The 44,601-nt window shown below is 74.9% G+C and carries 35 protein-coding genes, 3 tRNA genes and 1 pseudogene; 24 read left to right on the top strand and 15 right to left on the bottom strand.

Annotation, left to right across the window (positions count from 1 at the left end):
- The first annotated feature begins 147 nt into the window (after positions 1 to 147).
- From ACFWJ4_RS04720 to ACFWJ4_RS04710, 3 genes are all read left to right on the top strand, one after another.
- Entirely contained in the window at positions 148 to 2,427 is a 2,280-nt protein-coding gene (locus ACFWJ4_RS04720; protein WP_380539125.1) for a biotin carboxylase N-terminal domain-containing protein, read from the top strand.
- A gap of 83 nt (positions 2,428 to 2,510) precedes the next feature.
- Positions 2,511 to 3,428 carry a hydroxymethylglutaryl-CoA lyase gene (locus ACFWJ4_RS04715; RefSeq protein ID WP_380539143.1) on the top strand — a complete coding sequence of 306 codons (918 nt, stop codon included), beginning with the start codon at positions 2,511 to 2,513 and terminating at the stop codon, positions 3,426 to 3,428.
- 175 nt (positions 3,429 to 3,603) lie between these two features.
- A complete protein-coding gene (locus ACFWJ4_RS04710; protein ID WP_380539122.1) occupies positions 3,604 to 4,794 on the top strand; it encodes an acyl-CoA dehydrogenase family protein in 1,191 nt (396 codons plus the stop codon).
- Between the two features lie 158 nt (positions 4,795 to 4,952).
- Here ACFWJ4_RS04710 and ACFWJ4_RS04705 read toward each other — a convergent pair whose 3' ends face one another.
- Entirely contained in the window at positions 4,953 to 5,429 is a 477-nt protein-coding gene (locus tag ACFWJ4_RS04705; RefSeq protein WP_380351429.1) for a universal stress protein, read from the bottom strand.
- Here ACFWJ4_RS04705 and ACFWJ4_RS04700 point away from each other — a divergent pair.
- Together ACFWJ4_RS04700 and ACFWJ4_RS04695 are read left to right on the top strand one after the other, a co-directional pair.
- A complete protein-coding gene (locus ACFWJ4_RS04700) occupies positions 5,361 to 6,161 on the top strand; it encodes a hypothetical protein (RefSeq protein ID WP_380539146.1) in 801 nt (266 codons plus the stop codon). The genes ACFWJ4_RS04705 and ACFWJ4_RS04700 overlap by 69 nt on opposite strands.
- Before the next feature lie 434 nt (positions 6,162 to 6,595).
- Positions 6,596 to 7,774, top strand: coding sequence for an HAD-IA family hydrolase (locus ACFWJ4_RS04695; protein ID WP_380539119.1), 1,179 nt, complete (start codon positions 6,596 to 6,598; stop codon positions 7,772 to 7,774).
- A 153-nt stretch (positions 7,775 to 7,927) separates the two neighbouring features.
- Here ACFWJ4_RS04695 and ACFWJ4_RS04690 read toward each other — a convergent pair whose 3' ends face one another.
- Entirely contained in the window at positions 7,928 to 8,734 is an 807-nt protein-coding gene (locus tag ACFWJ4_RS04690) for a GNAT family N-acetyltransferase (protein ID WP_380539116.1), read from the bottom strand.
- A gap of 1,019 nt (positions 8,735 to 9,753) precedes the next feature.
- Between ACFWJ4_RS04690 and ACFWJ4_RS04685 the strand changes: the two are divergent.
- The 5 genes and pseudogenes from ACFWJ4_RS04685 to ACFWJ4_RS04665 all read left to right on the top strand — a co-directional run.
- Positions 9,754 to 10,995, top strand: a pseudogene (locus tag ACFWJ4_RS04685) (helix-turn-helix domain-containing protein); the annotation flags it as partial.
- 638 nt (positions 10,996 to 11,633) lie between these two features.
- Positions 11,634 to 12,236, top strand: a complete 603-nt coding sequence (orn, locus tag ACFWJ4_RS04680) for an oligoribonuclease (RefSeq protein ID WP_359908973.1) — start codon at positions 11,634 to 11,636, stop codon at positions 12,234 to 12,236.
- A 176-nt stretch (positions 12,237 to 12,412) separates the two neighbouring features.
- Positions 12,413 to 12,488 (top strand) — tRNA-His (locus tag ACFWJ4_RS04675).
- Positions 12,489 to 12,671: 183 nt separating this feature from the next.
- A complete protein-coding gene (locus ACFWJ4_RS04670) occupies positions 12,672 to 13,118 on the top strand; it encodes a DUF4442 domain-containing protein (protein ID WP_359908975.1) in 447 nt (148 codons plus the stop codon).
- Between the two features lie 110 nt (positions 13,119 to 13,228).
- Positions 13,229 to 14,140: a hypothetical protein gene (locus ACFWJ4_RS04665; protein WP_380539113.1), complete on the top strand. Its 912-nt coding sequence runs from the start codon at positions 13,229 to 13,231 to the stop codon at positions 14,138 to 14,140.
- 256 nt (positions 14,141 to 14,396) lie between these two features.
- On the opposite strand, the gene ACFWJ4_RS04660 is transcribed toward ACFWJ4_RS04665, so the two are convergent.
- The 3 genes from ACFWJ4_RS04660 to ACFWJ4_RS04650 form a co-directional block, all read right to left on the bottom strand.
- Entirely contained in the window at positions 14,397 to 14,855 is a 459-nt protein-coding gene (locus ACFWJ4_RS04660; protein ID WP_380539110.1) for a GNAT family N-acetyltransferase, read from the bottom strand.
- A 129-nt stretch (positions 14,856 to 14,984) separates the two neighbouring features.
- Entirely contained in the window at positions 14,985 to 15,890 is a 906-nt protein-coding gene (locus tag ACFWJ4_RS04655) for a spermidine synthase (RefSeq protein WP_380539107.1), read from the bottom strand.
- A 104-nt stretch (positions 15,891 to 15,994) separates the two neighbouring features.
- Positions 15,995 to 16,510 carry a hypothetical protein gene (locus tag ACFWJ4_RS04650; RefSeq protein WP_380539104.1) on the bottom strand — a complete coding sequence of 172 codons (516 nt, stop codon included), beginning with the start codon at positions 16,508 to 16,510 and terminating at the stop codon, positions 15,995 to 15,997.
- Between the two features lie 262 nt (positions 16,511 to 16,772).
- Here ACFWJ4_RS04650 and ACFWJ4_RS04645 point away from each other — a divergent pair, with 262 nt between their 5' ends.
- Entirely contained in the window at positions 16,773 to 18,395 is a 1,623-nt protein-coding gene (locus tag ACFWJ4_RS04645) for a tetratricopeptide repeat protein (RefSeq protein ID WP_380539101.1), read from the top strand.
- 88 nt (positions 18,396 to 18,483) lie between these two features.
- On the opposite strand, the gene ACFWJ4_RS04640 is transcribed toward ACFWJ4_RS04645, so the two are convergent.
- The gene (locus tag ACFWJ4_RS04640) at positions 18,484 to 19,140 is read right to left on the bottom strand and encodes a histidine phosphatase family protein (protein ID WP_380351442.1); all 657 of its coding nucleotides are present in this window, start codon (positions 19,138 to 19,140) and stop codon (positions 18,484 to 18,486) included.
- Positions 19,141 to 19,415: 275 nt separating this feature from the next.
- Here ACFWJ4_RS04640 and ACFWJ4_RS04635 point away from each other — a divergent pair, with 275 nt between their 5' ends.
- From ACFWJ4_RS04635 to ACFWJ4_RS04625, 3 genes are all read left to right on the top strand, one after another.
- A complete protein-coding gene (locus ACFWJ4_RS04635) occupies positions 19,416 to 20,660 on the top strand; it encodes a hypothetical protein (protein WP_380539098.1) in 1,245 nt (414 codons plus the stop codon).
- A gap of 70 nt (positions 20,661 to 20,730) precedes the next feature.
- The gene (locus ACFWJ4_RS04630) at positions 20,731 to 22,338 is read left to right on the top strand and encodes a hypothetical protein (RefSeq protein ID WP_380539095.1); all 1,608 of its coding nucleotides are present in this window, start codon (positions 20,731 to 20,733) and stop codon (positions 22,336 to 22,338) included.
- Between the two features lie 8 nt (positions 22,339 to 22,346).
- Entirely contained in the window at positions 22,347 to 23,699 is a 1,353-nt protein-coding gene (locus ACFWJ4_RS04625) for an AAA family ATPase (protein WP_380539141.1), read from the top strand.
- Positions 23,700 to 23,708: 9 nt separating this feature from the next.
- On the opposite strand, the gene ACFWJ4_RS04620 is transcribed toward ACFWJ4_RS04625, so the two are convergent.
- Positions 23,709 to 24,032, bottom strand: coding sequence for a hypothetical protein (locus tag ACFWJ4_RS04620; protein ID WP_380539092.1), 324 nt, complete (start codon positions 24,030 to 24,032; stop codon positions 23,709 to 23,711).
- 236 nt (positions 24,033 to 24,268) lie between these two features.
- Here ACFWJ4_RS04620 and ACFWJ4_RS04615 point away from each other — a divergent pair, with 236 nt between their 5' ends.
- The 3 genes from ACFWJ4_RS04615 (at position 24,269) to ACFWJ4_RS04605 (ending at position 25,507) form a co-directional block, all read left to right on the top strand.
- Positions 24,269 to 24,622: a hypothetical protein gene (locus ACFWJ4_RS04615; RefSeq protein WP_074005111.1), complete on the top strand. Its 354-nt coding sequence runs from the start codon at positions 24,269 to 24,271 to the stop codon at positions 24,620 to 24,622.
- 206 nt (positions 24,623 to 24,828) lie between these two features.
- The gene (locus ACFWJ4_RS04610) at positions 24,829 to 25,365 is read left to right on the top strand and encodes a bifunctional DNA primase/polymerase (protein ID WP_380539140.1); all 537 of its coding nucleotides are present in this window, start codon (positions 24,829 to 24,831) and stop codon (positions 25,363 to 25,365) included.
- Positions 25,366 to 25,433: 68 nt separating this feature from the next.
- Positions 25,434 to 25,507 (top strand) — tRNA-Lys (locus tag ACFWJ4_RS04605).
- A gap of 145 nt (positions 25,508 to 25,652) precedes the next feature.
- Here the strand turns inward: ACFWJ4_RS04605 and pgi are convergent.
- Together pgi and ACFWJ4_RS04595 are read right to left on the bottom strand one after the other, a co-directional pair.
- Complete coding sequence (gene pgi / locus ACFWJ4_RS04600) at positions 25,653 to 27,314, bottom strand: glucose-6-phosphate isomerase (protein WP_380539089.1); 1,662 nt, start codon at positions 27,312 to 27,314, stop codon at positions 25,653 to 25,655.
- Between the two features lie 196 nt (positions 27,315 to 27,510).
- A complete protein-coding gene (locus tag ACFWJ4_RS04595; RefSeq protein ID WP_380539086.1) occupies positions 27,511 to 29,094 on the bottom strand; it encodes a Na+/H+ antiporter in 1,584 nt (527 codons plus the stop codon).
- Between the two features lie 159 nt (positions 29,095 to 29,253).
- Between ACFWJ4_RS04595 and ACFWJ4_RS04590 the strand changes: the two genes are divergently transcribed.
- The 4 genes from ACFWJ4_RS04590 (at position 29,254) to ACFWJ4_RS04575 (ending at position 32,102) form a co-directional block, all read left to right on the top strand.
- Positions 29,254 to 30,162: an NADP-dependent oxidoreductase gene (locus ACFWJ4_RS04590; protein ID WP_380539083.1), complete on the top strand. Its 909-nt coding sequence runs from the start codon at positions 29,254 to 29,256 to the stop codon at positions 30,160 to 30,162.
- Between the two features lie 74 nt (positions 30,163 to 30,236).
- A tRNA-Lys gene (locus tag ACFWJ4_RS04585) sits at positions 30,237 to 30,310 on the top strand.
- A 191-nt stretch (positions 30,311 to 30,501) separates the two neighbouring features.
- Positions 30,502 to 31,473 carry a GlxA family transcriptional regulator gene (locus ACFWJ4_RS04580; RefSeq protein WP_380539080.1) on the top strand — a complete coding sequence of 324 codons (972 nt, stop codon included), beginning with the start codon at positions 30,502 to 30,504 and terminating at the stop codon, positions 31,471 to 31,473.
- The gene (locus ACFWJ4_RS04575; RefSeq protein WP_380539077.1) at positions 31,473 to 32,102 is read left to right on the top strand and encodes a DJ-1/PfpI family protein; all 630 of its coding nucleotides are present in this window, start codon (positions 31,473 to 31,475) and stop codon (positions 32,100 to 32,102) included. Before ACFWJ4_RS04580 ends, ACFWJ4_RS04575 begins: the two co-directional genes overlap by 1 nt.
- Here the strand turns inward: ACFWJ4_RS04575 and ACFWJ4_RS04570 are convergent.
- Both ACFWJ4_RS04570 and ACFWJ4_RS04565 read right to left on the bottom strand, forming a co-directional pair.
- Positions 32,080 to 33,303 carry an MFS transporter gene (locus tag ACFWJ4_RS04570; protein WP_380539074.1) on the bottom strand — a complete coding sequence of 408 codons (1,224 nt, stop codon included), beginning with the start codon at positions 33,301 to 33,303 and terminating at the stop codon, positions 32,080 to 32,082. The genes ACFWJ4_RS04575 and ACFWJ4_RS04570 overlap by 23 nt on opposite strands.
- Before the next feature lie 111 nt (positions 33,304 to 33,414).
- Positions 33,415 to 35,115, bottom strand: a complete 1,701-nt coding sequence (locus ACFWJ4_RS04565; protein ID WP_380539071.1) for a chitinase — start codon at positions 35,113 to 35,115, stop codon at positions 33,415 to 33,417.
- Positions 35,116 to 35,315: 200 nt separating this feature from the next.
- Between ACFWJ4_RS04565 and ACFWJ4_RS04560 the strand changes: the two genes are divergently transcribed.
- Positions 35,316 to 38,537, top strand: coding sequence for a S41 family peptidase (locus ACFWJ4_RS04560; protein WP_380539068.1), 3,222 nt, complete (start codon positions 35,316 to 35,318; stop codon positions 38,535 to 38,537).
- Between the two features lie 9 nt (positions 38,538 to 38,546).
- Here ACFWJ4_RS04560 and ACFWJ4_RS04555 read toward each other — a convergent pair whose 3' ends face one another.
- Positions 38,547 to 38,759 (bottom strand): hypothetical protein, encoded by a 213-nt coding sequence (locus ACFWJ4_RS04555; protein ID WP_359901784.1) that lies wholly within the window; start codon positions 38,757 to 38,759, stop codon positions 38,547 to 38,549.
- A 188-nt stretch (positions 38,760 to 38,947) separates the two neighbouring features.
- On the opposite strand from ACFWJ4_RS04555, the gene ACFWJ4_RS04550 reads away from it, so the two are divergent.
- Together ACFWJ4_RS04550 and ACFWJ4_RS04545 are read left to right on the top strand one after the other, a co-directional pair.
- A complete protein-coding gene (locus ACFWJ4_RS04550) occupies positions 38,948 to 39,754 on the top strand; it encodes a phosphoribosyl-dephospho-CoA transferase MdcG domain-containing protein (RefSeq protein ID WP_359901787.1) in 807 nt (268 codons plus the stop codon).
- 119 nt (positions 39,755 to 39,873) lie between these two features.
- A complete protein-coding gene (locus tag ACFWJ4_RS04545) occupies positions 39,874 to 40,413 on the top strand; it encodes a carboxymuconolactone decarboxylase family protein (RefSeq protein WP_359901790.1) in 540 nt (179 codons plus the stop codon).
- Between the two features lie 87 nt (positions 40,414 to 40,500).
- Here the strand turns inward: ACFWJ4_RS04545 and ACFWJ4_RS04540 are convergent, their stop codons facing one another.
- The 3 genes from ACFWJ4_RS04540 to snpA all read right to left on the bottom strand — a co-directional run bounded on the left by ACFWJ4_RS04540 (position 40,501) and on the right by snpA (position 44,287).
- Complete coding sequence (locus ACFWJ4_RS04540) at positions 40,501 to 42,579, bottom strand: phosphocholine-specific phospholipase C (RefSeq protein ID WP_380539065.1); 2,079 nt, start codon at positions 42,577 to 42,579, stop codon at positions 40,501 to 40,503.
- A gap of 179 nt (positions 42,580 to 42,758) precedes the next feature.
- A complete protein-coding gene (locus tag ACFWJ4_RS04535; protein ID WP_359901796.1) occupies positions 42,759 to 43,418 on the bottom strand; it encodes a pentapeptide repeat-containing protein in 660 nt (219 codons plus the stop codon).
- A gap of 245 nt (positions 43,419 to 43,663) precedes the next feature.
- Entirely contained in the window at positions 43,664 to 44,287 is a 624-nt protein-coding gene (gene snpA / locus ACFWJ4_RS04530; RefSeq protein WP_359901799.1) for a snapalysin, read from the bottom strand.
- Positions 44,288 to 44,601 lie beyond the last annotated feature (314 nt).

Genomic DNA, 44,601 nt, shown 5'->3' with positions numbered 1-44,601 from the left:
GTGACCCCGCCTGGTGCCCCCCCGGCGCGCTCCCCCCCCCCCGCCGGGGGGTCCCCCCCGGGGGCCCCCCCCCCCCGGGCCCCCCCCCCCGACCGCCCACCGCCACCTCCTTCGTACGGCTCCCCTCGACCCGGAGGAACGCCTCCCATGTTCGACACAGTTCTGGTCGCCAACCGCGGCGAGATCGCCCTCCGGGTGATCCGCACCCTGCGGCGGCTCGGCATCCGCTCGGTCGCCGTGTTCAGCGACGCGGACGCCGACGCGCCGCACGTCCGCGAGGCCGATGTCGCGGTCCGGCTCGGCCCGGCCGACCGCAGCGACAGCTCGGCGGCCGAGACCTACCTGCGGACCGACCGGATCCTCGACGCCGCCCGCCGCACCGGCGCCCAGGCCGTCCACCCCGGCTACGGCTTCCTCGCCGAGAACCCCGGCTTCGCCCGCGCCTGCGCCGACGCGGGCCTCGCCTTCATCGGACCTCCTCCCGGTGCGGTCGAGCTGATGGGCGACAAGATCAACGCCAAGGAGGCCGTCCGGGCCGCAGGTGTCCCGGTGGTCCCCGGCAGCCAGGCCACCGCGCCCACCGACGATCAACTCGTCGCCGCCGCCGACGAGATCGGCTACCCGGTACTGCTCAAGCCGTCCGCCGGCGGTGGCGGCAAGGGCATGCGGCTCGTGCGGGACCGCGCCGACCTGCCCACCGAGATCGCCGCCGCCCGCCGCGTCGCCCGCACCGCCTTCGGCGACGACACCCTGCTGCTGGAGCGCTGGGTCGACCGGCCGCGCCACATCGAGGTGCAGGTGCTGGCCGACGCCCACGGCACCACCGTCCACCTCGGCGAGCGCGAGTGCAGCCTGCAGCGCCGCCACCAGAAAGTGATCGAAGAGGCTCCCTCCGTTCTCCTCAATGCCGAGACCCGCGCCGCGATGGGCGCCGCGGCCGTCCGCGCCGCGGAGTCCTGCGGCTACACCGGTGCCGGCACCGTGGAGTTCATCGTCCCCGGCATCGACCCGGACGCCCCCGCCGCCGCCTCCGACGCCGAGGGGGTTCGGGACTTCTTCTTCATGGAGATGAACACCCGCCTCCAGGTGGAACACCCCGTCACCGAACTCGCCGTCGCGGTCGGCGCGGACTCGGCCCGGCTCGACCTGGTCGAGTGGCAGGTGCGCGTCGCCGCCGGCGAACCGCTCTCCTTCACCCAGTCCGACGTCTCCTTCCTGGGCCACGCCATCGAGGCCCGCATCTGTGCCGAGGACCCGGAACGGGACTTCCTGCCCACCGGCGGCCGCATCCTCACCCTGGACGAGCCCCGGGGCGAGGGCATCCGCGTCGACTCCGGAGTGGCCGCCGGAACCGTCGTCACCAGCGCCTACGACCCCATGCTCGCCAAGGTCATCGCGTACGGGCCCGACCGCCCGACCGCGCTGCGCCGACTCCGCGCGGCGCTGGCCGACACCCGCATCCTGGGCATCACCACCAACACCGGCTTCCTGCGCCGACTGCTCGCACACCCCGAGGTCGCCGCCGGCCGATTGGACACCGGCCTGGTGGAGCGGACGGCCCAGGAGCAGCCGGCCCTGCTCACCTCGCCGCACTCCCCCGCGAACGCGATCACCCCGGACGCGGCCGCGGCGGACCCGACCGCGGCGGTCGAAGCGCCGTCACCCGCTCACCTCCTCTACTACGCGGCCGCACTGGCACGGCACCTGGAACTCACCCCGGCCGCCGACCCCGACGGCTGGACCGACCCGTTCTCCCTTCCCTCCGGCTGGCGCCTGGGCGGCACCCCCGCCTGGACCACCCACCGACTCCGTACCCCCGGCCAGGACCCGGTGGCGGTGCGCATCCGTTCGATCACTGCGGGCAACGTAGCCGATGCCACTGACAATTCCGCCGGGACCACCCGCGAGGTGGAGCTCCGGCTCGACGAGGGCCCCGCGCACCGCGCCCGCGCGACCCTGGCCGGCGACCGGCTGCACCTGACCGTCGACGGCCTCCGGACCACGTTCTCACTGGCCACCGACGCCACCCCCGGCCTCGCCGCCGGACCGGTGACCTGGCTCGGCATCGAGGGCGACGCCTGGCCGCTGCACGCCTACGACCCGGTCGTCGAGAGCGCCGCCGGGGCCGGGGCGCACCACGGCGCCCTCACCGCCCCGATGCCCGGCACCGTGACCGTCGTCAAGACCACGGCGGGCGAGACGGTCCGCAAGGGGCAGCCCCTGCTCGTGCTGGAGGCCATGAAGATGGAACACGTGATCGCCGCACCGCACGACGGCGTGGTGAGCGAACTGCGGGCCGCCGCCGGCGCCACCGTCGCGATGGAGGACCTGCTGGTCGTGGTCACCCCGGTCGAGGAGGCGGCGGGCGAGGACGCGGCGGCCGACCCGGTCGCCGCCCCCGCCGAGCCCGCGGAGGTCCGGTCGTGACCACCCCCACCCCCGCCCCCGCCCCCGCCCGCGAACCCGACGCCCTCGACCTGGGCCTGCCCGACCCGGTCCGCGCCCCCGGCATGCCCGAGGCGGTCCGGATCCACGAGGTCGGACCGCGCGACGGCCTGCAGAACGAGAAGTCCTCGGTGCCGGTCGAGGTGAAGGCCGAGTTCATCGCCCGGCTCGCGGCCGCCGGGCTGCGCACCGTCGAGGCCACCAGCTTCGTTCACCCGAAATGGGTACCGCAGCTGGCCGACGCGGAGGAGCTGTTCCCCCGGCTCGCCGGCCTGCCGGAGCGCCACCCCGGCCTGCGGCTGCCGGTGCTGGTGCCCAACGAGCGCGGCCTGGACCGCGCGCTCGCCCACCACGCCTCCGACATCGCGGTGTTCGCCAGCGCCACCGAGACCTTCGCCCGCCGCAACCTCAACCGCTCGGCGGACGAGGCCATGGCGATGTTCCGCCCGGTCGTGGCCCGGGCCACCGAGGCCGGGGTCGCGGTCCGCGGCTACCTCTCGATGTGCTTCGGCGACCCGTGGGAGGGTCCCGTCCCGGTCGACCGGGTGGTCCGGTACGGCGTGCAGCTGCTGGAGCAGGGCTGCGCGGAGCTGAGCCTCGGCGACACCATCGGGGTGGCCACTCCGGGCCAGGTCACCGCCCTGCTGGCGGGCTTCGAGCGGGCCGGCGTCCCGGTCGGCCGGCTCGCCGTGCACTTCCACGACACCTACGGCCAGGCGCTCAGCAACACCCTGGCGGCACTGCGCGAGGGCGTCACCACGGTGGACGCCTCGGCGGGCGGCCTGGGCGGCTGCCCGTACGCGAAGAGCGCCACCGGCAACCTGGCCACCGAGGACCTGGTCTGGATGCTGCACGGGCTCGGCGTCCGGACCGGCGTCGACCTTCGCGCGCTCGTCGCGACCAGCGGCTGGATGGCCGAGCGCCTCGGCCGCCCGAGCCCCTCCCGCGCCGTCCAGGCGCTGCTCGGCTCCACCGGGAGCTGACCCGCCCGAACCCGTCCCGGCGCCGACCGCCCGCAACCCGGCCGGCGCCGCGCACCACCCGCACCGCCCGAACCCGTCCCTCACATCACACCGCGCGTCCGTCACACCGTCCGACGGACGCCGGTCACCCCGCTCACGTCCGCGGCCGACCCGGCCGGGCGCCAGGAGGATCACCATGCTCGACCACAGGCTCAGCAGCGAGTACGAGGAACTGCGGCGCACCGTCGCCGAGTTCGCCCAGGACGTGGTGGCGCCGAAGATCGGCGGGTTCTACGAGCGGGAGGAGTTCCCCTACGAGATCGTCCGGGAGATGGGGCGGATGGGGCTCTTCGGCCTGCCCTTCCCGGAGGAGTACGGCGGCATGGGCGGGGACTACTTCGCCCTCGGCCTCGCCCTGGAGGAACTCGCCCGCGTCGACTCCTCGGTGGCGATCACCCTGGAGGCCGCCGTCTCGCTCGGCGCGATGCCGATCTACCGGTTCGGCACCGAGGAGCAGAAGCGCGAGTGGCTGCCCCGGCTGACCTCCGGCGAACTCCTCGGCGCCTTCGGCCTCACCGAGCCGGAGGGCGGGTCGGACGCGGGGGCCACCCGCACCACGGCGCGCTACGACGAGGCCACCGACGAGTGGGTCATCAACGGGACCAAGTGCTTCATCACCAACTCCGGTACCGACATCACCGGTCTGGTCACCGTCACCGCACTCACCGAACCGATCGCTCGTTCGAGTGAAGAGGGCGAATTCCGCTCGCCTGTGCGGGAGATCTCCTCCATCATCGTGCCCACCGGGACCCCCGGATTCCAGGTCTCGAAGAAGTACTCGAAGGTCGGGTGGAACGCATCCGACACCCGCGAACTGTCCTTTACCGACTGCCGCGTTCCCGCGGCCAACCTGCTGGGCGAGCGTGGCCGAGGCTACGCCCAGTTTCTGCGGATCCTCGACGAGGGCCGCATCGCGATCGCGGCCCTGGCCACCGGCCTGGCCCAGGGCTGCGTCGACGAGTCCGTGAAGTACGCCGGCGAGCGCCGGGCCTTCGGCCGGCCGATCGGCGCCAACCAGGCCATCCAGTTCAAGCTTGCCGACATGGAACTGCGCGCCCACACCTCCCGCCTGGCCTGGCGGGACGCCGCTTCCCGGCTGCTGCACGGTGAACCGTTCAAGAAGGAGGCCGCGATCGCGAAGCTGTACTCGTCCGAGGCCGCGGTCGACAACGCCCGCGAGGCGACCCAGATCCACGGTGGGTACGGCTTCATGAACGAATTCCCGGTCGCCCGCTTCTGGCGCGACTGCAAGATCCTGGAAATCGGGGAGGGCACGTCCGAGGTCCAGCGCATGCTCATCGCCCGGGAACTCGGCGTCGGTTCGTGACGACCACACCCTGATGGTCACCTCCTGAGCCGCGCCCACCGGGTCACGTACCACTCAACGCGCTTCCCCGCACAAAGAGTTGGGGAGCCCGACGATGGAGGAGGCAGCAGGAGGAGACCTCGGGGAGGCTTCGTGAGAAGCCTCGGGAACGAGAGACCTCAGGGGATCACGATCACCGGACGGTTGGCCCGCCGCGCCAGCCGTCCGGAGACCGAGCCGAAGATCTTGCCGAGCAGGCCGTGCGTCGTGCCGACGACGATCGCGTCGGCGGCGTACTCACGACCGACCTCCTCGATCTCGTGGCAGATGTCCCCGCCGCGCTCGACCAGGATCCACGGCACCCCGGTGAGGAAGTCCGCGCAGGCGAGCTCCAGGCCGAGGACCTCGGTCCGGTGGTCGGGGAGGTCGACGAAGACGGGTGGCTCGCAGCCTGCCCAGACGGTGGCGGGCAGACGGTTGGCGACGTGCACGATCACCAGACCGCACTGCGAACGGCGCGCCATGCCGACGGCGTAGGCGAGAGCGCGCTCGCTCGACAGCGAGCCGTCGAAGCCGACCACCACACCGTGCTGGAACACCGGGTCGAGGGACGGCGCCGGGGCTTCCTGCCCGGACGGCTCGGCGTGGCCACCCAGCGGGCCGGCCGCGCCGGCAGCCGCCTCCGGACGCTCGGCGCCCGGGCCCAGGCGGCCCGTCACCGAAGACCCGGCAGGGTCGGCCGGGGGTTCGCCACGCCGCTGGCGGGGCCCCTGGCGCTCACGGCGGGCGAGGCTGCCCCGACGGGCGAGGCCGCGCAGAGCGCGCGCGAAGCCCGGCGGGCCGTCACGCCCCGGGCCGGACTCCCCTGGCTCTGCCGGCCGGGCCACGTCGGTCGGCTGGACCGCGCCGGTCGGCTGAACCGCACGGGCCGCCTCGGGCTCCTCGGCGGCGTCGGCTCGCTCGCGTCCCGTCCGTACGCCCGGGACGCGGCCCGGGGCCTCGGCGCGCGCGTCAGCTCGTTCATCGACTCGTTCATCGGCTCGCGGGCCGACAGACCCGCCCGCGCCGCCGTCCCGGCGACCGTCGCCGTGGCGACCGTCGCCGTGGCGACCGCCGCGGCCGTCGTCGAGACCGCCTTCGCGGCCCTCACCGAGGCGGCCACTGCGGCGATCACGGCTGTCGTCACCGTGCCGGTCGGCGCGGACTTCGGCCGGTCCGTCGGGACGGTCGCAGGCAGACCCGCCCGCCGGGCCCACGCTGCGGGGCGTGTCCGGTTCGACCGGTCGGGGATGCTCAAAACCAGCCATGGCTCACGGCTCTTCGATGGAGAGGGGCCGACAGGAGAGGAGAACAACGCTGCCCGGGCAGCAGGCCCGCCCACGGGATGACGTCGGTCTGCGCCGCGCAGCACCGTATGTGACCTGTTCCTTTCAGAGTACGACGGGCCTGGGGCCCCGCCCAGCGAGGAAGCCCCTGAGCGACGTTGTTCCCGCGAAAGGGGGATGCGCCCGCCGAGGCAGTGCGCCCCGCCCACAGGCGATCGCGCCCCCTCCGGAAAGGAGGTTCCCTGGAGCTTGACTGAGCGGACCGGGCGGCGCAACAGCCCCACGGGACACCGTGACCGGACTGTCATGGATCGGCGACGATCCGTTGCGGCGCGTCGCGAACCGTGACGTCCGACCTGCCCCAACAGCCCCGGACGGCCCGCGCGTCACCGCCCGCCGCAGGCGTACGGAGGCCGTTTCGGCCACTCCGTACGGCTTCGCGACGCCGTCTGGCATTTGCCAGGTGCATAGGCTCGGCCGCTGGCACCATGCTTGGCATGCCCCTGCTCCTGTTCGACCTCGACAACACCCTGTTGCCCCGGGACGCCGCCTACCGGGCCTGGGCGCAGGACTTCCTGTCCGAACACGATCTCCCGCCGGGCGACCTCGAGTGGTTCGTCACCCTCGACGGCGGCGGATACGTTCCGCGCAGCACCGTACTGTCGGCGGTCCGGCGCCGCTACGGGCTGGACGACTCCGCCGACTTCCTGATTGCCCACTACCGACGCGGCATCAACTCCCATATCCACTGCCCGCCCAGGCACATCGAGGCGCTGCGAGCCGCCCGGACGGCCGGGTGGACGCTCGGGATCGTCAGCAACGGCGGCACCCGGCCGCAGTTGGAGAAGATCCGGCGGACCGGACTGGGCCCGCTGGTCGACGGCTGGGTCATCTCCGAGGAGGCCGACTGCGTCAAACCGGACCCGCTGATCTTCGAGATGGCCGCCCAACGGTGCGGCATCGCACCCACCGGGGACTGGGCCGAACACACCTGGATGATCGGGGACCACGCGCCCGCCGACATCGCCGGTGCCGAACTGACCGGGCTGCGCAGCGTCTGGCTGCACCACGGGCGGCCGTGGGCGGAGAGCGGCTACCGGCCGACGCTGAAGGCGGCCGGCCTGCCGGAGGCGGTCGGCCAGGTCCTCGCCGCACGGAACGCGCCCTCGCCCCGACCGGGCGTCCGCTCCGACGGGCCGCTCCGGAAGACGGCAGCGGGGATGCCGGGCTACGCGACGGCGCTGGTCGGCGCACGGTCCGGCGCACGTCCCGCGATGGCCGCCCTGGACGGCCCGAGCGCATCCGTTTCCGCAACGACCGGGCCGGCCGGCGAGCCCGCCCCCGCGGGCGGGCCCGGTGTCCGAAACCGATCAGGCGGGTTTGCCGTGATCGCCGAGGCCCGCACGGACACCGGAGCGGACTCCGGGACCCGTGCGGCCGGCAGGCCGGGCCCGGCCTCGGACGGCTTCCGCCCCGCACCGATCGCAGCGACGGCCACAGCGACGGCCAGAGCCACGACCGCAGCCACGACCGTCCGCCCGAGGCCCGACGGCGCCGCACCCGCCCCGGTCGCCCTCACCGTTGCGCCCGGCACGGCATCGTCCGCACCTTCCGCATCGCGCTCGGCGACCACCGCGTCCGCAGCCGCCGTGTCGGCCGTGGCGGCCGCCCAGTAGCGCCCGGACGCCCCCTTCACGTCCCCGCCGTCCCCGCCGTCCCCGTGCCGCACCCCAGCGCCACCGCGCCCCTTCCCGCTGCCCACCGCCCGGCACCCACACCCGGCAGCCACCGCCCGGCACCCGCACCCGGCAGCCACCGCCCCGCTCCGGCTACCCCACCGGCTCCGCCGACGTGCGGGTCCACCAGCAGGTGCGGGCCTGCTCCACGAAGCCGAGCTTGCGGTAGAGCGGTTCGCCGAGCGAGGTGGCGACCAGGGTGGCCGGGCGGTCCGGGTGTGCGTGGGCCAGCGCGGTCCGGAGGACGGCGCCGGCCACGCCCCGGCCGCGCCGGTCGGGCAGGGTGGCGACCCAGTACACGCCGGTGGCCCGGCCGTCGTCATAGGTGAGGCAGGTGCCCGCCACCGCGCCGTCGACGCGGCCGAGCCAGCCCCGCCAGCCGGGTACGTCCAGCAGTTGCTCCGGGAGGGCTCGGCCCCGGACCCAGGGCTGTCGGGCGGGCAACGGGAAGCCTTCCACGATGGCCCGCTCGACCATGGCGAAGCCGTCGCCGTCCCGCGCCTCATCCACCGTCAGGACCCCGCCCCCGCGCGCCTCCGAGACCGCGGGCAGGACGGCGGTCGCGCCTTCGACCGGTCCTGGGTCCCGGACCATCACCGGCATGAGCGGCATCCGGGTGGCCCCGAGGCCCGTGAGGTCGAGCCCGTCGTACGGGTCCTCCACGGTGCAGCGTATGGTCGACCACTCGGCCATCAGGTCCGCCAACTCCTGTGCCAAGGACGCTGGTTCGTCGTAGGGGCGGGTCACCACGATGCGGTGCGCGTCGTCCGGGGTCCGGGCGCACCGGACCGCGGTCAGCCCCGGGCGGGTGCGGGACTGCCAGCCGTGGACTCGGGCTTGGGCGAGCCAGAAGGCGGCGGCGTTGTCGTTGGCCCGTTCGAGCCGGCTGCTGGTGTTCACGGCAGGACCGTAACCCGGCGGTCCGGTTCCCGGTTCCCCCGTTCTGGGCTTGGCCGGATGAAGCCTGGGAGGCGCACGACTTCTCCCCGTGCGCCCCCTCGTGCACCGCCGATTTTCGGTCAATTTCGCGCCGATCCCTCCCGCTTGGGCAAATCCGCAGCCCAGACCAGCCGGCCGGGCGCACCGGAGCCGGACGCCCCAGGAACCGTCCCGCGACAACCAGCCACCGTTGCCCCGGCCCTCTTCCCAGAAAGGTCGACGGGTGCCACGCTTCGTGATCGAATGCATCACGCCAAATTGCCATGTCGACATAGCGTCGGATGGTGAACTTGTCACAACGGCAATGGTCCACCCGATAGATTTCGATCTTGGCCAGCAGTGCCGCACCACCCACACCACACCACCGAGGGGGCTTGAGCGCCTTGAGCAGGGTGAGCAGGAGCGACGCGGGTCCTGACAGCGGCCAGGCGGCGGCCGGCGGCGCGGGTCGGTCCGCGAGAGGCACTGGCACCACCGCGATCGCCACCACCCGCACCTCCGGCCCCCAGGGCGCCGCTTCGCACTCCTCGTACTCCACGGTGCCCTCCCCCGGGGCGGGCGCCGGCGGCGGTCCCGGTGCGACGCCGACCGCCGCGGACCACGGCGTGGCGACGCCCTACGGGAGCCAGTCCCCCTACGGCGGCCAGCCCGCCTTCGGCGGACAGTCGCCGTTCGGCGGACAGCCCGTCAGCCGAGGACCCGTCAGTCCCGGCCAGTCCTACGGCGGCGAACACCCGGGCTATTCCGGCCACACCGGGCACCTCGCCCATCCCGGCCAGTACGGAGGCCATCCCGGCCACGCTGGCCACGCCGGCCACCCCGGTCATTCCGGCCACCCCGGCTACGGCGGCGGCACCCCGGGCCTGAACGGCGCCTCCGCCGCCGGCCCGGGCGGCGGTCCGCTCGGCGGCCTCGCCCTCGGCTCCGGCCACGGCCCGCTGGGCCACGGCGGGCCCGGCGCGAACGGCTCCCCGACCCCGATGACGTCCTCCGCCCCGCGCAAGCTGTCCGGCCGGCGCCGCAGGGAGACCGTCGCCGTGCTGATCTTCGGCGGCGCCCCGATCTTCGAGAGCTCCATCCCGCTCTCCGTCTTCGGCGTGGACCGCCAGGACGCCGGGGTGCCCCGCTACCGCCTGCTGGTCTGCGCCGGCGAGGAGGGGCCGCTGGCCACCACCGGCGGCCTGACCCTCTCCGCCCCGTACGGCCTGGAGGCGCTCGCCCGGGCCGGCACGATCGTCGTTCCGGCCTGGCGCTCGATCTCCCAGCCGCCGCCGGTCGAGGCGATCACCGCCCTGCGCAAGGCCCACCACGAGGGTGCCCGGATCATCGGGCTCTGCACCGGCGCCTTCGTGCTGGCCGCCGCCGGTCTGCTCGACGGCCGCCCGGCGACCACCCACTGGATGTACGCGCCGACGCTGGCCAAGCGCTACCCGCGGGTCCACGTCGACCCGCGCGAGCTGTTCGTCGACGACGGCGACGTGCTGACCTCTGCCGGCACCGCCGCCGGCATCGACCTGTGCCTGCACGTGGTGCGCAGCGACCACGGCGCCGAGGCGGCCAACGCGCTGGCCCGCCGCCTGGTGGTGCCGAGCCGCCGCGGCGGCGGAGGACAGGCCCAGTACATCGATCAGTCTTTACCGGAGGAGATCGGCAACGACCCGCTGGCCGAGGTGGTCACGTGGGCGCTGGAGAACCTCAACCAGCAGTTCGACGTCGAGGTGCTGGCGGCTCGCGCGTACATGAGCCGGCGCACCTTCGACCGGCGGTTCCGCACGCTCACCGGCAGCGCGCCGTTGCAGTGGCTGATCACCCAGCGGGTGCTCCAGGCACAGCGGCTGCTGGAGACCTCGGAGCTGTCGGTGGACGACGTCGCGCGCCGGTGCGGGTTCCGTTCGCCGGTGGCGCTGCGCGGGCACTTCCGGCGCCAGCTCGGGGTCTCCCCGGCCGCATACCGGACCAGCTACCGGGCCCGCCGTCCCGGTCAGCAGCCGAGCGCGCCGACCGGTGCGCTCGGCGACCTGCGGCTGCCCGGAGCGCTGCCGCACCCGGCGGGCGCGGTCGCGCCGGCTGGCGGGCCGCTGTTCGGCGGGGCGCACGGTGTGCCGTCGGCGCAGCCGTTCCCGGCCGGTCCGGGGGCGCCGCTCGCGGTCGGGCAGCACGGGCAACCGGTGCCGCACGGCCAGCAGGGGCAGCAGATCGGTCACGGGCAGCCGGGAGCGCACGGCCAGCCCGGCGGGTTCGGTCCGGGCCAGGTCGGGACGCCGACCGGCCAGCCCTTCCACGTCCGGGCCGGTCAGCCGTACCCGCACCAGCAGGCCGCGCAGCAGTCGCACCCCGGGCAGCAGGGTGCGGCAGGACGCGGTCCGCTGCGGCCGCCGGTGGTTCCGGCGCAGGCCGGACCGGGGGCGGGGACCGGACGTCCGCCGCGCACCGCGGAGCACGCGGCGGCGGAGGACGGTCTCCCGCAGCCGGGGGTCCGCGGTCAGGGCCAGGGGCACCGGAGCGCGGCCGAGCGGCCCGCGGACGAGCCGGGTGCGGCCGGGCGCGGTCACGGCGCGGCCGCGGGGCGGATGCCGGCCCCGGCCGGGCAGCCGGGCTCCGGACCGGGTGAGCTCCGCGGTCGCCAGGCCCGGCCTCCGCAGGTCCGCGGCCAGGCGGCCGGCCGGCCCTCGGCCGAGGGCGCCCGGGCGGCGCGCGAGGTCCGGGCCGGACGGGACGGCCATGCGGTCCGGGCCGGCCGGGAGGGCGAGCACCCGGACGGCCCCGGTACGCACGACGGGCCGGAGGAGCACCAGGCCGAGGCACCCCGCTCGGCTCCACCGGTCCCCGCGGCGCGTGATCGCGCCGTAGGGTGAGTTGTGTGAATGACCGTTTGGTATGGATCGACTGTGAAATGACCGGCCTCGACCTCGACCGGGACGCCCTGGTCGAGGTCGCGGTGCTGGTGACGGACTCCGAGCTGAACATCCTCGGCGAGGGCGTGGACGTCATCATCCGGCCGCCGGCGGAGGCGTTGGCGAACATGCCCGAGGTGGTGCGCGAGATGCACACCGCCTCCGGGCTGCTGGAGGAGCTGGAGCAGGGCGTGACCCTGGCCGAGGCCGAGGAGCGGGTGCTCGCCTACGTGCGCGAGCACGTGCCGGAGGCGGGGAAGACCCCGCTCTGCGGCAACTCGGTGGCCACCGACCGCGGCTTCCTCGCCCGGGACATGCCGGCCCTGGAGAAGCACCTGCACTACCGGATCGTGGACGTCTCCTCGATCAAGGAGCTGGCCCGCCGCTGGTACCCGAAGGCGTACTACAACAGCCCGCAGAAGGGCGGCAACCACCGGGCGCTCGCCGACATCCGGGAGAGCATCGACGAACTGCGGTACTACCGCGAGGCGGTGTTCGTCCCGCAGCCCGGCCCTGACGCCGACACGGCGCGGGCGATCGCCGGGAAGTACCGGTCCCCGGCGAGCTGAACCCGGGGCCGCCGGGCCGGTCCGCTCCCGGAACGGCCCGGCGGAACCCCGCCGGAGGGTCGGAGAAGGTGCCCGCGTCAGCCGGATCGAAACCCTGGCGCGAGCACCCTCTCGGATCCTGTAGAGTTCTTCCTGTCGGAACGGGAACGCGAGAGCGGGAACGGACCGGACAGATGGTGGGTGTAGCTCAGTTGGTAGAGCACCTGGTTGTGGTCCAGGTGGCCGCGGGTTCGAGTCCCGTCACTCACCCCAGAGCCTGAGGGGCCGATCTCTTCAAGAGATCGGCCCCTCAGGCGTTTTCGCGTTCCCTCAGCTGTGCACGGCCTCAGTTTCACGCCCCCCGCCCGGATGTGCGCTCCCTCACACATGCCCGCCGGGTCGACTTTCCGGCCGACCCCCTGCCGCCGGAAGCTACCGGCTAGTAACATCGTCGCCATGACCACACCCACGATCGGCAAGCTGCTCGACGACACCGTGCCGATGGCGCACACCCTCAACCTGGACTACCTGGAGACCACCCCGGAGCGGGCCGTGCTCCGCCTGCCGGACCAGCCCGCGTACCACAACCACGTCGGCGGCCCGCACGCCGGCGCGATGTTCACGCTGGCCGAGTCCGCCAGTGGCTGCATCGTGCTCGCCGCCTTCGGCGACCAGCTGTCCCGGGCCGTGCCGCTCGCCGTGAACGCCGAGATCGCGTACAAGAAGCTCGCCATGGGCGACGTCACCGCCACCGCCGTGCTCGGCCGCCCGGCCGCCGAGATCGTCGCCGAGCTGGACGCCGGCGGCCGCCCCGAGTTCCCGGTCACCGTCGAGATCACCCGCGCCGACGGCGCCGTCACCGGCGTGATGACGGTCACCTGGACCCTGCGCCCCAACTCCTGACCACCGCGCGGCCGTTGGCCCCGGGAGCGCCGGCCCCGGGGCCACCCGCGCGATGACCGTCCGTGACGGTGGGCGTGACCTCACCACCCGGCCGCTCGTTCTCGATTCACGTGCGAGCCAATCACGCGACCAAGCCCCAGGAACCCGCCCCTCGCGGCGGCGCCGGTGCCCGCCGCGGGATCGCCCGGTGGCTGCCCCGCCCCCGGGTCGTCGCCGCCGCGGGAGCCCTGCTCACGCAGCTCTGGGGGGTCGGCGTCCCCGGGGCGTACGCGGCCGCCGCCGACCCACCGCCGGACCCGGCCCGGCCCACCGTCCGGCGCGCGCTGCACGGCACCCCGGCACTCGACCGGCCGGTGCTCGACGGACCCGCCCTCGACAGGCAGTCAGCCGAACGTCCCGTCGGGTCCGGGCCCTCGGCGGGCGGCCCGCCGGACCGCTCCCCCGGGACCGCCGGGGAACCGGCCGGCAACGGCCCGACCGACGGGACCATCGGCGCAGTCGGCGCAATCGGCGCAGTCGGCGGCACCCTCCAGGATCGCATCCGGGCCGGCGGCCTTCCCCTGCCCGGCCAACGGGCGGCCGTCCCCGACGCCTTCGCGCTCGCCTCCGGCCTCCTCGACACCCTCCCCGCCCAGGCCCGGCCCGACGACCCCCGCGCCTCCCGCGAGGGCGGACCCGCCGGCCTGTCCTCCGCCGCCCGCCGCCGACCCGACGGCACCCTTCCCGCCGTTCCCCGGCAGCACCGGGCCGCGGAGGGAGCGCTGGTCCAGGAGGCGACGGCCACGACCGTCGACCAGGCAGGACCCGCCGCCGAGCCCGACCGGCCGGCGGACTCCACGGCCCTCGCCGGAGCCGGCCTCGGCCGGACGCCCGCGACGGTGGCCATCGCCGACACCGCCACGGCGGCCACCTCCCATGACGGCTCCGCCACCGCGACCGCCGTCCTCGCCCCCATCGCCGCCGGGCTGCTGCTCACCGGGGCGGCCATGTGGAAGCACCGCGGGCTGCCACGCGGGCACTGAACTCGAACTCCCGCCGTCCACCCGGAGAACGAGCGGGCCGACGCCGGGGTACGCGCATCGCGAGGCACAGGCGGGGGCACCGCCCGGCCGAGGACCGAAGGCCCGGGACTCGGTGCCACTCCGGCAGCGAACGGTCCCGGGTCGGTCGAGCCGCGGCGTCGGGCTGCGCGCGCCCCGGGGCCGCCGAGGCGCCTCCCGCCGCCGGGCGCGGGCCGGGACAGCGGCAACGGCAACGGCAACGGCAACGGCAGCCCGCCTATTGCGCGGCCAGGTCCAGGACCAGCAGCGGGAGTTCGCGTCCCGGGATCGAGCCGGACGGGACGCTGCCGATCCGGGTGGCACCCATCGCGAGGTAGAAGGGCTCGGCGTTCGGGTCGGAGTCGATGGTGAGCCGGCGCAGGCCGAGCTCCACGGCCAGGCCCCGGGCCTGCTCGAACAGCGCGCGGCCGACGCCTCGGCCGATCGACTCCGGCTCGACGAACAGCTGGTCCAGCGACCCGGTCGGCGGGCCGCCGGAGAGCGAGACGAACCCCAGCACCTGCCCGCCGTGCTCGGCCACCACCGTGGCCGACCGCTCGATCACGCCGGCGTCCACGGTCAGCTCCGCCCGGCAGGCGGCCATGAACGCCTCGTCGTAGCCCCAGTACGCCTTGGACCGCAGGGCGATGCCCGTGAGCAGCGCGGCCTCGTCCGGCCGGGCCGGTCTGATCTCCATGGCGCTCCCTCGGGTCGGTGGCCGGACGGCAGCGCCATTGTCGGTCGCGATCCGGTCGTCCGCCAACGGATTTTCGGCGGGCGGCACGGCGCTGCCGGGTTCACCGCTGGAGGCGCCGGACCGCGGCCGTCAGCGGAACACCCCCGGCGGCGGTTCCGGGGACGGGGCCGCCGTGGCGTCCGTCGCCGGAACGGCTCCGGCCGCGAAGTCGGTGAGGGCGCGGCCGTGTTCGACCCGGGCGTGGGCGGAGTCCGAGGCGGCGCGGCGGGTGAGGTCGGCGCCCGGGAGGGGGGTGTGGGCGGCGGCCAGGACGAGGTTGCCGAAGCGCTTGCCGCGCAGCACGGCGGGGTCGGCGATCAGGCACAGTTCGGGGAAGACCGCGCCGAGGGTGGCGACCTGGGAGCGGGCGAAGGGCAGGGCGCCGCCGTCGGCGATGTTGGCGGCGTACCAGCCGCCGGGGGCGAGGGCCCGGGCGGCGAGGGTGGTGAACTCGACGGTGGTGCAGTGGGCGGGGGTGCGTGCCCCGGAGAAGACGTCGGTGATCACCAGGTCGACGCTGTCCTCGGGAGTGCGCTCCAGCACGCTGCGGGCGTCCGCGCCGCGCACCTTGATCTGCCAGCCGCGGTCCAGGGGGAGTTCGGCGCGGACGAGTTCGGTGAGCGCGGTGTCGATCTCGGCGACCTGCTGGCGGGAGCGCGGCCGGGTCGCGGCGGTGTAGCGGGCCAGGGTGAGGGCGCCGCCGCCGAGGTGCAGGACGGTGAGCGGGCGGCCGGGCGGGGCCACCAGGTCGATCAGGTGGCCGAGCCGGCGCTGGTACTCGAAGCCGAGGTGGGTGGGGTCGGCGAGGTCGACCAGGGACTGCGGGGCGCCGTCGATCAGCAGCGACCAGGCGGCGGGGCGGTCGCGGTCGGGGCGCAGTTCGGCGAGGCCGGAGCCGACGGGGCGGCTGAGCGGGCCCTGGGCGTGGGTGCGTCCGTCCGGTCCGGTGGTGGCCGCCGGTTCCGGGCCGCGCGCGGCTCTGCTGCTTCGTCCCATACCGGCCATTATCGCCGTCGGGGTGGAACACCCACAGGTCAGGGGCGTGCCCCGGGGACCCGGCCGGAGGTTGGGGGCCCGGCGGGATCCGCGCGGCACGCCCGCTAGAACGGGCCGAGGCCGCCTGCGGTGAGCGTGCAGGCGGCCTCGCAGAGGGCGGAGCGGAGCACCCAGGCGTCGGTGGGGCGTGCGGTGCGGCCGGCGCCGGAGGGCGGGATCACCCAGCGCGGGTCGGTGGTGGCGGGCACGAGCGCGCCCGCGGTACAGGAGCTGCCGGGCAGGTGCCAGGTCTCCCAGGTGCCGGCCGGGACGAGGAAGGAGACGGTGCTGCCGTTTCGGCTCTGCAGGACGGCTCCGCAGGCGCGGCGCAGTCTCAGGATGTCGACGGCTTCCAGGCCGTGCCGCAGGGCGACGGTCACGGTGTCGCAGGCGGTGACGGAGGTCCCCTCGTCGGGGGTCGTGCGCTCGCGCCGGCGGCCGCCGCAGGGGGTGCGGCCGCCCTCGACCGGTCCCCGGCCGGGGTGCCGGTCGTCCGCGGGTTCGGGGAGCAGGGCGGGAGCCGCGCCGGCGAGCACTCCCCCGCGGACGGGTCGGTACTGCGGCAGTCCGGTGGCCATCATGGGCTCTCCTGTACCTCGTCGGTCCGGAAGCACAGCCGTTGGGCGGGGCCGCCGGGCTGGGACGGGCCGGGGCGACGGCATGGGCTTTTTCCGCGTACCAGGACAACGCGGGGCCAGCGCCGCAGGCCACGGGGCGCATTACAGCAAGGCATGGCATTTCATGGCGGATACCCAGCAACATCGCCCCTTTTGCCCTGTATTGACATTGAATGTCCTGCCAACCGAATGTGGCCGCTCGGTGACTCCGAGTACTCTCGGCGCCATGGCAGCCACCCCACCGGCCGAGCCGAACCGACCGTCCCCCAACCCCGTGATGCGCGCGCTGCGCGGCGACCGTTCACCCGGCGAGTTCGCCACGGCCGTCCGCAGGGCCGCCCGCGAGATCGGCGAGCACGTGTCCTGCGACGCCCGCTACGTCGGACGGGTCGAATCCGGTGAGATCCGCTGCCCCAACTACGCCTACGAGCGGGTGTTCCGGCACATGTGGCCGGACCGCACGCTCACCGACCTCGGCTTCGCCCCCCGGACCTCCGTCCGCCGCCGCCCGGTGGCCGGATCCGTCGGGTGGAGCGAACCGCCTCCGCTCCACCCGACGTTCCCGCCCCCGCCCGCCCCGCGCTCACCACTCTCCACTCAACTCCCGTACGCTGCCTCGCCGTACGCGGATCCAGCCGCTCCTGACGGGCTCCCCTGGCCGAGTCCCGGGACGGCGCCCCGGGGGCCCGATGGATCGCCCTATCTCGACGAGGAGAACGACGACGTGCGTCGCCGTACGTTCCTGGCCGGCGGCACCACCGCGCTGGCCGCCGTGATCGGCATCGACCGACCCGCATCGGCCACCGGCCGGCAGGCCGGTGCCGACGGCGCCTCCGGTGCGCTCACCGGCCGAGGCGCCTTCCCCGGTGCGGAGTTCACCGCACCGTCGCTGCTCGGCGGCGAACCGCTGGTGCCCGGCCGCCCCGGGCCGGTGGCGCCGTCGCGCCGGGTCGGCGCCGCCGAGGTGTTCGGCGTCGAACAGGCCGTCCGGGAGATCCGGCTGGCCGACGACGCGCACGGCGCCGACGCCCTGTACGAGCTCGCCGGGCGGTCGCTGCGCAACGCCTACGTGTTGCTCAACGAGTGCGAGTACAGCGCCGAGACGGAGCGCCGGCTCCAGGCCGGGGCGGGTGAACTCGCCATCTCCGTCGGCTGGTTGGCCCATGACTCGAACCGTCTCGCGGACGCCCGCTCGTTCTACTCCGAGGCGCTCGCCACCGCCCGGATGGCCGGGGACTCCGGCCTGGAGGCGCACGTCTTCTGCAACAGCGCCTTCCTCGCCCGGGACGCCGGCCGCCCGCGCGAGGCGCTGCGCGCCGCCCAGGCCGGGCAGGTCGCCGCCCGGGAGCTGGACTCCGAGCGGCTGCTCGCCCTGCTGACCATGCGCGAGGCCGGCGCCTGGGCCCTGCTCCAGGACCGCGCCTCCTGCGAGCGCGCCCTCGGCCGGGCGTACGCCCTGTTCGACCGGGGCCCCGGTGCGCGGGACCCGGAGTGGATGTCCTTCTTCGGCGAGGCCGAGATCGCCGGGCTCCAGTCGCAGTGCTGGTCGGCGCTCGGCGACTGGGACCGCGCCAGCGAGCAGGCCGTGCTGGCGATAACGCTCCAGGAGCCGCACTTCGTCCGCAACCGGGTGCTGTACACCGCCGAGCTGGCCCACGACCGGCTCGGCCGCGGGGACCTGGCGGGCGCGGCGCACCACGGCTCGGCCGCCGTCGCGCTGTTCGACGCCGTCGGTTCGGCCCGGATCCGGAGCATGCTCGCGGACACCGCGGGACGGCTGCGCCGGCACGTCGCGGTGCCCGAGGTGCGCCGGTTCCTGACCGATTACGACCGGGCGGCGGCCGCGTAGGACCCGCACAGGGCCCGGGCAGGCCCCCGGGGGAAGCCCCGGGCCGCCCGGCGGACCGGGAACCGGCGCGGTCGGCGCCCGCCCGGGGTCAGTGCCCGGCGGTCGGACCGTCCAGGTGGGACAGGTCGTTCCAGATCTCCACCGCCGGCGCGCCGTACTCCCAGGACAGCACGCAGAGCGCGGCCGTACCGAGCTTGAACCGCTGGGCGAACTCGGGCGGCAGACCCAGCCAGCGGGCGGCCAGGATGCGCAGCAGGTGGCCGTGCGCGAACAGGACCACGTCCCGGTCGGCGCAGTGCATCACGGTGGTGTCCGGCTCCGGGACGCCGTGCTCCTCGTTGAGGCCGGCCAGGAAGGCGTCCACCCGGGCGGCCACGTCGGAGAGCTTCTCGCCGCCGGGCACCCCGTCGCGCCAGATCAGCCAGCCGGGGTGGTCGGTGGCCCGGATGTCCGCGCCGGTGCGGCCCTCGTACGCGCCGTAGTCCCACTCCATCAGCTCCGGGCGCTCCACGGCGCGGTCGCCGAAACCGGCCAGCTCGCAGGTCTCCTTCGCCCGGCCGAGCGGGCTGGTGCGGACGAGCGCGTCCGGCAGCCCGTTCCAGGGGGCCTTGGCGAGACGGGCACCGAGGGCACGGGCCATCGCGCGGCCCTCCTCGGTCAGCGGGATGTCGGTGCGGCCGGTGTGGCGGCCGGTGGCGGACCACTCGGTCTCGCCGTGGCGGACCAGCACGATGCGGGCGGGCATGGGGGCTCCTAGCGACAGCAGGGCGGTGGCAACGGTCGGTCTCACCATTGAGCACCGGGCTCCATGATCCCCCACCCGGACGGCGGCCACGATCGCGGGGCCGTGGCGGCGGGCGCGGCCGCACGCCGGCCGGCGCGGTCCGCCGGGGGTCCGACCACGGCCGCCCCGGGTGCCGGCCGGTGCACCGGCCGGCGTGTCGACCGCCGTGCCGCCCGGTCGTCCAACGGCCGGTCCGCACCGCGTTGTCGGACCCGGATGCGACACTGGGCCGCACCATGAACGTCTCGACGAACGTCCCGCCCGGCGGGCCCGCTGAGCCGCTCGCCCAGCGGCTCGCGGAGCTGCGCGGACCGGCCCCGCAACGCAGTCTGAACGCCCGCTCCCTCGCCGCGCTCGCCGCCAATCCGGGCTGCCACCGCCGCGCCGTGCTCGACGCGGCCGGGGTGGACAAGTCCGCGCTGGCGGCCCGGCTCGGCCGCCCCGCCCCCTTCGGCCAGTCCCCCTTCGCCATCGCCCGCGGCGTGATCTTCGAGTCCCGGCTGAAGGCGGACGGCTACGCCCCGCTGCTGGAGCCGCTGCGCCACCACCTGGGCCTCCCGGCGGACGACCGGGCCCCGCTCCGGGTGCCGGACCTGCTGCACCGCTCCGGCCCGGCCGTACGCGCCGACCGGACGGCCGAGGCACTGGCCGGGGCCGCCGCCGACCCGGAGGCCTGGACGCTGCTCGACCACCCGATGCTGCGCCTGGCGGTGGCCGGCAGCACCGCCTACCTGGAGCCGGACGCCCTGGTGGTGCACGGCGGGCGGTGCACCGTGGTCGAGATCAAGTCCTTCCCGGTGCTGGACGGCAGCGCGGACCCGGCCAAGGTCGGCGCCGCCGCCCGGCAGGCCGCCGTGTACGTGCTGGCGCTCCAGCAGGCCGCCGCCGCGGCGGCCGGGCAGCCGCTCGCCGAGGACCCGTACACCGAGCAGCGGCTCGCGGGCAGCCCGCGCACCAGCGTGCTGCTGGTCTGCCCGAAGGACTTCGGCAACCGGCCGACCGCGGTGGCCGTGGACGTCCGCCGCGAACTGGCCACCACCCGGCGCCAGCTGAGCCGGATGACCGGCATCGGCCGGCTGCTGGAGGCGCTGCCGCCGGACGCCGGCTTCGACCTGGCCGCCGACGAGGACGGCGCGCCGGCCCGGACCACCGCGCAGCTGGCCGCCTCGGTCGAGGCGGTGCCCGCGGCGTACAGCCCGGACTGCCTCTCCACCTGCGAACTCGGCTTCCACTGCCGTGCCCGGGCCCGCTGCGACGACCGGGTCGAGCAGCTCGGCCGGGGCGTGCGCGGCGAGCTGGGCAGCATCCGGACGGTGTCCGGGGCGCTGGCCGCCGCCGGCACCAAGGGCGACGACCTGGACGGCGCGGACGACGCCGCCGAACGCCTGGCCTACGCGGCCGCACTGCGCGCCGAGGCCCTGGGAGCGGCGGCCGCGGCAGCCACGGCCGCCGGAGCCGGCGCCCCGGGGGCCGTCGCATGAGCGGGCGCGACGCGGGAGCGGCCCCGGCCGAGGGCCGCGAGAGCACCGCCGGGCGAAGCGGGGCGGGCGCATGAGTCTGCTCACCACCCTCGCCCGGCTGGAGGCCGTCCGCAGCGGCCGGGCCGAGCCGCTGGCCACCGTCCGGCACCGGCACCTGTCCGACCGCCCGATGGTGCTGGTCCCGCTGACCGCCGCCGGCGAGTCCGGCGCGCCGCTCGCGGTGCTGCTCGGCACCGACCGGGACGCGCCCCGGCTGCACCTGGTGCCGCAGCCGCTCAACCGCACCCTGCGGTTCGACTTCCTGGCCGAGCTGGCGGCCGACCTGCTGCCGTACCTGGAGTCCTTCGCCGAGGACGTCGAGCAGATCGAGGGCTCCGAGAAGGACCCGGAGAGCGGCGAGAAGACCCAGGTGTTCCGCGAGCTGTGCGCGGACGCCCCGCAGCTGATCGTGCCGAACGGCGCGGGCGTGCACCACCTCGCCCTGATCGGCCGCTCGACCCGTTTCCGCCGCACCGCCGAGGACGCGGAGCCGGGCCCGTACCCGGCGCCGGTCCGGGTGCCGCTGCTCGGCCGCTGGCTGACCCACCTCACCGACCGGGCCCAGGTGCCCGGGTCCTCGCTGCTGCTGCCGATGACCGGCCTGCTGGCCCGGCACTGGGCGACCGGCCAGAGCCACCTGGAGGACCAGCACCTGGCGGCCCGGCTCGCCTGGCACCACCCGCCGGCCGGTCTGACCGGCGCGCAGGCGGCCGAGTTGGCCGAGTCCGCCCGGGACGACCGGGGGCAGCTGCTGCACCCGCCGGCCGGGCCGACGACCGACCCCCGCTTCGACGAGTTCGTGCTCGCCCCGGCGATCACCCGCTACGACTCCGCGGTGGGCGCCCTGCAGCACAGCACCGAGCAGCGCGACGAGGCCGCCGCCGCACGCGCCCGGGCGGCCGTGCGGGCCGCGGTGACGGCGCTGGAGGAGGCGCTGTCGACCGTCCTGCTGCCCACCTGGCGGGACGTCTGGCAGGGCCTGGACCTGCTGCGGACCCTGCCGCCGGCCGGTCACCTGGAGGAGCGCTGGACCGGCGACCGCTGGTCCTACACCGGCCACCGGGACCGGCTGGCGGCCGGCGAGCCGCCGCAGCCCCGGCAGGACGACGCCGTCACCGCGGCCCGCAAGCTCGCCCAGCGCGAGCGCGAGCAGGCCCGGCTCGACGTCCAGGAGGCGCTGGACGACCCGCTGGCGATGGCCGAGCACCGGCTGGCCGGCGAGGCGTTCAGCGGCGTGGTCACGGAGGTGGTGCCGGACTGGGACACCACCGGCCGCTCCCCCAAGCCGCGCCCGCTGGTCACCCTGCGCACCGCCGACCGTCCGCACGCGGACCTCGGCCGCGAGGTGCACCGCGTGCACGGCGCGTCCGCGCAGAAGGCGGAGATCGTCGCGGTGGACACCGCCGGGGGCACCCTCACCCTGCGGGTGCTCTCCGGCATGGGCCGCCGGAAGGAGCCGGAGCCGGGCAGCCTGCCCGAGCCCGGCGAGTCGGTCACCTTCACCCTGTTCGAGCTGACGGTGCGCCAGTCCGCGCCGCTGCCCGAGCCGGACGACACCCCCTGGACCCACGGCGGCCCGCCCGGCGCCGCGCCCGTACCCGCCCCGTCCGCCCCGTCCGTCTCCGAGGAGTGGGAGTGAGCCGTCCGATGACCCCCGAGCAGGCCCCGGGCGAGGCCGCCGACGCCGCGGTGGCCCGGATCCTGGCGGCCACCGTCCGGCCGCCGGCCGGCGCCCCGCGCGGCGTGGTGGTGGACTCCCCGCCCGGCGCCGGGAAGTCGACGCTCGTGGTGCGGGCCGCGCGCGAGCTGGTCGAGGCCGGCGAGCGGCTGATGATCGTCGCCCAGACCAACGGCCAGGTGGACGACCTGGTCGGCCGGCTGGCCGGGAAGGCACCGGAGCTGACGATCGGCCGACTGCACGCCGCGGACTCCCGGCCCGGCCCGGAGGTGCTGAAGCACGCCAACGTGACGCCCTCCGACAAAGTCGCCGACCTGGTCGAGCACGACGTGGTGATCTCCACCGCGGCCAAGTGGCAGTGGGTGCGGGCCGAGGCCCCGTGGCGGCACGCGATCGTCGACGAGGCGTACCAGATGCGCTCGGACGCCCTGCTCGCGGTGGCCCGGCTGTTCGAGCGGGCGCTGTTCGTCGGCGACCCGGGCCAGCTGGACCCGTTCACCGTGGTCGGCACCGAGCAGTGGGCCGGGCTGTCGTACGACCCGTCCGGCAGCGCGGTGGTCACCATGCTGGCGCACAACCCGGAGATCGAGCCGCACCGGCTGCCGGTCTCCTGGCGGCTGCCCGCCAGCGCCGCGCCGCTGATCTCGCGGGCCTTCTACCCGTACACGCCGTTCCGTTCCGGCACCGGCCCGGACGACCGCCGGCTGACGGCCTCCGTGCGCCCGGACGGCTCGGCCCTGGACGCGGTGATCGACCGGGCCGCCGAGCACGGCTGGGCCCTGCTGGAGCTGCCCGCCCGGCACACCGTACGGACCGACCCGCAGGCCGTGGCGGCCGTCGCGGCCACCGTCCGCCGGCTGCTGGAGCGGGGGCTGACCGCCCACTCCGAGCAGGGCGAGACCCCGCTCACCGCGGACCGGGTCGCGGTCGGCACCGCCCACCGGGACCAGGCGGCGGCCGTGCGCGCGGCGCTGCTCAAGGCGGGCGTGCCGGTGGACGGCGCGGCCGGTCCGGCCGTCACGGTGGACACCGCCAACCGCCTCCAGGGCCGCGAGTACGACGTCACCGTGGTGCTGCACCCGCTCTCCGGGCGCCCCGACGCGACCGCCTTCCACCTGGAGACCGGCCGGCTCTGCGTGCTCGCCTCCCGGCACCGGCACGCCTGCATCGTGGTGGCCCGGGCCGGGATCGCCGAGCTGCTGGACGAGCACCCCGCGACCGAGCCGGTGCAGCTGGGCGTGCCGGTGACCTTTCCGGACGGCTGGGAGGCCAACCACCAGGTGCTGCACCACCTGGGCGGTCACCGGGTCCGCCTGAGGTAGCCGCCGGTGTCAGTCCTCGGTCTCGCAGACCGCGAACGCCACCACCGGGCCCCGCTCCGTCTGTGCGCTCCACCCGCGCCCGTCGGCGGTGGGGCCGGTGGCGCGCACCGGGCCGTCCGCGTCCGGCTGGAGCCGGTAGCCGCCGCCGGTCAGGTGGGTACCGGACGGGCAGGTCGCCGTCGAGACCCCGTCCGCGCCGCTCGGCTCCCCGGTGACCACCAGGGCCGTCTCGGCGGCCGCGGCGGGCGGGGCGACGGCGGCGGCCGCGAACAGCGCGCCCGGCAGGGACAGGACGGACAGGGCGAGGGCCGCGGGGCCTCTTCTCACACGCATGGGGGTTCCCTCCAGCTCGGTCGGACGACCGGGTACACCGGGACAACCGGTTCGCATGCGATCCGGAAGCGCGGCGCGGGAGGCGCACGCCCGGCGCGAGCCGGGGAATAGCGCTCGCGTGCGCACCGTTCCGCTACCGGCCACCGCCGCGAGACAATGGACGGCGGCCACGACCGGGCGGCGCAGCCCGGAGCAGATTCCTTCCACCCCCACCCGAGACCCGGAGGTGTCCGTCCATGCCCGACTCCCCAGAGTCGTCCGAGCCCACCAGGCGCCTGCGTCCGGTGCAGCTGCTGTTCGAGCCGCAGTCCGCCGAACCCGAGCCGGAACGATTCTTCGACCTGGAGTCGATCGAGGACCCGGCGGAGCTGCTGCGCCGCTCCACGGAACTGGCCCTGGCCTTCCGGGCCGCCGCCGAGCGGGCCACGGACTTCCAGGCGGTCGCCGCCGCGCAACTCGCCGACCCGCGCCGGTTCGACGCGCTGTCCGACGCCGAGGTCGCCCGGCGGGCGGACTGGACCCCGGACTACGCCGCCAAGATGATCGAGTACGGCCGCACCCTGCTCCAGCCGCGCCGGCACGAGGACTGAGCCCCGCGCCCGTCCGCCGGACACGGGCCGCTGGCATATGCGCGGCGGGGAAGGGTACGCCGTCCCCCGCCGCGCTGTCCGGCGAACCGTGCTTTCCGTCCCGGCACGGGCGGGCGCCGCGCAGGCTGCTCCCCGTGGAGATCTGGACACAGCAGTCGGTGACGCAGCAGTCGGTGACGTACCCGTCGGCGACATACCCGTCGGTGATGCACCCGTCGGTGGAGTACGTCGGCGCGGCCGGGGAGGCCTGGCTCGCCTCCGCCAGCGAGTACCCGCGCAGCATGCGCGCCCTGTGGGAGAGCCGCCCCTGGGCGCCGTCGGTGCTGCCCTGCGGGCGCGCCTTCGACGTGATCAGCATGCCGGCACTGTTCGGCCGCCGGGTGCTGGACGAGCTGTGGGCCTCCGGACCGGGCTGCGGGCCGGTGGCCGTCCACCGGGGGCGGATGCTGCTGTTCGTCCAGCCGGGCGCCGCGCCCCGGCTGCGCCGGCTGCTGGCCTGGGAGGAGTGGGCCCGGGACGTGCCGCCGCTGCTGTGCCACGGCAGGGGCGACGCGGTGACCGTGCCGCCCCTGCAGCGGATGGTGAACAGCCCGGACTCCCCCGGGCAGGGCGCCGGCCGGTGGATCGTCGCACCCGAACAGCGCAGTCCCCGGCTGCCCGGCGCCGCGATGGTGCTCTGGGCCTGCGTGCGGGCGGCGCGCGAGCCGGTTCCCGCCGGGGCGCCCGTCGTGACCGGAGGGTGAACGCGGGGCGGCCGGTATTCGATTTTGGCTCGGCCGCACGGCGCTGCTAGAGTCTTCTCTGTCAGCAGGCGCCGCTAGCTCAGTTGGTTAGAGCAGCTGACTCTTAATCAGCGGGTCCGGGGTTCGAGTCCCTGGCGGCGCACAGACAGACGGAAGGCCCTTCGCGAGAGCGAAGGGCCTTCCGTCGTTTCCGGCCCGAAGGCCTGAAAACCCAAAGGCCCGAAACCCAAAGGCCCGAGGTCCCGGGCGACCGGGCCGCCCGCCGGAGCGGACGGCCCGACCCGGGCTCAGCGGCCGCGCAGCGCGCGGTAGCGGGCGACCAGCTCGGCGGTGGAGCTGTCCAGCTGCTCGGCGCCCTCGCCGGTGAGCAGCACCGGCTCGATCCGCTTGGCGAGCACCTTGCCCAGCTCGACGCCCCACTGGTCGAAGGAGTCGATGTTCCAGATCGCGCCCTGGACGAACACCTTGTGCTCGTAGAGCGCGACCAGCTGGCCGAGCACCGAGGGGGTCAGCTCGCCGGCCAGGACGGTGGTGGTCGGGTGGTTGCCCTTGAAGGTCTTGTGCGGGACGAGCTCGGCGGGCACGCCCTCGGCCGCGACCTCCTCCGGGGTCCTGCCGAAGGCCAGCGCCTGGGTCTGGGCGAAGAAGTTGGCCAGCAGCAGGTCGTGCTGGGCGACCAGGCCGGGGGGCAGGTCGGCGACCGGCTTGGCGAAGCCGATGAAGTCGGCCGGGATGACCTTGGTGCCCTGGTGCAGCAGCTGGTAGTAGGCGTGCTGGCCGTTGGTGCCGGGGGTGCCCCAGACCACCGGACCGGTCTGCCAGTCCACCGGGGTGCCGTCGCGGGTCACCGACTTGCCGTTGGACTCCATGTCCAGCTGCTGGAGGTAGGCGGTGAACTTGGACAGGTAGTGCGAGTAGGGCAGCACCGCGTGCGCCTGGGCGTCGAAGAACGCGCCGTACCAGACGCCGAGCAGGCCGAGCAGCAGCGGGACGTTCTGCTCGGGCGGGGCGGTGCGGAAGTGCTCGTCGACCAGGTGGAAGCCGTCCAGCATCTCGCGGAAGGCGTCCGGGCCGATGGCGATCATCAGCGACAGGCCGATCGCCGAGTCGTAGGAGTAGCGGCCGCCCACCCAGTCCCAGAACTCGAACATGTTGGCGGTGTCGATGCCGAAGTCCTGCACGCCCCGGGCGTTGGTGGACAGCGCGACGAAGTGCTTGGCCACCGCGTCGGTGTCGGCGCGCAGCCCGGTGAGCAGCCAGTCGCGGGCGGAGACCGCGTTGGTGATGGTCTCGATGGTGGTGAAGGTCTTCGAGGCGACGATGAACAGCGTCTCGGCCGGGTCGAGGTCGCGGACCGCCTCGTGCAGGTCGGCGCCGTCGACGTTGGAGACGAAGCGGACGTCGAGGTCGCGCTTGGCGTAGGAGCGGAGCACCTCGTAGGCCATCGCCGGGCCGAGGTCGGAGCCGCCGATGCCGATGTTGACGACGGCGCGGATCGGCTTGCCGGTGTGGCCCTTCCACTCGCCGCTGCGGACCCGGTCGGCGAAGGCGGCCATCTTGTCGAGGACGGCGTGCACCTCGGGCACCACGTTCTCGCCGTCGACCTCGATCACGGCGCCGCGCGGGGCGCGCAGCGCGGTGTGCAGGACGGCGCGGTGCTCGGTGTTGTTGATCTTCTCGCCGCGGAACATGGCGTCCCGCAGCTCGGCGACACCGGTGGCGGCGGCCAGCTCGCGCAGCAGCTCCAGCGTCTCGTCGGTGACCAGGTGCTTGGCGTAGTCCACGTGCAGGTCGCCGACCCGGAGGGTGTGGCGGCGGCCGCGCTCGGGGTCGGCGGCGAACAGCTCACGCAGGTGGGTGTCGCCCAGCTCGGCCCGGTGCTTGGCCAGGGCGGCCCACTGCGGGGTCCGGTCCAGCGGGGTGCGGGCGTCGGCGCGGGTCTCCGACATCGGTGGGTCCTCGATTCATCTGGGTGCAGAAACCGGCAGGGCCAGGCGTGAGGGTTCGCCGAGGTCGTGCGGGTACTGGTGGTGCGCCGACTCCGTTGACGGCCTGCCCGGGTTCAGCCTATGCAACCCCGGGGCCGGTCGCGCACATTCCGCCCCGCGGGCGCGGGCGGTGCGCCCGCGGGGAGCGGACGCCCCGTCATTTCCGCTCGGAGCGCAGGTCGAGTCCGCGCAGCACCTGGTCGACCAGCTCCGGATCGGCGCCGAGCTCACTGCGGGCGGCGAGCATCTCGCGGCGGGAGGCGGCGATCATCTCCTGCTCGACGTCCCGGGCGGCGCGCCACTGGGCCATCCGCAGCTTGGCCTCGGCGGCCTCCTCCTCGGCGTAGTTCTCCGGGCAGAGCCGGGCCAGCCGGTCGTGCTGACGGTCCCGCAGGCGGTCGGCGACCTCGGCGGGCAGCCGGTCCTGCTCCTCCAGCTCGCCGAGCCGGCTGAGCCCGGCCTTGGCGGCCCGCCACCAGAGCTGGCGCACGGCCTGCTCGTGCTTGTCCTGGTCGATGTCCAGCTCGAACCGCTTGGCCAGCCAGGGCAGGGTGAGGCCCTGCACCAGCAGGGTGAAGAGCACCACGCTGAAGGCGATGAAGACCAGCCGGCCGCGCTCGGGGAAGTTCTCGCCGGAGTGCAGGGTGAGCGGGATGGCGAGCGCCAGGGCGACGGTGGCCACCCCGCGCATGCCGGACCACCAGAGGATCACGCTCTCCTTCCAGCTGAACGGCGTGTCCTCGTCGTCGCCGGAGCGCAGCTTCTTCGACAGCCAGCCGGCCGGCAGCAGCCAGAGCAGCCGGACCAGGACGACCACGGCGATGACCACGGCGGCGTCGCCGAGGAATCCGGTCCAGCCGCGGCCGGCCTCCTTGAGCACGGTGGCCAGCTCCAGGCCGATCAGGCCGAAGGCGACGCCGGTGATCAGGATCTCGACCACCTCCCAGAAGGCGTTGCCGACCAGCCGGTAGGAGACGGCGTCCGCGTCGGAGGCCCGCTCGGCGAGGTAGAGCGCGCAGACCACGACGGCGAGCACGCCGGAGCCGTGGATCTCCTCGGCCAGGGTGTAGGCGGCGAAGGGCACCAGCAGGTTGAGCGCGACCTGCTGGGTCGGGTCGTCCAGGCGCTCGGCGAGCCTGGTGTTGACCCAGCCGAGCGCGACGCCGACCACCACGGCCAGCACCGCGGACAGCACGAAGCGCAGCACCGCGCCGCCGGCCGAGAAGTCGCCGCTGACCATGGCCTCGATGGACAGCGAGTAGATGACGATCGCGGTGACGTCGTTGAACAGCCCCTCGCTCTCCAGGATCGCCACCAGGCGGCGGGGCAGCCCGACGCTCCCGGCCACCGCGACGGCGGCGACCGGGTCGGGCGGGGAGACCAGCGCGCCGACCGCGATGGCGGCGGCCAGCGGCAGGGTGGGCAGCAGCCAGTGCACGGTGCCGGCCACGGCGACCGTGGTGACCGCCACCAGGGCGACCGCCAGCAGCAGGATCGAGCGGGCGTTGGCCTTGAAGTGGCGCACCGAGGAGCGCCGGGCCACCGCGAAGATCAGCGGCGGCAGGACCAGGGGCAGGATCAGCTCGGGCTCGATGGTGACGTCCGGGATCTGCGGGACCAGCGCCATGACGATGCCGAGCAGGGTCATCAGCACCGGTTGCGGCACGCCGATCCTCCGACCGAGCGGCATGGTCACCACGGAGGCGAGCAGCACCAGGAAGAACAGGGGCAGCTGGCCCACGGGGAGGTTCCTCTCGACGACGGACGGCTGAGCGCCGTCCAGGATAAATCTGACAATGCGCCCATCGGTGTCGACACGCTGAACAATGACTTGACCTCAAGCACACTTCAGGTCGGATGATCGTCGACATCGGAGGGATCGAGAAGGGGCGGGAACAGCATGAAAGCGGTCACCGTGACGGGGAACGGCGGTCCGGAGGTCCTGCGGGTCGCCGAGGTGCCCGACCCGCGGCCCGGGCCGGGCGAGGTGCGGGTACGGGTGTACGCCGCCGGCGTGCAGCCGGTGGACCTCGCGATCCGCGAGGGGTTCCGCCCGCCGGGGCTGGCGGTCGAGCCGCCGTTCGTCCTCGGCAACGAGTTCGCCGGGGTGGTGGACGCCCTCGGCCCGGACGCCGGGCACTGGCGGGTCGGGGACGAGGTGCTGGGCTTCCGGGTGCTGGGCGGCCAGGCCGACCTGGTCACGGTGGACGCCGACCGGCTGGTGGCCAAGCCCGCCGGGATGCCGTGGGAGCAGGCCGGCTCGCTCTCCGCCTCCGGCCAGACCGCGCACGTGGCGCTCACCGGGCTCGGCGTCGGCCCCGGCGACACCCTGCTGGTGCACGGCGCCGCGGGCGGGGTCGGCACGGTCGCCGTCCAGCTGGCCCGGGCCTGGGGCGCCACGGTGATCGGCACCGCGAGCGAGCGCAACCACGGCTACCTGCGGGAGCTGGGCGCGGTGCCGGTCACCTACGGCGAGGGGCTGGTCGAACGGGTCCGGGCGGTGGCACCGCAGGGGGTGACCGCGGCCTTCGACGCCGCCGGGCGGGGCGCCCTGGAGGCCTCCGTCGAACTGGTCGCCGACCGGACCCGGATCGGCACCGTGGTCGACTACCCCGGCGCCGAGCGGCTGGGCGTCCGGGGGCTGCGGGGCGAGCGGACGGCCGGGAGGCTGGCCGAACTGGTCGAGCTCTGGGAGGCCGGCGGGCTGCGGCTGGAGGTCGCGGAGTCGTTCCCGATCGAGCGGGTCGCCCAGGCCCACAAGCTGGTCGGCGCCGGGCACGTCCGGGGCAAGGTGGTGCTCACCATGTGAGCGCGTCCGGCTCCCCACCCCGGGCCGATTGTGAGTTTCGGCTGCTGACCAGGTAATGTTCTCCACGTCAGCAGGCGCCGCTAGCTCAGTTGGTTAGAGCAGCTGACTCTTAATCAGCGGGTCCGGGGTTCGAGTCCCTGGCGGCGCACAGACAGCCGGAAGGCCCTTCGCGAGAGCGAAGGGCCTTCCGGCGTTTCGGCGTACGCCCTTCCGTGCGCCCGCCTCCCGCGCGCCCCTCCGTTCCCACGCCGCCCACATGCCCCCCGGCACTCTCCGGATGGCAGGAAAGGTGGGAAGCAGGTCATTGCTGCCACCGCTCCCCGTTGGGAGGCTGGCCGTATGAGAGCGCGCAGCGTGGTCATCGTCCTCTTCGAGGGCGTGCAGAGCCTCGATGTGACCGGCCCCCTGGAGGTGTTCGCGGGGGCGGGCCGGGCGTCCGGGCAGCCCCCGGCCTACCGGGTGACCACCGCCTCCCCCGGCGGCGGTCCGGTGCGCAGCCACAGCGGACTGCGGCTGCTGCCGGACGCGGACCTGGCCGAGGTCGGGGCGGTGCACACCCTGCTGGTTCCCGGCGGGATGGACACCGAGCGCCCGGACCCGGCCCTGGTGGCACGGATCCGGGAGCTGGCCGGACGGGCCGAGCGGGTGGTGTCGGTGTGCACCGGCGCCTTCCTGCTCGCCGAGGCCGGGCTGCTGGCCGGACGCCGGGCGACCACCCACTGGGCCTACGGCGAGGAACTGGCCCGGCGGTTCCCGGACGTCGAGGTGGACCCGGACCCGATCCACGTCCGGGACGGGCGGATCGCCACCTCGGCCGGGGTCACCGCCGGGATCGACCTGGCGCTGGCCCTGGTGGAGGAGGACCTCGGGCGCGAAACGGCCCTGCTGGTCGCCCGCCACCTGGTGGTCTTCCTGCGCCGGCCGGGCAACCAGGCCCAGTTCAGCACCCAGCTGGCCGCCCAGGTGGCGGCCCGGCGGCCGCTGCGCGAGGTGCAGCGGTGGATCGTCGAGCACCCGGAGGCCGACCTCTCGGTCGAGGCGCTGGCCGGCCGGTCGGCGCTGTCGCCGCGGCACTTCGCCCGGGCCTTCGCCGCCGAGGTTGGGGTGACCCCCGGCCGGTACGTGGACGGGGTCCGGCTGGAGGCCGCCCGGCGGCTGCTGGAGGACTCCGACGACGGCATCGAGGAGATCGCGCGCTCCTGCGGCTACGGCACCCCGGAGGCGATGCGGCGCGCCTTCGTCCGGGCCCTGGCCGCCCCGCCCGCCGAGTACCGACGCCGCTTCCGACCCGAACCCACCGGAGGTCACTGATGCGCATCGCCATCCTGCTCTACCCCGAGTTCACCACCCTGGACGCGGTCGGCCCGTACGAGGTGCTGTCCCGGATCCCCGGCGCCGAGGTGGTGTTCACCGCCGCCGAACGGGGGCCGGTGCGCAACGACCTCGGCAGCCTGGCGCTCGTCGCGGACGCCGCCCTGGACGAGGTGGACTCGGCCGACCTGCTGCTGGTGCCCGGCGGGCCCGGGACCGAGGCCCAGCTGACGGACCGGGCCGTGCTCGACTGGGTGCGCCGGGTGGACGCGACCACCACCTGGACCACCTCGGTCTGCACCGGCTCGCTGATCCTGGGCGCCGCCGGGCTGCTCAAGGGCCGCCGGGCCACCAGCCACTGGGGCGTCCTGGACCGGCTGCCCCGCTACGGGGCGGAGCCGACCGGGACGGAGCGGGTCGTCATCGACGGCAAGTACGCCGTCGCCGCCGGGGTCTCGGCCGGGATCGACCTCGCCCTGACGCTGGCCGGCGTGATCAGCGGGGACACGACCGCGCAGGCGATCCAGCTGCTGATCGAGTACGACCCGCAGCCGCCGTACGCGTCGGGCTCCCTGGCGAAGGCGTCCCCCGAGGTGGTCGAGGCGGTCAACCGGCTGATGGTGCGCTAGAGCCGGCGGCCGCGCCCCGCCGGGGCGGGAAGGCGTGGCGGCGGGCGGCGGTGGCCACGGCGAGGACGGGGAGCATCAGCGCGAGCACCGTCCAGGGCAGGGCGCCGGTGCCCAGGCCGCTCAGGACCAGGCCGCCGATCACGCCGCCGCCCGCCATCGCGGCGTTCCACAGGGTCACCAGGACGGCCTGGGCGGCGTCCGCCCGCTCCCCGCCCGCGTCGCCGAGCGCGGTCTGGAGCAGGGTCGGGACGCCGCCCCAGCCCAGGCCCCAGAACAGCGCCGCGACGTACACCGGCGGCGCGCTGCCGGACCGCACCGCGAGGACGGCCGCCGTCAGCGCGACCAGCAGCGCGGCGCCGATCGTCAGCTGCCGCAGCCGGCGGTGGATGTGCGCGCCGATCAGCCAGACGCTCGCCAGCGAGGCCAGCCCGAAGACCAGCAGCACGGTGCCGGTGGCGCCGCCGAGGCCGGCCCGCTCCAGGAAGGGCGCGATGTAGGTGAACAGGATGGTGTGCGCGAGCACGAAGAGCACCGTCACGGTGAGCACCGGCCGCACGCCGGGCACGGCGAGCGCCTCGCGGACCGGTGCCCGCTCACCGGCCGGCTGCCCTGGCTGGTCCGGCAGCAGCGCCGCGATCCAGGCGATCACGCCGACCGCCAGTGCCGTCATGGCCAGGAAGGGCACCCACCAGGCGAGCACCTGCCCCAGGAAGGTGCCGACCGGCACTCCCAGCGACAGCGCGACCGGCACGCCCGCCATCGCCACCGCCATGGCCCGGCCCTGCTGCTCGACCGGCACCAGCCGGCGCGCGTACCCCGCGAGCAGGGCCCAGGCCAGGCCGGCCGCGACGCCCGCGAGGAAGCGGGCGGCCAGCGTGAGCGGGTAGCTGGTGGAGACCGCGGTGACGGTGTTGGCGACCGCGAAGCCCGCCATCGCGGAGAGCAGCAGCCGCTTGCGGCCCCAGCCGGCGGTGGCCGCACTGAGCGGGATCGCGGTGACGGCGGAACCGATCGCGTAGACGGTGACGGTCTGCCCGGCCGCGGACTCGCCGACCCCGAGCGCCTCGCTCATCCCGGGCAGCACGCCGGCGGGCAGGTTCTCGGTGAGCCCGGTGACGAAGACGGCGGTGGCCAGGGCGAGCAGGGCGGACAGGGGAAAGGGCTTGCGGGGTACCGGGGTTGTGAGCTGTGTGGTCGCCATGGGGACCATGCTCGGACCTCACACCGGTGTCAGGTTCAAGCATGGCCCCCAGGGCCGTCGGCTCGCGGGGCGTCCGGCCCGCGGAACGTCCGAATAACCGGAGCGTCCGGGTCAGCGCCCGAAGTAGCCGTTGAAGTTCTTGGAGAACTCCTGGCCGCCGAACCGGTCCCAGTTGATCGACCAGGTCATCAGCCCGCGCAGGTTCGGCTGCGCGCCCGAACGCGGCACGTACGTCCCGCAGTTGGCCAGCTTGGTCAGGCAGTCGAGCGCCTTGTTCACCTCGGCCGGGGCGACGTAGCCGTTGCCCGCGTTGGTGGTGGCCGGCATGCCGATGGCGACCTTGGAGGCGGGCAGCGCCGGGAACACGTTGCTGGTGTTGCCGGCCACCGGGAAGCCCTTGAGCAGCATGTCGGTCATCGCGACGTGGAAGTCGGCGCCGCCCATCGAGTGGTACTGGTTGTCCAGGCCCATGACGGAGCCGGAGTTGTAGTCCTGGACGTGCAGCAGGGTGAGGTCGTCGCGCAGCGCGTGGATGACCGGCAGGTACGCCCCGGCCCGCGGGTCCTGGCCGCCCCAGGGGCCCGATCCGTAGTACTGGTAGCCGAGTTGGACGAAGAAGGTCTCCGGCGCCATGGTCAGCACGAAGCCCGGGCCGTACTTGGCCTTGAGGGTCTTCAGCGCGGAGATCAGGTTGACGATGACCGGGCTGGTCGGGTTCTTGAAGTCGGTGTCACCGGTGTTGAGGGAGAGCGAGTGGCCCTCGAAGTCGATGTCCAGGCCGTCCAGGCCCCACTTGTCGATGATCGCCGAGACGGAGCTGACGAAGGTGTCCCGGGCGGCGGTGCTGGTCAGCTGGACCTGGCCGTTCTGGCCGCCGATCGAGATCAGCACCTTCTTGCCCTGGGCCCGCTTGGCGGCGATGGCGGCCTTGAACTCGTCGTCCGACTCGACGCCCGGGCACTCGGTGGCCGGGCAGCGGTTGAAGCGGATGTCGCCGGAGGTGACGGAGGTGGGCTCGCCGAAGGAGAGGTTGATGAAGTCCCAGGAGTTCGGGACGTCGGCCATCCGGGTGTAGCCGGCGCCGTTGGCGAAGCTCGCGTGCAGGTAGCCGACCAGGGTGTGGCTGCCGGCGGGCGGGCTGGTGGGCGTGCCCGTGGGGGTCCCGGTCGGGGTCCCGGTGGGCGTTCCGGTCGGGGTGCCCGTCGGCGTCCCGGTCGGGGTCGGGGTCGCGGTCGGCGAGGCGGTCGCGGTGGGTGTCGGCGTGGGCGTCGGGCTGGGCGCGCCCGGGCCGTCCAGCGAGATGTCGTCCGCGTAGTAGGTGCCCTGGCCGTACCAGCCGTGGGTGTAGACGGTGGCGCTGGTCTGGCTCGCGCCGGTGGTGAAGCTGAGGCTGAGCTTCTGGTACGCGCCGCCGGTGCCGGGCGTCCAGGTGCTCGGGCCGCCGCCGTCCACGCCCAGGTAGACGTACGAGCCGTTGACGAAGGCGCTGAGCGTGTAGGTGGTGTTCGGGGCGACGGTGACGGTCTGGCCGCACTGGGCGGTGTCGCCGGCCGTGGCGGCCGCGGCGAGCGCGCGGCTGCCGCCGTGCACCGGGCCGGTGACGACGCTGCCGGAGTTGCCGGTGCAGCTCCAGGGGCCGAGCGAGCCGGACTCGAAGCCGCCGTTGGCCAGGAACTCGCCGGCCGAGGCGGCGGGGGCCAGGCCCAGTGTGGCGCCGACCAGGGCGGCTGCGGCGACGGCGGAGGCGGTACCGGCGGCGACGGCCGCGCGGCGGCTCGTGGCCGGGGTTCCGGGGACGGGTGTTCTGCGCATGCGGGCGCTCCTGCGATGGCGCGGTCGTGGGGGACGTCCGAGGGCACGCCGGAGCACGCGCCAGTGGGGGGAACGGCCCGGCCTGGCACCCAAGTTGGACTAGACCACTGAAGTGGATTCGACCGGGCGGTGTCAATGGTCCAGACCGGTTCCCGGCTTCTCCGGTTGCCGGGGGTGACACCCCGTCGAAGGATGGAGGGGTGACCCCGCCCGGCTACCTCCGCCACCCCCACCTGCACGACGGCCTGCTCACCTTCACCGCCGAGGACGACGTCTGGATCGCCCCGCTGGACGCCGACGGCGCCGGCACCGGCCGGGCCTGGCGGGTCGGCTGCGACCGCACCCGGGTCAGCGACCCCCGCATCTCCCCCGACGGCACCACCCTCGCCTGGACCAGCTGGCTCGGCCTCACCCCCGAGGTGTGGACCGCCCCGGTCGACGGCGGCCAGGCGAGCCGGCTCAGCTTCTGGGGCAGCCAGGACACCCGGGTGCGCGGCTGGCTGCCGGACGGCGAGATCCTGGCCGTCACCTCCTACCACGAGCCCTTCGGCCACTACACCTGGGCGCACGCCCTGCCGCCGGACGGCTCCCCCGGCCGCCGGATGCCCTGGGGGCCGGTCGGCGACGCCCAGATGAGCCACGAACGGACCGTGCTGCTCACCGGCGCCGCCCCGCACGCGCCCGCCGCCTGGAAGCGCTACCGGGGCGGCGCCACCGGCCGGCTCTGGGTGGACGGCGAGCGGATCCTGCCCGAGCACACCGGTCACCTCGCCGCCCCCATGCCGGTCGCCGGCCGGGTCGCCTTCCTCTCCGACCACGAGGGCATCGGCAACCTCTACTCCTGCCGCCCCGACGGCACCGACCTGCGCCGCCACACCGACCACGCCTCCTACTACGCCCGCGAGGCCGCCACCGACGGCACCCGGATTGTCTACCAGCACGCCGGCGACCTCTGGCTGCTGGACGGCCTGGACGCCCCCGCCCCGCACCGGCTGCGCGTCCCGCTCGGCGGCGCCCGGGCCGGCCGCCGCCCGTACCAGGTCGGCGCCGCGAGCCAGGTCAAGGACCTCGCCTGCGACCAGACCGGCCGGGCCGGGGTGATCACCGTGCGCGGCAGCCAGTACTGGCTCACCCACAAGGACGGCCCGGCCCGCGCGCTCGCCGACACCCCCGGAGTGCGCACCCGGCTGCCGGTGGTGCTCGGACACACCGGCGAGGCGGCCTGGATCACCGACGCCGAGGGCGCCGACGCGATCGAGGTGATGCCGCTGCCCGGCCACGCCGAACCGCCCGGCCACACCGGGCCGCGGAAGCACCACCACCGGGTGCTCGCCGCCGGACGGATCGGCCGCGTCCTGGAGCTCACCGCCTCCCCCGACGGCAGCCGGCTCGCCGCCACCACCTCGGACGGACGACTGCTGCTGGTCCGCGCCGCCGACGGCGAGGTGCGCGAACTGGCCGCCTCCGGCTACGGGCCGGTCTCCAGCGCCCGCTTCTCCCCCGACTCGCACTGGATCGCCTGGTCCGAGCCGGTCGCCGGGCGTTCACTGCGCCGCATCCGGCTCACCCGCACCGACGCGCCCTCCTCGACCACCGACGTCACCGACGGCCGGTTCGAGGACGAGCAGCCGGTGTTCACCCGGGACGGCCGCTACCTGGCCTTCCTGTCCTGGCGCGGCTTCGACCCGGTCCACGACGTGCACACCGGCGACCTCTCCTTCCCGCTCGGCTGCCGCCCGTACCTCGTCCCGCTCGCCGCCGACACCCCCTCGCCGTTCTCCGCCCCGGCCGAGGACGGCACCCCGCACCACGACGGCGACGGCACCGTCCGGGTCGACCCGGACGGCATCGGCGAGCGGCTGCTCCAGTTCCCGGTGATCGCCTCCAAGTACTCGGCCACCGACGCGGTGCGCGGCGGCCTGGTCTGGCTGCGCTGGCCGATCTCCGGCACCCTCGGCCAGACCTTCGCCAGCCCGGAGGACACCTCGGGCCGCCCCTCGCTGGAGCACTTCGACCTGGCCCGGGGCACCCGCAGCACCGTGGTCGACAAGCTGGACGGCTACGCGGTCTCCGGGGACGGCGGCTCGATCGCGGTCTACTCGGCCGGGACGCTGCGGGTGATCCCGGTCGGCGCCCCCTCCGCCGGGACCACCGTCGACCTGCGCCGGATCACCCACACCGTGCACCCGGCCGCCGAATGGCGCCAGGCCTACCACGAGGCGGCCCGGATCGTCCGGGACCAGTTCTGGGACGAGCGGATGTCCGGCCTGGACTGGCCCGCGCTGGTCGCCCAGTACGAGCCGCTGCTGGACCGGATCTGCTCCCCCGACGACTTCGCCGACCTGCTGCGCGAACTCCTCGGCGAACTCGGCACCTCGCACGCCTACGTCACCCCGTCCCGGCGCGCCGAGGGCCCCACGCTCGCCCAGCAGCCGCTCGGCCTGCTCGGCGCCAACGCCCGCCACGCCCCCGACGGCCGCTGGCTGGTCGACCGGGTGCTGCCCGGCGAGACCTCCGACCCGCGCGCCCGCGCCCCACTGGCCGCCCAGGGCGTCCGGGACGGCGACGAGTTCCTGGAGATCGGCGGCCGCCCGGTGGACCCGCTGCGCGGACCGCTGCCGCTGCTGGCCGGCACCGGCGGCAGCACGCTCGAACTGGCCCTGCGCAGCGGCCCGGACGGCCCGGTGCGGCGGATCGTGATCACCCCGCTGACCGACGAGCGGCCCATCCGCTACCAGGACTGGGTGACCAGACGACGCGCCCTGGTGCGGGAGTTCAGCGACGGGCGGTGCGGCTACCTGCACATCCCGGACCTCGGCGGCTCCGGCTGGGCGCAGTTCAACCGGGACCTGCGGCGCGAGCTGGACAAGCCCGCGCTGGTCCTGGACGTCCGCGGCAACGCCGGCGGCAACGTCTCCGAACTGGTGCTGGAGAAACTCTCCCGGCACGTCCTGGCCTGGGACTTCAGCCGGGACCGCCGACCGGTGCGCTGGCCCCGGCACGCACCGCGCGGACCGCTGGTGGCACTGGCCGACGAGGCCACCAGCTCGGACGGCGACGTGATCATCGCGGCGATCAAGCTGCTCGGGCTCGGCCCGGTGATCGGCACCCGCACCTGGGGCGGGGTGGTCGGGATGAGCGGGCGCCACACCCTCGGCGACGGCACCCAGATCTCGGTGCCGAAGAACGCCTCCTGGTTCGGCGGCGGGCTGGGCTGGTCGGTGGAGAACCGGGGCGTCGAGCCCGACGTGCACGTGCTGCGCACCCCGCGCGACTGGGCCCGGGGGCGCCATCCGGAGCTGGTCGCGGCCGTCCAGCTGGCCCTGGAGCTGCTGGAGGACGCGCCCGCCGCGGCGCCCCCGCCGGAGTCCACGCCCCGGCCGGACCTGCGGCGACCGCCGCTGCCGCCGCGTACGGGGTGATCCCCGGGCTCAGCCCCAGGGGTCGCCCTCGGCGGTCATGTTCTCGGCGGCGCGCCGGTCGTCCTCCTCCTGGGCGAGCCGTTCCTGCTGCTCCCGGGTCCGCTCGACGTCGTTGCCGTACGCGTCGGCGGCCTCGTCGTGGGCGAGGGCGGCGCGCTGGGCGGCCTCCTGCCCGGTGGACTCGTGCTGCGGCCGGTGGAACAACCTGTCGAAGATGCCCATGACTCCTCCAAACGGGGTGGACGGGAGGCCGGAAGACCGGGCTGCCCCCACTCTCACACCGGGTGCCCACGGGCGCACCTTGAGCCTTTGGTCCCTGGTGGACGCGCCCAAGGACCGTAGCCGCGGGCCCTCGGCCGGGCGCAGATTGGGGCCGTCGGCGAAATCGACGCCACCCTCTGGAGCCCGCTGTGACCGTCGCACATCCCGGAAGCCACGCCCGGCGCACCGCCGAGGACCCGCACGACGGACCGCGCCGGCGGGTCGGCCCGCTGGCCGCGCTGGACGGCCGGCTGCCCGGCGCGCACGACCTGCTGCTGATGCAGTGCCCCAGCTCGCTGCGGCCCCTCGCCGGCGGCGAGCTGCCGCCGTGGGCGCGGGCGGTGCTGCGGGCGCACCCCTGGGTGACGGTCGGCCGGGCACCCGCCGTGGTCGGCAGCCCGGTGGACCTCCCGCACCCGCAGCGCTGCACCCGGGACCCGGAGGCGGCGCCCGAACTGTGGTTCCCGGTCACCGTGCGCGGCCCGCGCCCCGGACAGCGGATGGACGCACTGGCCCCCTGGGCGGCGGTGGCCCGGACGCTGCGGCCCGAGCAGCTGGTCGAACGGCGCGAACGGCTGGCCCCCGAACGGCTGGCCGGCATCCCGGCGCTGGCCCTGCTGCCGGAGGTCGGCCGGCTGGTGGCGGACCACCGGCTGCCCTGGGGCCCGATCGGCGCGGTCGGCTACGAGCTGGGCAGCGGGGTGCCGGTGAGCGGACCGCTCAGCCCGCTGCGGCTGGTGCTGCGCTGCCCGCAGCCGATCAGCCGGCGCGACGCCCTGCAGCTGCGGCGGGCGCTGACCAAGCTGCCGGTCCCCGTGCAGGCCGAGCTGGAGACCCGGCACGGCTCGGTCCAGCTGGCCGAGTACGCCTCCGGCGCCCACAGCCTCACCCTGCTCACCCCGGACGGCCCCCGCGAGGTCCGTGACCCGTGGTTCCCCCGGGGCCCGTTCGTCTGAGCGGCCGGACCGGTCGGGCGGCTCCCGCCGGGGCCGGGGCAATCTCGGAGTTGGCGCGAGGGCGCGGCACCCGCGACGATGGAGCGTCCTCCGACCGTCCCGGACAAGGGAGTTGCCCCGTGCCGCACATCACCATCGACAACGGACAGCCGGGAATCAGCGGGCTGCTGGCGCTGCGCCCGGACACCGCGGCCCCGCTGGGGATGCTCGCCAACGCGCTGCTGCGGGACCCGGCCCCGATGAGCCGGGGCGAGCGCGAGCTGGTCGCCGCCTACGTCTCCCGGCTCAACGGCACCCGCTTCTGCGAGGGCTCCCACAGCGCCTTCGCCGCGGCGCAGTTGGACGGCGGCGAGGACCTGGTGAAGGCGGCCCTGACCGATCCCTCGGCCGCGCCGCTCACCGAGCGGATGCGGGCCCTGCTGCGGATCGCGGCGGAGGTGCAGAAGCAGGCCGCGCCGGTTTCGAAGGAGGCGGTGGCGGCCGCCCGCGCGGCCGGTGCCGGTGACACCGAGATCCACGACACCGTGCTGATCGCCGCCGCGTTCTGCATGTACAACCGGTACGTCGACGGCCTGGCCACCGACCTTCCCGAGGACCCGGGCTACTACGCCGAGGGCGCGAAGCGGATCGTCGACTCCGGCTACGCCCGCGGGAACTGAGCAGCGGGGACCGGACCGCCGGGCGGCGCCGTCCTCGGACGACGCCGCCCGGCGGCGTTCGCGTGCCGCGCCCGGTGCGTTCGGCCGTCAGCCGGTGACGCTCGCCGCCCCCGTCTCCAGGTGGCCGGTGAAGCGCTGGGACCAGCTGCTGTCGGCGTCCACCGTGACGGTGAAGTCGTACCAGCCGTTGTTGTACGCGACCGCGTTGAAGAAGTCGCCGACGCTGCCGCCGGCCGGGACCTGGTACGTCCAGGGGCCGTCCGTCCGGTAGTTGTTCGAGGCGATGGTGAAGGTCACCGCCGTGCTGCCGGAGTTGGCCAGCTCGAACCGGAGCGCGAGCTTCCCCGTCCCCGGCTCGACCGCGTACGAGGCGGTGACGGCCGCGTTCCTGCCCGCCTTGGTGAGGTCGCCGGTGAAGCGGCGCAGGAAGCGGTTCGGGCCGACGACGGTCAGGTCGTACTTGCCGTTGCCGAAGCCGTTGGTGCCGCAGTTGAAGAAGTCGGTGACGGGGCTGCCGGAGTCGACGGTGTACTGCCAGGGGCCGCCGCTGCGGTAGGCGTTGGCGTAGGCGGCGAAGTGGGAGGCCCCGGCGGCGCCGTCGTTGGTCATCTTCACCCAGACGTGCATGACGCCGCCGGCGTCGGCGTCCCAGTGGTCCAGGTTGGCGTTCGGCTGGTACGGCAGGGCGCGCGCGGGCCGGGTGCCGGACTCCTGCACCGGCAGCTGGTTGTTCACCGGGGCCGGGTTGGGCAGCGGGCCGCAGGCGGACAGGCCGATGGTCTGCGAGGTGTCGGGCAGCGCGGGCAGGCCGTACACCGGGTGGGCGAAGTCGAACACGCTGGTCAGGTCGCCGCAGACGCGGCGGCGCCAGTCGCTGATGTTGGGGCAGGCGGCGGGCTTGCCGAGGGCGGCCGTCCAGACCTCCAGGAAGCGCAGCACCGAGGTGTGGTCGAAGGTCTCGGAGTTGACCCAGCCGCCGCGGGTCCACGGCGAGACGGCGATCAGCGGGACACGGAAGCCGAGGCCGATGTTGGTGCCGTTGTAGAACTCGCCCGGGGTGCCGGCCGGGGCGGCCGGCGGCGGGACGTGGTCGAAGAAGCCGTCGTTCTCGTCGTAGTTGAGGAACAGCACGGTGGAGTTGAAGACGTTCGGGTCGGCGTTGAGCGCGTCGATCACCATGTGGACGAAGTGCGCGCCGTCGGCCGGGGTGGCGTACGGGTGCTCGGAGGAGGCCTGGTCGGCGACGATCCAGGAGACCTGCGGGAGGGTGCCGGCCAGCACGTCGGCCTTGATCGCGGCGGCGATGTCGTCCGGGGTCCTCCCGGTGACCTTGGGCACCGAGCCCATGCCCTTGACCGCCAGCGGGCTGCCGGCCGGGGCGCCGGTGAAGTTGGTGAAGTACGCCAGGGCGTTGTCGCCGTAGTTGTCGGCGGCGTTCTGGTAGACCTTCCAGCTGACGCCGGCCGTCTCCAGCGCCTCGGCGTAGGTCTGCCAGCGCAGGCCCTTCTCGTCGCCGCCGTCGTAGGCCGGGCCGCCCGCGGCGCCGGACGGGTCGATCTGTCCGGACCAGTGGTAGGTGCGGTTGGGGCCGGTCGCGCTCAGCACGGAGCAGTGGTAGGCGTCGCAGATGGTCCAGTTCTCGGCCAGCGCGTAGTGGAACGGGATGTCCTGGCGGGTCAGGAAGCCGAGCGTGCGGACGTTGCCCTTGGCGGCGACCCAGGAGTCCAGCTTTCCGCCGTTCCAGGCCTTGTGCTGGTCGGACCAGCCGTGGCTGAGGTCCCCGTTGCACTGGGCGAGGCGCTCGGGGTCGGCGCCGCCGGCCGGCTTGGTCTGGCTGAACTGCCACGGGTACTGGCGGCCGAACAGGCCGTTGGGCTGGTTGAAGACGCTGTAGCCGCCGGATATCTGGATCGCGCTGCGGTCGGCGAAGCCGCGCACGCCGCGCAGCGTGCCGAAGTAGTGGTCGAAGCTGCGGTTCTCCTGCATCAGGATCACCACGTGCTGGGCGTCGGTGATGGTGCCGGTCGTGCCGAGCGCGGTGGTGGCGGCGGTCGCGGCCGTGCCGCCCGGGGCGGCCCCCGCGGCGGCACCGGTGCCGGCCACCGCGAGGCCCGCCGCGGCGGCACCGGACAGCGTGACGAACTTCCTACGACTCAACTCGGCCATCAGCCCGGCCCGTCCCTTCGCTGGCGATGTTGTGCACACAAGTCGGAGCTCACTCGATCGCGCAGCAGTCTCCACCGCGCGCGAAGCGGCCCACCAGATGCGTGCGGCAGGATTGGCGGACTGTTCGTCGGGGCGTCACCGAGCGACGCCCGGCTGAACGGGCGAAGGGGGCCGGGTGCTCAGCGGTCCTTGACCTCGATCCCCAGTGCGTGGGCGAACTGCGGTGCCAGCTCCATCAGTTGGGGGGAGCTGATGACCGCGCCGCGCAGCCCCTGATGGCCGTCGGCCAGGCCGAGCCGGACGGCGCCGCGCAGGTCCGTCCGGCTCAGCGTCGCGCCGCGCAACCGGACCTCCTCCAGGGTCGAGCCGGGGAAGGACACCCCGGTCAGCTTCGCCCCGCCGAAGTCCACGTCGCGCAGCAGGCAGTCCTCGAACACGACGTCCCGCAGGACCGCCGAGCGCAGGTTGACCGCCTCCAGCTTGCAGCCCCGGAACACCACCCGGCGCAGCGCCGAGCCGTACCCGGCGACCCCGGCGAGCACCCCGCCCACGAAGGAGCTGTCCTGCCACTCGGAGTCGCTCAGGTCGCAGGCGACCCAGCGGCCGGCCTGCACCCACACCTCGTTGAACCGGGCCTGGCGCAGCTTGACCCCGCTGAGCGCGACACCGGTGAAGGCGCACTCCAGGAAGGCCGCCCCGGCACCCGACTCGTCGGTGTGCTCGCCCCCGTCGAAGTGCGCGGTGTCGTACCGCTCGTCGCTGCGCAGCGGCCCGGTGTGCGGGCGCAGCAGCTCGGCGTACGGGAGGTCGGCGAGCCGGTCGGGGACGGCACGGGACATGGCGGTGGCTCCTGGCGGTCGGGGGCGGAGGGGTCTCGCCCGCATGCTCGCACGCGGCACCGACAACGCCCGGCAGCGACGACACCGGTTCCGACGACACCCGGCAGCGACGACACCGGTTCCGACGACACCCGGCACCCGGCACCCGGCGACGCCCGGCAGCGACGGCCCGACGCCTCCCCGACACGGAGGTGCCCCGGACCGGCCGCCTCGGCGCGGCCGGTCCGGGGCGTTCACCGCTCGGGTCAGCCGCGCACCCAGAGCGAGTTGACGCGGGTGCGCTCGGCGCTGTTCGGGTACGGGTTGGTGCAGGAGGTGCCGGGGCCGCCGCCCGACATCAGCTCGCTGCACGGACCGGAGTAGTGGTCCGGCAGGCCGAGCACGTGCCCGGTCTCGTGCGCCACCACGCGCACCGAGCTGTACTGCTGGTTCTGCTGGTAGTCGAGGAAGACGTAGCCGCGCCCGTGGCCGTCGGTGCTGGCGTAGGAGCCGCGGCTGTCGTTGCCCTCGTAGTAGCGGAAGTCGGCGGCCGAGCCGGACCGCAGCTGGACGTTGGCGACCGAACCGTTCCAGATCTGCGCAGCCTGGGATATCTGGTTGCGGAAGGACGGGGCGGAGCTGGCGTCGTAGGTGACGGTGACGGTCGCCAGGCCGGGGTTGGCGGCCTGCTTGGCCTTGGCGGAGGCCATCACGGCCTGGAAGAAGGCCTGGTTGTTCGCGGCCTCCGCGGCCGAGCCGGCGTACGTCGAGGCGGTGTAGCCCTGCACGGCCGGGGCGGCCGGGGCCGCGGCGGCGGCCGTGGTGGGCAGGACGGCGAGGCCGGCCGCGAGGGCGAGGCCGAGGGTGGCGGACAGCACGGATCGCTTCATGTGGGGGCTCCGATTCCTGAGGTGACGTGGCCGGTTGGGGGCCGGCCCGGGGGAACACCTGGTCAACGGGTGGTGTCCCCAGAGCTTCGGGCAACCCGGTGCGTGCGCGGATGATGCCAACCCGCGATAGCACCGTCCAATACCCCTGTGATGGGGATGAATTGAGTTGTCTTTTCCTGGCCTTGACTCAATCGTTCCCCTGGCATTCCGTTCCGGCGGCGACTAGGCTCCCGTCCGGGGAAGTACCCGGTGCGGCGGGCCGCCCGATTCCGGCCGGGCGGGCCGCCCCTCCGAACCCGCCAGCGGGCCGGGTC

It is taken from the genome of Kitasatospora sp. NPDC127067 (genome assembly GCF_042724755.1).
In the GTDB taxonomy this organism is placed as follows: Bacteria; Actinomycetota; Actinomycetes; order Streptomycetales; family Streptomycetaceae; genus Kitasatospora; species Kitasatospora lactacystinica.
The sequence above is the reverse complement of the archived record's forward strand: the minus strand, read 5'-3'. Positions and strand labels throughout refer to the sequence as shown.

Bases quoted from the DNA above. Each gene is read 5' to 3' on its own strand.
- ACFWJ4_RS04720 (WP_380539125.1), top strand. From the start codon at position 148: ATGTTCGACACAGTTCTGGTCGCCAACCGCGGCGAGATCGCCCTCCGG.
- ACFWJ4_RS04715 (WP_380539143.1), top strand. From the start codon at position 2,511: ATGCCCGAGGCGGTCCGGATCCACGAGGTCGGACCGCGCGACGGCCTG.
- ACFWJ4_RS04710 (WP_380539122.1), top strand. From the start codon at position 3,604: ATGCTCGACCACAGGCTCAGCAGCGAGTACGAGGAACTGCGGCGCACC.
- ACFWJ4_RS04695 (WP_380539119.1), top strand. From the start codon at position 6,596: ATGCCCCTGCTCCTGTTCGACCTCGACAACACCCTGTTGCCCCGGGAC.
- ACFWJ4_RS04670 (WP_359908975.1), top strand. From the start codon at position 12,672: ATGACCACACCCACGATCGGCAAGCTGCTCGACGACACCGTGCCGATG.
- ACFWJ4_RS04660 (WP_380539110.1), bottom strand. From the start codon at position 14,855: ATGGAGATCAGACCGGCCCGGCCGGACGAGGCCGCGCTGCTCACGGGC.
- ACFWJ4_RS04655 (WP_380539107.1), bottom strand. From the start codon at position 15,890: ATGGGACGAAGCAGCAGAGCCGCGCGCGGCCCGGAACCGGCGGCCACC.
- ACFWJ4_RS04650 (WP_380539104.1), bottom strand. From the start codon at position 16,510: ATGATGGCCACCGGACTGCCGCAGTACCGACCCGTCCGCGGGGGAGTG.
- ACFWJ4_RS04645 (WP_380539101.1), top strand. From the start codon at position 16,773: ATGGCAGCCACCCCACCGGCCGAGCCGAACCGACCGTCCCCCAACCCC.
- ACFWJ4_RS04640 (WP_380351442.1), bottom strand. From the start codon at position 19,140: ATGCCCGCCCGCATCGTGCTGGTCCGCCACGGCGAGACCGAGTGGTCC.
- ACFWJ4_RS04635 (WP_380539098.1), top strand. From the start codon at position 19,416: ATGAACGTCTCGACGAACGTCCCGCCCGGCGGGCCCGCTGAGCCGCTC.
- ACFWJ4_RS04630 (WP_380539095.1), top strand. From the start codon at position 20,731: ATGAGTCTGCTCACCACCCTCGCCCGGCTGGAGGCCGTCCGCAGCGGC.
- ACFWJ4_RS04625 (WP_380539141.1), top strand. From the start codon at position 22,347: ATGACCCCCGAGCAGGCCCCGGGCGAGGCCGCCGACGCCGCGGTGGCC.
- ACFWJ4_RS04620 (WP_380539092.1), bottom strand. From the start codon at position 24,032: ATGCGTGTGAGAAGAGGCCCCGCGGCCCTCGCCCTGTCCGTCCTGTCC.
- ACFWJ4_RS04615 (WP_074005111.1), top strand. From the start codon at position 24,269: ATGCCCGACTCCCCAGAGTCGTCCGAGCCCACCAGGCGCCTGCGTCCG.
- ACFWJ4_RS04610 (WP_380539140.1), top strand. From the start codon at position 24,829: ATGCACCCGTCGGTGGAGTACGTCGGCGCGGCCGGGGAGGCCTGGCTC.
- pgi (WP_380539089.1), bottom strand. From the start codon at position 27,314: ATGTCGGAGACCCGCGCCGACGCCCGCACCCCGCTGGACCGGACCCCG.
- ACFWJ4_RS04590 (WP_380539083.1), top strand. From the start codon at position 29,254: ATGAAAGCGGTCACCGTGACGGGGAACGGCGGTCCGGAGGTCCTGCGG.
- ACFWJ4_RS04580 (WP_380539080.1), top strand. From the start codon at position 30,502: ATGAGAGCGCGCAGCGTGGTCATCGTCCTCTTCGAGGGCGTGCAGAGC.
- ACFWJ4_RS04575 (WP_380539077.1), top strand. From the start codon at position 31,473: ATGCGCATCGCCATCCTGCTCTACCCCGAGTTCACCACCCTGGACGCG.
- ACFWJ4_RS04570 (WP_380539074.1), bottom strand. From the start codon at position 33,303: ATGGCGACCACACAGCTCACAACCCCGGTACCCCGCAAGCCCTTTCCC.
- ACFWJ4_RS04565 (WP_380539071.1), bottom strand. From the start codon at position 35,115: ATGCGCAGAACACCCGTCCCCGGAACCCCGGCCACGAGCCGCCGCGCG.
- ACFWJ4_RS04555 (WP_359901784.1), bottom strand. From the start codon at position 38,759: ATGGGCATCTTCGACAGGTTGTTCCACCGGCCGCAGCACGAGTCCACC.
- ACFWJ4_RS04540 (WP_380539065.1), bottom strand. From the start codon at position 42,579: ATGGCCGAGTTGAGTCGTAGGAAGTTCGTCACGCTGTCCGGTGCCGCC.
- ACFWJ4_RS04535 (WP_359901796.1), bottom strand. From the start codon at position 43,418: ATGTCCCGTGCCGTCCCCGACCGGCTCGCCGACCTCCCGTACGCCGAG.
- snpA (WP_359901799.1), bottom strand. From the start codon at position 44,287: ATGAAGCGATCCGTGCTGTCCGCCACCCTCGGCCTCGCCCTCGCGGCC.